The sequence below is a fragment of the Microbacterium sp. 22195 genome (assembly GCF_052056515.1).
In the GTDB taxonomy this organism is placed as follows: Bacteria; Actinomycetota; Actinomycetes; order Actinomycetales; family Microbacteriaceae; genus Microbacterium.
The window spans coordinates 444,705-501,055 of the sequence record NZ_JBQEPE010000002.1 but is presented as its reverse complement, the minus strand read 5'-3'; the positions used below and the strand labels follow the sequence as shown (position 1 = coordinate 501,055).

Below are 56,351 nucleotides of genomic sequence, written 5' to 3'. Positions count from 1 at the left end.
TCCGGGATGACCACCGAGGTCGTCACCCGGCCGTTGTCGTCGACGATGCCGGGGAGCGAGACACCGATGGCGCGCACTCGCGAGCGCGGGATGCCTGCCTCGTGCAGGGTGGTGCGGATGTCGTCGATCACGGTGGCGAGCTTGTCGACGGCGTCGCGCGAGCGGGTGACGCCGTCGAAGCCGCGGTGCAGCACGACCTGGCCGCTGAGGTCGGCGATGACGACTCGCACCGAGGCGATGCCGATGTCGACGCCGACCACGTGACCGGTGCGGTTCTGGAAGGCGAAGCGGCGGGCCGGGCGGCCCGCACCACGGCCCGTCGCGACGGGTGCGTCGGCGATCAGGTCGATATCGGCGAGAACGCCCATCGCGTTCTCCACCGAGGTGCGGGAGAGCTCGAGGGTCTGTGCGATCTCGGTGACGGTGGCGGTGCCCCGGTCACGGATGTGGAGGGCGGCCCGCACGGCGATGGGCAGGCTGCTGTGTCGGGACACGGGCTGCTCCTCTCGTCATCGATGGCGTGCGACTCAAATTAGCACACTGCATTCTCGGAATAACAGGGGGATCTTCTTCGGGATCGGCCGCCAGAAAATCAGCATCTGGCGAGAACTTGAAGATCGTGCTTGACTAATTATCCCACTTGACTGTCATAATGACATCACCCGCACGGTTCAGCAAAGGAGCATCATGCGCGCAAAGAGATTCGCCGGCGTCATCGCCGGGCTTGCCACCGCCGGCCTCATCGCCGGCTGCGCGGCGGGAGGGGGCGACGCCGCGAGCGGTGACGAGACCGTCACGCTCTGGGTCTACCCCGTCATCGCCGACGAGGCCAAGCACAAGGCCTTCTGGGACGAGACCGTCGCGGCGTTCGAGAAGGAGAACACCGACATCAAGGTCAAGTACGAGATCTTCCCCTGGGCGAACCGCGACGAGAGCCTGCAGACCGCGATCGCCGCCAACAAGGGTCCTGACCTCGTCTACCTGATCCCCGACCAGCTGATGGCCTACCAGAAGTCGATCGAACCGATGGACAAGTACCTCAGCAAGGACCGCAAGTCCGAGATCCTCCCGAACGTGACGAAGTCGGTCACGATCGACGGCCACATGATGGGCGCCCCGCTGCTGACCAGCGCGACCCCCCTCCTCTGCAACGCGGCGGTCTTCAAGGAGGCCGGCGTCACGGAGTACCCCGAGACGTGGGAGGACGCGCTCCGCATCGCGCCGAAGTTCACCGAGAAGGGGCTGCACCTCTTCAACTACACGGCATCCGCCGAGGCCACCCTCAACATGACCTTCTACCCGCTGCTCTGGCAGGCGGGCGGCGCCGTGTACGGCAAGGACGGATCCGTCGCGTTCGACGGCAAGGCCGGCACCGAGGCGCTCACGTTCCTCTCCGACCTCGCCAAGATGGGCGCGCTCGACCCGGATGCGCTGACCTCGCTCCCCGCCACCGAGCAGAGCGGCATCGCGACCGGGAAGACCGCGTGCTCGTGGGTCAACAGCGTCACCGAGCTCGCCCCGTTCTGGGGTGAGGAGAACGTCAAGGTGCTCGCTCCGCTGAAGGACAAGAAGAGCATCACGTACGGCACGGTCGGATCGCTGTCGATGCTCAAGGGATCGAAGGTCAAGGATGCCGCGGGCAAGTTCGCGGACTTCGCCACCAGCGCCGAGGTGCTCAAGCCCTACCTGACCGAGGCGGGATTCTTCTCCGCGCTCGACACCGCACCGCTCTACTCCGCCGACTCCCTGCAGGGACAGGTCGAGAAGTACGTGTCCACGACCACGGTCGGCGAGCTCGCGCCGAGCTCGCGCGCCCTGATGGGCGTGGTGTCGCCCGAGATCCAGGCGGCCCTGCTGGGGCAGAAGTCGCCGAAGCAGGCGCTCAGTGACGCGGCCAAGGCCGCGGCCCCGCTCCTGAAGTGACGATCCGGAGGGGCGGCGGGCACTCCGCCGCCCCTCCCCACGACGTGAGGTCAAGGCAATGACTACAGCCCCACCTGCGACAGCGTCTCCCACGCAGTCAGCGCCCGCGAAGCGGCGTCGCACCACGACGCGCCTGCTCGCGCGACGCGAAGCACGCATCGCGTTCCTCTTCGTGCTGCCGGCGTTCCTGCTCTTCATCGCCTTCCGCTTCGGCCCGGCCATCGCCGGCGTCGCGCTGAGCTTCTTCGACTACGACATCTCCGGCGAGATCGACTGGCGGGGGCTCGACAACTTCGTGCGCCTCTTCGAGGACGCGCTGTTCTGGCGGGCCCTGGGCACCACGCTGCTCTACACGGTGTTCGCGGTGCCGATCTCGCTCGCGCTCTCCACCGTGATGGCGCTGGGGGTGCGGCGCTCGTTCCGCGGCTCGCGGTTCTTCCGCTCGATCTTCTTCCTGCCGGTCATCACCTCGCTGGTGCTCGCCGGTGCGATCTTCATCTGGATCTTCTCCCGCAACGGACCGTGGTCGACGCTCATGTCGCCGCTGGGTCTCGGCGGCTCCTGGCTGGCGAGCACCGTACTGGTGGTCCCCGCGATCATCATCGTCGGCGTCTGGTCGCGTTTCGGCTACGGGATGATGATCATGATCGCCGCCATGCAGGACATCCCCCGCGAGCTCGAGGAGGCGGCGCTGATGGACGGCGCCAACGCCTGGCAGCGGTTCCGCTGGGTCATCCTGCCGTTCCTGCGCCCCACCGTGTTCTTCCTCGCGGTCATCGAGACGACCGCCGCGTTCCAGGTGTTCGACGTGATCTACGTCATGACCCAGGGCGGACCCGCCAATGCCAGCTACTCGCTCGTCTACCTGATCTACGACCAGGGCTTCAAGTACTTCGAGTACGGATACGCGGCGGCGGCCGGTGTCGCCCTGTTCATCATGACCCTCGCGGTCGCCCTCATCCAGCGCCTCGTGATCGGAAAGCAGAAATGACCGCGGTGACGTCGAACGCGCAGCTCAGGCAGCGCTCCTACAAGGCGCTCGAGCCGACGCGCGGCGGCCTGGTGCTGCGGTGGGTCTGGCTCAGCATCGCGGCCGTGTTCAGCTTCTTCCCCTTCTACGCGATGGTGGTGCTGAGCCTCAAGCCCGGCGCGGTCGTGAACTTCCCGCAGTCGCTGCTGCCGTGGGGCGACCTGTCCCTCTCCGCGTACGAGCAGGTGCTCAGCGGCCAGAACATCCTGCTCTGGCTGTTCAACACCCTGGTCTACGCCCTCGTCTCGGTCGTCGCGGTGCTGTTCCTCTCGGCGCTGGCAGGCTACGCCTTCGCCAAGAAGCGCTTCGCCGGGAAGGAGGTCATGTTCTGGTCATTCCTCTCGATGGTCATGGTCCCGTTCCACGTGACCCTGATCCCCACGTTCCTGCTGATCGCCAACCTGGGCGGCGTGAACGAGTACTGGGGCCTGATCCTGCCGACCCTGGCGAACGCGCAGGCGGTGTTCCTCATGCGCCAGTTCATCGAGGGTCTGCCCGATGAGCTGTTCGAGGCCGCGCGCATCGACGGCGCCAGCGAGCTGCGCATCTTCCTCCGGATCGTGCTGCCGCTGTGCAAGCCGGTGCTGGCGACCCTCGGGATCTTCGTCTTCCTGTGGCACTGGAACGACTTCCTGTGGCCGCTGATCATCGCGAAGTCCAACGAGATGTTCACGCTGACCGTGGGCATCTCCTCACTGCAGCAGCAGAACGTCCCGCTGAGCGTGATGCTCGCCGGTTCGGTCGTCGCGCTGCTGCCGATCTTCATGGCGTACCTCATCGCGCAGCGATACGTGCAAGAAGGCGTGACCGGCTCGGGAATCAAGGGCTGAAAGGAATGAGTGACGTGACAACGAAGAGCTTCACCTCGGAGGCTGAGCTGGAGCAGGCGCTGACGGCGCCCAGCGACGCGCTGATCGAGGACTTCTCGAGGACCTCAGGGGATCTGGTCATCCTCGGTGCGGGCGGCAAGATGGGCCCGACCCTCGCGGTGCTCGCCCGGCGGGCGATGGATGCCGCGGGCCGGAGTGCCGACACCGTGTACGCCGTGTCGAGGTTCGGCGACCCGGTGGTCACCGAGCGGCTGCGGAGTGCGAACGTGGAGGTCGTCCCGTTCGACCTGATCGAGAACGACGACTTCTCGGCGCTCCCCGACGCCCCGAACGTCGTGTTCATGGTCGGCGCGAAGTTCGGTGCGGCCACCAGCCCGTCGTGGGCCTGGGAGGTCAACGCGGCGCTGCCGGACCGCGTCGCGCGACGCTACCGCGACAGCGCGATCTCCGTGCTGTCCACGGGCAACGTCTACCCCTTCCTCCCGGCCTCCTCGGGCGGTGCGTCCGAAGAGGTGACGCCCGCGCCGATCGGCGAGTACGCGCAGTCCTGCCTCGGCCGCGAGCGGGTGTTCGAGTTCGGCGCGCAGCAGCGCGGCACGAAGGTCGCGCTTATCCGGCTGAACTACGCGGTGGACCTCAGGTACGGGGTGCTCGCCGACATCGGCAGCGCCGTGCACGCCGGAGAGCCGGTCTCGCTGGCCACTGCGAACGTCAACGTGATCTGGCAGGGCTACGCGAACGAGGTCGTGCTGCGCAGCCTGCTGCATGCGACATCCGACGTGTTCACCATCAATCTGACCGGACCGGAGCTGCTGAGCGTCGAGTCGATCGCCCGCCGGTTCGGCGCCCTGTTCGAGACCGAGGTGCGTCTCGTCGACGAGCCGCAGCCGACCGCCCTGCTCAGCGATGCGCGGCGCTGCATGGGGCTGTTCGGATATCCGGCGGTGCCCGCGGAGACGCTGATCGAACTGCAGGCCGCCTGGATCAGGGACGAGCTGCCGATGACGGCCAAGCCGACCAAGTGGGCCGTGCGAGACGGGAAGTTCTGATGACCGCCGTTCCCGTCCTGCGCGCCGAGGCTGCGCAGACCCTCGCCCGCGGAGCGGTCATCCCCGCGCATCCGCTCGCCCTGACCGCCGACCGCCGGCTCGATGAGCGCCGCCAGCGCGCGCTGAGCCGCTACTACCTCGCCGCCGGTGCCGGCGGACTGGCCGTCGGGGTGCACACGACCCAGTTCGAGATCCGCGATCCCGAGCACGGTCTGTACGAACCCGTGCTCGCGCTCGCCGCCGAGGAGCTGCAGGCCGCCGATGCCGGCATCGTGCGCATCGCCGGTGTCGCCGGCGACACGGCTCAGGCGGTCGCCGAGGCCGAGGTCGCGCGCGACCTGGGGTACGACGCGGTGCTGGTGAGCCCCCGCGTCGCCGGTGCCGACAATGCGGCGCTGCTCGACCGTGCCCGCGCGGTCGGCGAGGTGCTCCCGCTCGTGGGCTTCTATCTGCAGACGGCGATCGGCGGGCCGGTGCTCGACCGCGACTTCTGGTGCGAGTTCGCGTCCATCCCCTCGGTCGTCGCCGTCAAGGCTGCGCCCTTCGACCGCTACCGGACTCTCGAGCTGGTGCGCGGCGTCGCCGCATCCGGTCGCGCAGACGAGATCGCCCTGTACACGGGCAACGACGACTCGATCGCCACCGACCTGCTCTCGGAGTTCCACGTGGAGTTGCCGGACGGGCCGCGCACGCTGCGGTTCGTCGGAGGGCTGCTCGGCCAGTGGGCGGTCGGAACGCGGGCCGCGGTCGAGGTCCTCGACACCGCGCACCGCGCTGCGGCGGGCGATCTCGAGGCCTATCACCGGCTCGGGCGCATCGGATCCGATCTGGTCGACCTCAATCAGGCGGTGTTCGATCCCGGCAACGACTTCCACGGGGTCATCGCGGGCGTGCACGAGATGCTGCGCCAGCAGGGCCTGCTGGAGGGCATCTGGTGCCTCGACCCGAACGAGAGCCTCTCGCCCGGGCAGGCGGAGGAGATCGCCCGCGTGCGCGGCGCCTATCCCGAGCTCAACGACGACGCCTTCATCGCCGAGCACGTCGAGGAGTGGCTGAGATGACCGCCCCCGTCCTCGTCGCCGTGGTCAGCGCGGAGCTGATGGCGGAGTTCTTCGCGGATGCCGACGTCGAGCGCCTCCGTGCCGCGGCATCCGCTCTGGGCGGGGACTACGTACGGGTGGACCGCCTGGCGGACGTGCCCGATCCGGGCGCGGCGCGGGTCGTCGTCACCAGCTGGGGCGCCGTGCCCTTCGACGCCGGACTGCTGGCGCGGATGCCCCGGCTCGAACTCGTGGCGCACACCGGTGCGACCGTGAAGGCGTTCGTCACCGACGAGCTTTTCGATCGCGGCGTGCAGGTCACGCAGGCGGGAGCCGCGATGGCGCGCCCCGTGGCGGAGGTCTCGCTGGCGTTCACGCTCCTGCTGCTGCACCGGATCGGCGAGATGAGCGTCGCGCTGCGCACTCCCGGCGGCTGGTACGACCCGGCCGTCGGCGTGCAGCATCAGATCCTGGGCGCGCCGATCGCCGTGATCGGGGCATCGCGCACCGGACGGTCGTACCTGGAGCTGATCCGTGCCCTCGGCGCACGCCCGTTGCTCGTCGACCCCACGGTCGACGCGGCCGAGGCCGCGGCGCTCGGCGCCGAGAAGGTCGAGCTCGACGATGCACTGCGCCGCGCGCGGATCGTCGCACTGCACGCCCCGACCCTGCCGGTGACGCACCACATGATCGGCGCGCGCGAGCTGGCGCTGATGCCTGACGGGGCCGGGCTGGTGAACACCGCACGCTCATGGCTGGTCGACGGCGCCGCCCTCGAGGCGGAGCTGCTCACCGGTCGCATCTCGGCCGCGCTCGACGTGTTCGACGAGGAGCCGATGCCGCAGGACAGCCCGCTCCGGACGCTCGCCAACGTGCTGCTCACGCCGCACCGTGCCGCCGGAACAGTGGAGGGACGACGGGAACAGGGCCGCATCGTCGCCGACGAGGTGGAGGCCTTCGCCGCCGGCCGACCGCTGCGACAGGCCATCACGCGTGAACAGCTCGCGGTGATGGCCTGACCATGAGGGTCGCGTTCGCGGGGGTCGCGCACTCGCATCCCTTCGCCGATGCCGTGAACCTGGCTGCGCGCGGTGCGCACCCGGCGGGCGTCTGGGACGTCGACGACCCGGACCGACGCGAGGACTTCGCGGCGCGGTTCGGCGCCCCGGTCTTCGCCGAGCTGACCGAGCTGCTGGCCACCCGCCCTGACGTCGTGGTGGCCACACCTCGCACGCCGCGTGCCGTCGAGGTCGCCCTGGCGTGTGCGCGGGCGGGCATCCCGGTGTTCTTCAACAAGACGATCGCCGCGGATGCCACGGGACTGGCCCGCTGGGAGGCGCTGCCGGAGGCGCCGCGGTTCACCTCGTCCGTGCTGCGCTTCGCGCCCGAGCTCGTGGCGTTCGCAACCGTGCTGCCCTCCCGCCCGCGTGCGATCGAGGTGCACGCCCAGCACGACATCGCCGGCTTCCTCGACGACGCACGGCGCTGGCAGGACTCGCCCTCCGGCGCCGGCGGCACGATGCTCAACATCGGAGTGCACGCCTGGGAGATGCTCGACGTCGTCCTTCCCGGTGCGGCGGTGGAGGTCCTCTCCGCGGTGCGGACCGGCGGCGCGGGTCCGACCGCGTCGGAACTGCTCGCGACCGTGCACGCGCGTGCCGGCGAGACCTCGGTGACGGTGACCATCTCGGGGGTCGCCGGCGCCGACAGATACGCGGTGCGCACCTGGCACGACGAGGGGATGCGGGAGCTGGTGCTGCCCGAGGACCAGGACGGGCTGGGATACGCCGGCACGGCCGACGCAGTGCTGAGGCTGGCGGCCGGCGAGATCCCCGTGCCGGCCGCGCGGACGGCCGCGGTGTACCGCAACGCCGTCGTGGCGGCGGAGACGGCGAGGGGATGGGGATGACGGGGACCGGGACTGGGCGCGCCGATGCGCCCTGGAGTGCGGGCGTCCGCACGTGATGGCGATGATGCCGGAAACGAGGAGAAGATGATGGAGACGGTCCAGAAGGAGACGGCGCAGGCCGCCGAAGGGCGCTCGCGCCGGATGGTGCTCGCCGGATTCGGAGCGGCGGCAATCGGCGGTCTGGCCGCGGTCGGCGCGGCCGCACCCGCGAACGCCGCGACTCCGCTGCCGATGGCGAGGGACGCCGTGTCGGCGTCGACGGTCGCGTCGCTGCAGAAGGTCGAGGCCAAGGCCGACGACATCGTCGCGGTCGCGGGCTACGCCGAGCCCGGTGACGGCGGTGGCGGCCTGTTCCGCTGCGTGACCGCCGATCAGCCGAAGGTCGACGGCGGAACGGTCGTCGCGGGCAAGGGCGGCGCCGTCTGGGTGCGCGTGCACTCCGGGACGATGGACTTCCGCGCGTTCGGCATCTTCGGGCCGGATGCGCCCGCGGACGACGCCCTGGACGCGATGGTGGCGGATGCGGGCATCCATCGCATCGAGGCCCACACGGACCTGAACTTCGTGAAGCGGCACAGGTTCTCGCGGTCGAACATCGTGTTCGACTTCGGCAATCACCTGATGACGACCGAGGGGATCGAGAACGCGGGCAAGGACGACCCGTTCGCCGCCGTGATGTTCTTCCAGGGCGAGCTGACCGGCGAGGAGCGCACGGCTGTGCTCGGCGCACCGGTCGCGGATCTGGCCGACGTCTACCCCGTGGGCGACTCGTCGTTCTTCCAGGTCGGCGAGTGGTACGCCGCGGAGGTGAACGCCCTCGCCGGCCGCTGGGAGCGCGAGCTGCAGCGGCTCGTGCAGGTGACGCAGATCGTCGACGGCTCCCGCATCCGCGTGAACTATCAGAACGGCTGGCCCCTCGGCAAGGATCGTTCGATCACGTGGCGGCACGTGAAGCCCGTGCAGAACGTGGTGGTGTCCAACCTGCGCTTCCGCGGCAAGGGCACCGACGAGTACACCGGTTCGCACCCCCTGGCCTTCGAGTACGCGGTGCGCTGCGACGTGGATCACATCGACGGCACGGCCACGTTCTGGCCCCTGATCATGCGCCGGTGGAACACCTACTTCACCACCGAGAGCTGCACGCTGAAGAACCCGACCTCGGTCACCTGGGGCGGGGCGGGGTACATGACGCAGCAGATCTACTGCCTGTACGGCTACGTGGCGAACTGCCACACCTCGAACGCCAGGCACCTGAATGACTGGACCGCCAGTGCCTACGGCCTGGTCGAGAACTGCCACGGCGACGGCGACGACCAGGGTCCGTTCGTGACGCACGGGCAGTACGAGCACGACCTGACCTACGTGGGGAACTCCGGCCTGATGACGTTCGCCAACTCCGGGGCGGCATGGGGCGGCGCGGCGAAGCGCATCACGGTGCGCAAGCACGTCTGCTCCTGGTTCGTCGCGAGGGTGAAGGTCACCGACCTGACCCTCGAGGACATGCGGGTGATCGGCAAGCCCGACCTCGCCGGCTCCGGCATGCTCTGGATCAACGCCGACGGCGCCCAGCTGCGCGGCTGCTCCGCCACCGACACGCTGATCATCACGCAGGCATCGGATGCGTCGAAGCGGCCGACCGTGATCGAGGCGTCCGAGTTCACGTTCGTGGCGGCGGGCGATCTCACCAACGCCACCGTGACGAAGCCGGTGACGTTCGTCGACACCCGGCTGAACGGCGTGAACGGGCTGAAGCTCGCCGGCGCCGCCGCCGTGGAGTTCCGCGGTGGGCAACTGATCGGCGGCGACCGCGATGCGGCCTTCAGCACGTCGTCGTCACGGCTTCGGCTCACCGGCGTCGAGGCGGAAGGCATCCGCATCGACGCGGCGAGCGGAAAGGCGCAGGCGGTCGAGATCCTCGGCGGTTCCGCGGTTCGCACGGCGGCGGGCGCGGCGGTGTCGCACAGCGGCGGCGGGGAGCTGACCGTCGTGCTCGGCGACAGCACGTTCTCGGGCAGGGGCACGCATGTCTCGCTCACCTCGGGCGCGAATCACTACCGGGCCACCGGATGCCGATTCGACGGCGGCACCCTGGAGCTCGCCGCAGCGGCGTTCGGCGCGGGCAGCACGCTGCTGCACTCCGCGAACGTCGAGACGGCGGTGAAGCGCGTCGTCCCCGACGCGGCGGACAACGTCCTGACCACCGGGAACGTGATCGTGTGAGCGGACGGATCGTGAAGGGCGCGCCACCGGATGGCCGCTGACCCGATCCTGCGGCCGGCGGTCGCGGCGGATGCCGCGCCGCTGGCCGCGCTGTGGGCGATCGCCTTCTCTCCGCCGCTGCTGCCGGATCAGTGGCTCGTCGATGCCGACCGGCTCGCGCACACGATCGTCGCCGCCGACGAGGAGGGCGTGGTCGGGTCGATCTACGGGCTGCCGAAGCGCCTGCGCGAGGACGACGGCGCGGTGGCGTCGGTGCACTGCATCGGCAGCGTCGCGGTCGCCGACCGGGCACGAGGGCGCGGCATCGCCCGGCGGCTGGTGGCGGCCACGCTCGAGTCGGCCGGGCGCGCGGGCGCCGACTGGGCGCTGCTCTTCACCGGCACGCCCGAGGTGTACGGCTCGAGCGGCTTCGAGACCTTCACCATGCGTCGGTCGCTCACCGGACCGTGGGGTGCCGCGCTCGGCGCCCCGGGCGCCGGGGCTTCGGAGGCCGGTTCGCCGGATGCGGCCGTGCGGCGCGACCCGGTGAGCCTCGACGCGCTGCTGACGGGTGCCGAGGCCTATGAGGCCTCACGAGCGGACGTCGTGCTCGCTCCCGTGCGCTCGGTGCAGGACTGGGCGATGGCCGCAGTGCGGCTGGACGGCATGACGCTGTATCGCACAGATGGCGGTTACGCCGTGGCGGAGGTGCGGGACGGGCTCGGCGTGCTGGCCGAGCTCGCGGTCGTCGATCCTCGGGCACGCGCCGTGCTGCTCGAGGCGGTCGCCGCGGACTGGCGGGCGGGCGGTGCCGTGCGCGTCGACATCGCCGTGCCCGATCGCGCCGAGGACGTCGTCGCCGTGCGGGGGTTCGCGCCGTCGGCGCAGCCGGTGCAGGACGGCACGGGGATGACGCGCCCGGGGCGCAGGTCGCCCCGGATCACCGGCATCCGGCACTTCGGCGCAGCGGACTACTTCTGAGGGACGACGGAGACGGACATGACGACGCACTGGCTCGGCGCGGCTCGCCGCACGCGGAGTTCACTCCGCGGCTGCCGCCGTCCCCGCCAGGGGTGCGATGCGCTCCACGGCACGGGTGACGTGCGCGGCGATCACCGCGCGCACAGCCTCGGGGTCCCCGCCCGCGATGGCCTCGTAGATGAGGCGGTGGCTGCGCACATGCTCGGCCTGCTCGGCCGGGGGCAGGGCGGCGTTGGCGGCCTGGATGAACCCGGCGATGCGGCCGCGCAGCTGGGAGTTCAGCTCCGTGACGAAGCGGTGCTCGGAGAGGTCGGCGAGCGCCTCGTGGAACGCGCGATCCTGCCGCAGGACCTCGTCCATGTCCCCGATCGGCGCCGCCTCCATGGCATCCAGGATGTCCTGCAGGCGCTTCGCGGAGTCGTCGCTCCAGCGCTCCTGCACCCGGATCGCCATGAACTGCTCCAGCACGATCCGCAGGCTGGAGATCTCCTCGAGGTCCTGCGCGGTGAGCTCGGCGACGCGAGCGCCGCGTCGTGGTTCGCGCACGATGAGGCGCTCCTCGGCGAGACGTGTGAGGGCTTCGCGCACGGGGATGTGGCTCACTCCGAGTCGCTCGGCGAGCCTGCGCTCGACCAGGCGCTCGCCCGGGAGCAGCTCTCCGGACTGGATCGCCGCGCGCAGCTGATCGGCGACCTGCTCCGCGATGTTCTGGTCGGACACCGTGCGCATGGCTCCCCCTCCCGTGGTCTCGGCGTGCTGACCCCACGATGCTATGGCATCCGCTCGGGAAGGCTGTTGATCTCGTCTCGACAGCTGGATACTATTTACTATAGCAAACCTACGTGGACGGGAAGAGACTCATGACGACGACGTCAGCGGGAGAAGTCCGGTCCGGCGGTCGCCGGGCACTCATCACCGGCCTCGGGGCCGCCGCACTCGGCGGCGCGGCCGTCGTCGTCGGCACGGCCCCGGCTCAGGCCGCCGAAGGTCCGCAGAACGTGCGGCGCGTGCAGAACGTCGCCGAGCTGGCGGGCATCCGCGCACGTGACGGGGATGTCGCGATCGCCGCCGGCTACCGCACCGCGGGCGACGCCGGTGCGCTCGTCTACACGGGTGCCGATGCCGACGGCGTCACGGCGAACGGCGGAACGGTGATCGCCGCGCAGAAGGGCACCGTGTGGCTGCTGCAGCACGACGGCACCGTCGACTTCCGCGCCTTCGGCATCCTCGACGGGAAGACGGCGGCCGACGACGCCCTCGACGCGATGGTCGTCGACGAGAGCATCCGCCGGATCGAGGCGCACACCGACCTGCTCTTCCAGCGACGGCACCGCTTCACCCGCTCCCTTCTCGAGATCGACTTCGGCGGGCACACGATCACCACCGAGGGCATCGAGAAGAACACCCACGACAACCCGTTCGGCGCCGTGATGTTCTTCACCGGCGTGGCGAAGGACGACACGGTCGAGCACGCGCTCGCCGAGGCCTGGCCCGAGCTGACCGACGCCGTCGCGGTGCCCGACGCCGGCCGGTTCCCGCTCGGCTCCTGGTGGGCGGTGCAGTGCGCCCCCGTCGCCGGCGGAGGAGGAGACGAGCGCGAACTGCAGCGGTTCGTCGAGGTCACCCAGCGCATCGACGACACCCACATCCGGATCGACTACCTCAACGGCTGGCCGCTCGAGAAGGGGCGCCGCCTGACCTGGCGCCGATTCGACCCGGTCGCCGGCGTGCGCATCTCGAACATGCGCTTCCTCGGCGCCGGGCCTTTCGATGGCCCCACCGACGGCGGCCTTCCCGACCCGCGCGAGATGACTGGATCGCATCCGGTCGCCTTCGAGTACGCCATCCGCTGCGACGTCGCCGACGTGCACGCCTCGCAGACGTGGTGGCCGGTCGTGATGCGGCGCTGGAACACGCACTTCGTCACGGAGCGCTGCTCGATCGAGAACCCGCCCACGGTGTTCTACGGCGGCGCGGGCTACCTCACCCAGCAGATCTACTGCCTGTACGGCCGGGTCAGCGACTGCACCTCCTCGAACGCGCGGCACCTGAACGACCTCACCGCCAGCGCGTACTGCCTGGTCGAGAACTGCCACGGCGACGGCGACGACCAGGGCGGCAACCCGTTCACCACGCACGGGCAGTACGAGCACGACCTCACCTTCCTGGGATGCTCCGGACTGATGGACATCGCGAACTCGGGCGCCCAGTGGGGCACCTCCGCGAAGCGCATCACGGTCCGCGACCACGTCTGCTCGTGGTTCGTCGCGGGCACGAAGATCACCGACCTCACCCTGGAGAACGTCCGCGTGATCCCGCGGTCGACGTTCGATCCGCAGGCGACCATGACGATCAACGCCGACGGCGCGCAGCTGCGCGGATGCACGGCAGGGCTGCTCGCCATCGGGCAGCGCAGCTCGCGATCCACGCGTCCCACGACGATCGAGGACTGCACGTTCACCCTGCCCAAGGAGCAGGTGCTCGTGCAGACCCCGGTGGCGAACACCGTCACGTTCTCGCGCTGCACGATCGGCGGGCTCGACACTGCCAAGGTGCGCGGCTCCGGGGCAGTGAGGTTCCTCGACTGCGACCTCAGCGGTCCCGCCTCGGGCGGGCCGGTCGAGTTCGGCTCCTCGCGGGTCACGATCCGCGGCGGCACCGTCCGCGATGCCGCCCTGGTGATGACAGCGACGCGCGACCAGCTCGTCGTGCTCGACGGCGTCGAGCTGAGCACCACCCGCACCCAGGGCGCGATGGTCGGCAGGGGCGCAGGCGGCGGCACCGTCTCCTGGCGCCTGAGCGGGGTCGACTCCACGGCATCCGGCGACGCAGCACATCTCGCCATCGGCTCCGGCGTGAACCACGTGCGCATCCAGGACGCACGATTCAGCGGCGGACGACTCGACCTGGCCGAGGGCTTCGCGGGCGACTCGACGCTGCTGTACAGCGCATCCGTCGAGAGCGGCGTGAAGCGCAGCCTGCCCGCGGCAGGCGACCGCATCCTCATCGACGACTCGATCCTCACCGTCTGACCCACCACCGGAACGGCACTCATGCAGAGCACGCAGCAATCGCCCAGGTCGGCGGCACGTCAGGGCACCGCCCTCGGCGACCGCATCCGCGTGCCGCGCAGCGCCGTGCGGGCGGGCGTCGCCCGACGGGACATCACCCCGCCCGTCGGCATCCGCGCCAAGAACTGGGGGCCGGCCGACTGGGAGCGCTCCGAGGGCGCGCATCGGCCGTTCACCCTCACCGCGCTCGCGCTGACCGGGGCCGACGAGCGACCGCGGGTGCTGCTCGCGGTCGACGGCACGTGGTGGCGCCGCGTCGCCGACGAGCGCGGCGTGCGCGAGGCGATCCTCGGCGGGCTGGGGCTCGCGCCGGACCAGCTGATGCTCTCGCTCTCGCACACCCATGCCGGGGCCGTGCTCTGCGCCGCTGACGCGCATCTGCCCGGCGGCGAGCTGATCCCCGGTTACCTCGAGGCGATCGCGGCCGCGGGCGTCGCCGCCGGACGCGAGGCGCTGGACGCCGCGGGCGAGGGGCTCATCGAATGGACGCACGGGCGCTGCACGCTCGCCGCCGATCGTGAGCTCGACCTCGACGGCAGGGCCCTGGTCGGCTGCAACCCGGAGGGCGAGTCCGACGACACCGTCGTGGTCGGGCGGGTCAGCGTCGACGGCGCCGTGCGCGCCGTCCTGGTGAACTACGCCTGCCACCCGACCACGCTCGCCTGGCAGAACCGCGAGGTCTCACCCGACTACGTCGGTGCGATGCGCGAGACCGTCGAGGCCGCGACCGGTGCCGCCTGCCTGTTCGTGCAGGGGGCCTCCGGCGAGCTCGCCCCTCGTGAGCAGTACACCGGTGATGTCGGCGTGGCCGACCGGCACGGCCGCTCCCTCGGGCACGCCGTCCTCGCAGCCCTGGACGCGCTGCCCGTGCCGGGTCAGGAGCTCACGCTCGACCACGTGGTGGAGTCCGGCGCCCCGCTCGCGATCTGGACCGGCCGCCCCGTCACCGCCGACCACTCCGCCGCAGGCGTCTTCGGTGCGGTGGATCTGCCGCTGCGTGATCTGCCCACGCTGGACGAGCTCGCCGAGGAGTGGAAGGACATCGATCCGCGCTCGCGTGAGGAGCGCCTCGGCCGGGCACGCAACCTGCGCGAGGGGTACATCGACGGAGCCACCGTCCCGCATCCGGTGTGGGCCTGGAGAGTCGGCGATGCCGTGCTGCTGGGGCATCCGGGCGAGGCCTACTCGCGCCTGCAGCGCACCCTGCGCGCACGCTTCCCCGGCACCCCGATCGTGGTGATGAACCTCACCAACGGACCGGGCTTCGTCTACCTCCCCACCCGCGAGGCCTACGAACGCGGCGCCTACCAGTCCTGGCAGACGCCGCTCGCCGCGGGGGCCCTCGAACTGCTCGAGCAGCACGCCTGCCGCCTCGTCGCCGGTCTGCTCGACGCTCCGGCATCCTGACACCCACCCGAAGGAGAACCATGTCCCCTCAGTCGCCCGTCGCCGTCGTCACCGGAGGAGCAGCCGGCATCGGCTGGGAGATCGGCCGGCGCCTCGCCGCGGACGGCTTCACCGTCGTCGCCGCCGACCGGGTGCCCGCTCTGACCGCGGGCGAGAACCCCGCGGGCATCCTGTGGCGCGAGCTCGACGTCACCGACCCGGTGGCCGTCGACCGAGTCTTCGCCGAGATCGAGGACGAGCTCGGCCCGATCGCGGTGCTGGTCAACAACGCAGGCATCCAGCGCCACCGCGCCATCGAGGACCTGTCCTGGGACGAATGGACGGCCGTCGTCGACGTGAACCTGCACGGCGTCTTCGCCTGCCTGCAGGCGGCGGGAAGGCGGATGCTGGCGCGGGGCGAGGGTCGCATCGTGAACATCTCGTCGATCTCCTCGCGCGGCTCGGCAGGCCGTGCGCCGTACGCCACCACCAAGGCGGCCGTGATCGGCCTGACCGCGACGGCGGGCGCCGAGTGGGCCGCCCGGGGCGTGCGGGTGAACGCCGTCGCACCCGGCTACGTCGACACCGGGGTGTTCCGCCAGGGCGTGGAGGCGGGCACGCTCAGCCTCGACACGATCCTGTCGCGCATCCCCGCCGGGCGCCTCGCCGACGCCAGCGAGATCGGCGACGCGGTGAGCTTCCTGGTCTCCGACCAGGCGCGCTACATGAACGGCCAGACGCTGTACGTGGACGGCGGCTTCATGGTGGACTACGGCGTGCCCCTCGCGAAGAAGCCCGAATGACCCTCATCTCACGCATCGACACGGCGACCGCCGTGCTGCCGCTGCCCGCACCGCTGCAGCTGGGCGCGATGACGGTGACGCGCCGCGAGTACAGCGCCGTGCGCGCGACGGACGCCGACGGCACCACCGGCGTGGCCTATTGCCTGTCCCGGGAGGCGCCCATGGCGGAGCTCGTCGAGCGACTGGTCGCCGGGCACGCCGTCGGGGCCGACGCCGACGATCCCCCCGCGACCTGGGAGCGGATGCTGCGCGGCAGCGCCATCGTGGGCCGCGTCGGCCTGGTCCGCCGGGCGATCGGCCTGGTGGACATCGCGCTCTGGGACATCGCCGCGCGGCGCGCGGATCAGCCGCTGTGGCGGATGCTGTGCGCAGGCGACGAGTCCCGCCCCTCGATGCTCGTGGCCGCGTACCCGACTCCCGACCGCACGCCCCGCGCGGTCGCCGACGAGGTGCTCGCGCAGGCCGACGGCTGGACGAACGTGAAGGTCTCGCGCCTGCCCGATCCGGCGTACATGCGCGAGCTGATCGGCATCCTGAACCGGGAGCTGCCCCGCGACACCGGTCTGGTCGTCGACGTGGGCTTCGGCTGGCGCGACGCCGACGAGGCGCTCGCCGAGATCGGCCAGTGGGGCGATCCCAGGCTCGCCTGGCTGGAGGACCCGCTGCTGCCGGAGGATGCCGCCGGCTGCGCCCGCATCCGTCGCGAGAGCGGCCTGCCGCTGTCGGTCGGCGATGAGGTCACCGACCCCGCCGTGCTGCGCGCGCTGGTCGAGGCGGAGGCGGTCGACGTGCTGCGTCTCGACGTCGTCGCGATCGGCGGCGTCACCCCCGCGCGGGAGATGATCGCCTGGGCGGCGGAGCGCGGGGTGCCGGTCTCGGGTCACGTGTACTCCGAGGTCACCGCGCATCTCGGCATCGGGGTGGAGACGTTCGCGCGCGGCGGGAACCCGTACGATCCGGCGCCGTCGTTCATCGTCGGCGGCCCTCGGTTCGAGGGCGGGGTGCGGCCGGCGGATGCCGTGGGGCTCGGATTCGGGCTCGATCCGTCGGTGTTCGATTTCGAGGGGAGACCGGCGTGAGCGGATCTGCGAGCTCGACGCCGCGGAGCGTCGTCGTGACGGGAAGCGGCAAGGGCATCGGGCGGGCGATCGCGGAGCGGCTGACCGCCGACGGCTGGATCGTCGTCGGGCTGGAGCGGTCGCCGGGATCGGGGACAGTCGAGGAGCGCATCTGCGCGGAGGTGGTGCACGGCGACGCCTCGGCGCGCGAGACGCACCGGCGCGCGGCCGAGGCGGCGATGGCCAGGGCGCCGCTGACCGGATGGGTGAACAACGCGGGCATCACCAAGCGCACGCCGCTCCACGAGCTCGACGAGGACGTGGTCCGCGAGATCGTCGGCATCAACGGCTTCGGCTACGTCTGGGGATGCTCGGTCGCCGTCACGGCCTTCATCGATCAGGGCGCACCCGGCGCGATCGTCAACATCGGCTCGATCCACGGCCGCGCCAGCCACCCGGACCATGCGGCCTACGAGTTCACGAAGGGCGGCATCGACGCGCTCACGCGCAGCGTCGCCGTGAGCTACGGCGGACTCGGCATCCGGGCGAACACGGTGGCGCCCGGCGGGGTGCGGACTCCGCATCTGGAGGCGCAGATCGCCGCGGCGGCCGACCCCGCGGCGGAGGAGCGCGCACTCGCGGAGGGACCGCCGATGGGCCGCATCGCCCGGTCCGAGGAGGTCGCCGCGGTGGCGGCGTTTCTGCTCTCCGACGAGGCGCCGTACCTCACCGGGCAGTCGATCGCGGTCGACGGCGGATGGACCGCGTCGTTCGGAGACGTGTCGGTGCCCGCCGCTTTGAGGAAGCGCTTCGCCCGCTGACCGGCTCACCCGGGGTGGCGACACCGTCGGCTCAGGCCACCGGGCGCCGCGGGCGCGTCAGGCCTTCAGCATCGAGGCGCGGGCGATGCGTCCGTCGACCACGTCGAAGGTCGCGATCGTCTCCGTGGCGATGCCGGCGTTGATCACCTGCTCCTGCGCGACGACCCATCGGGTTCCGAAGAGCACGCTGGTGTCGATCACGCAGGAGAGCTCGGGGTTCTGCAGCCGGGGTTCGTAGAACGCGCGGATCGCTGCGGCTCCGACGATCGGCTCGGTCGCGACGCCGGTGATCACCGCGTCCTCCGCGTAGGTCGCGACGAACGCGTCGAGGTCGTGGGCGTTGAAGGCGTCGAGCTGCGCCTGGACGGTGTCCTGCGCGCTGCGGGTCTGGTCAGTCAATTCGTACTCCTCCGTTGACGTCATAGGTGGCGCCCGTGATGAACCCGGCGCGCTCGGATGCCAGTGAGGCGATGATCCACGCGACGTCGGCGGGGCGGCCGAAGGCGCCGAGCGGGATGCCCGACTCCAGCTTCTCCCGCCCCTCGGCGGACAGTTCGTCGGTGATGGCGCTCGCGACCGGTCCCGGCGTCACGGCGTTGACGCGGATCCCCTCCGCCGCGAGATGGCGGGCGAAGCTGCGGGTGATGGCCAGCAGCGCTCCCTTGCTCGCGGCGTAGTGGATGCCGGTCTGCAGGGCGCCGACCTGGCCGGCGATCGACGACAGGTTGATCACCGACCTGTCGCCCTCGGCGGCGCGCAGCAGCGGCAGCGCGGCCCGGGTGAGCAGGAAGGTGCCGCGGGCGTTGGTCTCGAGCACCAGGTCCCACTCGTCGATGTCGATCTCGTCGTAGGGCGTGTAGGGGCAGACCCCGCCGTTGTTGACGAGCACGTGCAGGGAGCCCCAGGCCGCCGTGATCTCCGCGATCAGGGCGTCGACGGACTCGCGGTCGCGCAGGTCGAGCCGGGACACGCGCGCCTCGGGGGCGCCGGCGGCACGGCACTCCTCCGCCACCCGGGCGGCCTCCGTCTCGCGCCCGGTGTACGTGATCCACACGGCGGCGCCGGTGCGGGCGAGTTCCAGGGCGGTGGCCGTTCCGATGCCGGAACTGGCCCCGGTGATGAGAGCGCGGCGAACAGTCATGTCAAAACGCTATAGCAGATTCGAGCAAAGAGGAACCTCTCGACAGGTAGTTGCTAGATGCTATAGCATTCATGACCATGGCTGACTCCCACGTCCTCATCACCGACTGCGACCTGCCCGGCGAGGCCGCCGAGCAGACGCTTCGAGCTGCGGGCCTGCGCGCCGATCGGGCACCGGACACCGATGCCGACACCCTCGCCGCCCTGGGCGCCGAGGCCGAAGCCCTCATCGTGCAGTGGCGTCGCATCGACGGACCCCTCATGGATCGCATGCCCCGCCTCAGGATGATCAGCCGGCTGGGAATCGGGTACGACATGATCGATGTCGCCGCGGCGACCGAGCGGGGGATCGCCGTCGCGAACACCCCGAGCTACTGCATCGAGGAGGTCGCCTCGCACACGATCGCCATGATCATGACCCAGGCACGTGGACTCCCCGCCTACGACGCCGCGCTGCGCGCGGGCGAGTGGAAGCCGGTGGCGGCCCGGCCGATGGCGGTGCGTCCCTCCCGCACCACGGTGTCGGTGCTCGGGTTCGGACGCATCGGCTCGTTCGTCGCCCGCGGATGCCGTGCCCTCGGCTTCCGCGTGCTGGTGGCGGACCCCTACGCGCCGTCGGAGGCGGTCGTCGCTGCCGGCTGCGAGCCGGTCTCGATCGAGCAGGCCATCGCCGCGGCCGACCTGCTCACCCTGCACGTGCCGCTCACGGACGCCACGCGTCATCTCATCGACGCCGACTCGATCGCCACGATGAAGCCGGGCGCCGTGATCGTCAACACCTGCCGCGGTCCGCTCATCGACGAGGCGGCCCTCGTCGCCGCGCTGCACGACGGACGCGTCGGAGCGGCCGCGCTGGACGTCTACGAGGTGGAACCGCTGGCGCCCGGCGCGGCCCTGCGGGAGGCGCCGAACGTGCTGCTGACCCCGCACGCCGCCTGGTACTCGCCGCAGGCGCTCGAGGACCTTCCCGTGCACGCGGCCGAGAACATCGTCCGGTTCCTGGCCGGCGAACCGGTCGGCGCGATCGTCAACCCGGACCACGCGACGGCGCGAGCCTGAGGGCCGAGGAGGAGCACCCGTGGAACTTCTGCGTCTCGGAGCCGCTGGCCACGAGCATCCGTTCGTCCGCGACGACGAGGGAGTGCTGCGCGACCTGGGCCCTCTCACCGCCGACATCGACGGCGCGTTCCTCGCTGCGGACGGCATCGCCCGCGTGCGCGAGGCGCTCGCGAGAGGAACGCTGCGCAGCGCCGACGGCGAGGGTCTGCGGGTCGGCCCGCCGGTCGCCCGCCCTGCCGCGGTGATCTGCATCGGGCAGAACTATGCGGCGCATGCCGCCGAGTCCGGCGCCGAGCCGCCTGCGCATCCGGTCGTGTTCTTCAAGCATCCGAACACCGTCGTCGGACCCGACGACGTCGTGCTGCTCCCGCCCGGAGCGCGGAAGGTCGACTGGGAGGTCGAGCTGGCCGTCGTGATCGGCAGGACCGCGCGGTACCTGGCGTCACCGGAGGCGGCGCGCGACGTGATCGCGGGGTACACGATCTCGAACGACGTCTCCGAGCGGGCGTATCAGCTCGACGTCTCGGGCGGGCAGTGGTCGAAGGGCAAGTGCTCCGAGACGTTCAATCCGCTCGGCCCCGCGCTCGTGCCCGCCGATGAGGTCGACCCGCAGGCCCTGCGGCTCCGCTCGTTCGTGAACGACGAGCCGCGGCAGGACTCCTCGACCGCCGACATGATCTTCTCCGTGCTCGAGATCGTCCACGAGCTGAGCCAGTACATGGTGCTCGAGCCCGGGGACATCATCAACACCGGCACGCCGCAGGGCGTCGCCCTGTCGGGGCGGTTCCCGTATCTCGACGACGGCGACGAGATGCGCATCGAGATCGAGGGCCTGGGCGTGCAGCGGCAGCGCGCCGAACGGGTCGTCCCGGCCTGAGACGCACCCGCCCGCCTGTCGGGCGCAGGCCGCTCGCATCCCGGCTGAGTGAGAGCGGCCTGCGCCTCACAGGCGGTCGGGCGACGCCGTCAGCCGGCGAAGGCGCGTGCAGGCAGACCCTTCACGCCCGGCGACACGGCGAACAGCGACCCGGCCGCCGTGCCGTGGTCGGGGCCGAGCCCCTGCGCCGAGGTCGTGATGTAGAGCACGTCCATCTCGTCCCCGCCGAAGGTGCACGCGCTGACCTGCGGCACCGGGAGTTCGATCCGGGCGATCAGGCTGCCGTCAGGAGCGTAGCCGTGCACGGCTCCGCCGCCCCACAGCGCGACCCAGACGCTCCCGTCGGCGGCGACGCACAGGCCGTCGGGGAGCCCCTGGTCCTCGGCGAGCGTCGCGAACGGGCGAGGCTCGACGACCTCCCCGTCCACGACGTCATAGACGTCGATGCGCCGGGTCGGGGTGTCGACGTGGAACATGAGGTCGCCGGCCGGCGAGAAGTCGACGCCGTTCGACACCGTCAGCCCACGGCGCACCGGACGCACCGAGAGGTCGGTGTCCACGCGCCGCAGATCCGCCGCGCCCGGTGCGGAGGCGTAGGCCATCGAGCCCGTCAGCAGCCGGCCCCGAGGGTCGGCGCAGCCGTCGTTCATGCGGATCACCGGGTCGTCGAGGAGCGTCCTCACGGGGATCGCGGTCCCATCGGGCGAGTCCGCGAGGTACAGCGTGCGGGCGCCGACAGCGACGAAGCCGCCGTTCTCACGCGGCCGAACGAAGGCGAGGTACTCGTCGTCGATGTGCGTGCGGAGGACCTCGCCGTCGCGCAGGGTCAGCATGTCGCCGGCGTCGCCGTCGACCCAGCGCAGACCGCCCCAGGCGTCCGCCCAGACCGGTCCCTCGGCGTGGTGGGCGATCGGGCCCGTGACGTTCCGGGCTCTCATCCCAGGGGGTCGTCCCGCTTCAACGGCATCCGCTCGGGCTCCGGGGCGGCGGGCGGCGCTGCGGCGCTTCCGGGGGTCAGCTCGCCGGCGACCTTGGTCTCCAGCACCTGAACGGCCTCGTCGGACAGCAGGATGAGGCCCTCGAGCTCATCGCGCACGCGCTTGTAGGCGACCTGGCGCTCGGCCTGCGTCGCCGACTCGTCGAGGGCGACCTTCAGCATGTGCTGCGCGCGATCCAGGCGCTTGCGCTCGTCCTCGGTGAAGGTCGAGTCGCGCAGGCGGCGGGCGTCGCGCTCGGCGACCTCGAAGGCCACGGCGTAGTTGCCGACGGCGTCGAGGTACTCGGTGACGCGCTGCTCGCTCACCTTCGCATCGGCGGATGCCGGACGCAGGGCGTCGGCGGTCTTCTTGGCGCGCAGGAACGCGGCGGTCAGGGGCTGGCGGCCGTCGCTCATGGCGGGGAAGGCGATGAGCTTGGCGACGTCGAGCTCGTAGTCGAGCCAGCGCGCCGTGATCTCGTCGTGCTCCTTGAACAGGCGCTCCAGGAGCTCGTTCGGAGGAACGGATGCCGCCTCAGGCGCCGGCTGCGCGCCGCGCTTCGTGCGCACAGGACCGGTGAGCGCGCGGGCCTGCAGCTCCGCCGTCTTGAGCTCGCTCTTCAGGCGCAGGGTCTCCAGGCGGCGCTCGTGCCGCTCGCGGGACGCGACCTGCCAACGGCGGGCGAACCCTCCGCCCACGGCCATGATCGGAAAGATCATCCACCAGAAGTCGCGGGCGAAGTCCAAGAGCGCTTGCATGATGACCTCAGCCTAATCAGCCAGTGTCGCCCTGACGCCGCGAGTTTGCCCGGCTTCTCATCCTTTTGATGGAGACCGGGTTCACTCCCGTTCGCGATGTGCGCGGACGGCGCCGCTGGTGGAGTGGATGTCATGGCAGAACTCCGCTCTCGGCATCCGCTCTCCGACCGACTCACCTCGCGCCGCGGCGCATGGGTGTCGCTGGGACTCGTCCTGCTGGTGATGGTCCTGCTGTTCGGGGCGTTCGGCTCCGCGAAGGCGCCCGCGGGCAACGCGCAGGCGCCGGCGGCATCCGAGTCCGCCCGCGTGAGCGAGCTGCTCGCGACCTTCCCCGACGCCCACCGGCAGTCGGTGCTCGTGGTCGCTTCCCGCGACGACGGGGCGAAGCTCACCGACGCGCAGGTCGGCGAGCTGAAGGACCTGCTGCCTGTGCTCGACGAGAGGGCGGACGCCGATTCCACCGGCCCTCTGATCAGCGAGGACGGCGAGGCCGCCGTGCTGATCACCCCGATCAGGGTCGGCGAGACCAATGCCGGCACCGCCGAGGTGATCACGGCGCTGCGCGCGGACATCGCGGGCCACGCGCCGGACGGCGTCACGCTGCAGGTGACCGGAGGCCCCGCGTTCGGCGCCGACGTCGCCTCGTCGTTCGAGGGCGCCGACTTCACGCTGCTGCTGGTGACGATCCTGATCGTCGCGCTGCTGCTGATCGTCACCTACCGCTCACCCGTGCTGTGGCTGATCCCGCTCGTGGTGGTCGCGCTCGCCGACGGTCTGGCCGGGCGTCTCACCGCCGCCGCCGGATCGCTGTGGAACCTGCAGTTCGACGCCGGGATCATCAGCGTGCTGGTCTTCGGCGCCGGCACGAACTACGCCCTGCTGCTGATCTCGCGCTACCGCGAGGAGCTGCAGCAGACGGAGGACCACCGTGCCGCGCTCAGCGCCGCCTGGCGCAGCACGGCGCCGGCGATCGTCGCCTCGAACGTCACCGTGGTGCTGGCGCTGCTCACCCTGGTGCTGGCCGTGATCCCCGGCACGCACGGCCTGGGCGTGTCGTCGGCGATCGGCCTGCTCATCGCCCTGTTCTCCGTGCTGTTCCTGCTGCCGCCGCTGCTGGCGGTGTGCGGCCGGAAGGTGTTCTGGCCGTTCGTTCCCCGTCCGGGCGAGGCGTCCCCGGGTGAGGCGCCGCGGCAGGGCCGTGCCTGGCGGCGGGTGGCCTCCGGCGTGGTGCGTCGTCCGCTCGCGAGCCTGCTGGCCGGAGCGGCACTGCTCGCGGTGATGGCGGCGGGGCTGCTCGGCACCTCGGTCGGGCTCGACCAGCTGGAGAAGTTCCGCGTGCAGTCCGAGTCGGCCGCAGGCCTCGAGGCGCTCTCCGCGCACTTCCCGCCCGGGGAGGCGCAGCCGATCCTCATCGTCGCCGACAGCGCGGCATCCGACGCCGTGGTCGCCGCGGCCGAAGGCGTCGAGGGCGTGGTCCGGGTGAGCCCGATCGGGCGGACCGACGACGGCGAGCTCACCCAGATCATGGTGACCAGCGAGTACGCGCCCAGCACGCCGCGGAGCCTGGATCAGATCACCGCGCTCCGGGACGCCGTGCACGCCGTCCCGGAGGCGGATGCCGTGGTCGGCGGCGCCGTCGCCACCGACCTGGACGCCAGAGCGGGGAACCAGCGCGACCTGCTGCTGGTCGCACCGCTCGTGATGGGCGTGAGCCTGCTGGTGCTGATCGTGCTGCTGCGCTCGCTCGTCGCGCCGGTGCTGCTGCTGATCGTGAACCTCGCCAGCGCGCTCGCCGCGATCGGCGCCGGGGCATGGCTGAGCCGGATGCTGTTCGGCCAGCACGCCCTCGACCTGCAGGTGCCGCTGCTGTCCTTCCTGTTCCTGGTGGCGCTCGGCATCGACTACACGATCTTCCTGGTGCATCGTGCCCGCAGCGAGGCGGCGGCCCGTGGCACGCGGGCGGGGATGGTCGAGGCGATCGCGCACACCGGCGGCGTGATCACCAGCGCGGGCATCGTGCTCGCGGCGGTGTTCGCGGCGCTCGGGGTGCTGCCCCTGGTCACGCTCGGGCAGCTGGGCCTGATCGTCGGGGTCGGCGTGATCGTCGACACCCTCGTGGTGCGCACCGTGATCGTGCCGGCGATCTTCGCGCTCGTGGGCGACCGGATCTGGTGGCCGGGACGGGCGCCGAAGGCTCCCGGCGGAGAGGGAGCGCCCGTGCATGCGGCATCCGCTGCGGGTGCACTCGCCACGCACGAACCCGGTGATCTGCTCGACCCGCAGGGAGAATCGACACATGAACGTCGTGAAAGCGCCGCTGGCGCGCGCTGAGCGTACGGGACGCGGTCAGGTCGAGCGTCCCGCGCACACGAGCCCGGTCGTGCGGGCGATGGAGATCGGCCAGCACGTCATGGCCGCGGTCCTGACCGTGATCGGCGTGATCCGCGCGATCGGCGACGGCACGCCCGTGCCCGCCGCGGTGGTCGCCGGGCTCGCGATCCTCGTCGCGCATGCCACGGGCAGCGTGCTGCCGTTGCGCTCCCGCCGTCTCGCGGTGGGGTGGCTGATCGGATTCGCCGTCATCTGGCTGGCGGCCGTGGCCGTCTCGCCGGAGTTCATCTGGGTGGCGTTCCTGCTCTGGCTGCTCGCCGGTCATCTGCTCCCGGTGCCGTGGGGGCTGCTGTTCTCGGCGCTGGTGCTCGCAGTGGTGATCGTCGCGCCGATCCTGCATCACGGCGTCACCAGCTACGCGAACGTGTTCGGGCCGCTGATCGGCGGCGTCTTCGCGTACGGCGTCTCGCGCGGGTATCTGCAGCTGCTGCGCGACGCGACGGAGCGCGAGCGGCTGGTCGATTCGCTCACCCGCGCGCAGCATGAGATGGCCGACCTGCAGGACGAGCTCGCGCTCGCGCAGCGGGAGTCCGGCGCGGTCGCCGAGCGCACCCGCATCTCCCGCGACATCCACGACACGGTCGCTCAAGCCCTCTCCTCGATCCGGCTGCTCGCGCACGCGGGTGCCGACAGGACGGCGGATGCCGATGCCGCGCGCGCCCTGTCGCAGGTCGAGGCGCTCGCGGGCGACAGCCTGGCCGACGTGCGCAGGATCGTCGCCGCGCTCGCTCCCGCCGAGCTGGAGGACGGCGTGCTGGCGGCGGCCCTGCGCCGCATGCTGGACCGCGCGCACGACGAGGCCGGCCTGCAGGCCGAGCTGCACGTCGACGAGTCGCTGCCCGTGCTGCCCACCGAGGTGGAGGTGGCGCTGCTGCGCACCGCGCAGTCGGCGCTGGCCAACGTGCGCCTGCACGCCGCCGCCAGTCGGGTGGTGATGAGCCTGATCGATGACGCGCGCTCCGTGCGGCTGGACATCATCGACGACGGTGCGGGTTTCGACCTGGCCGCGTGGGAGGCGGATGCCGGGAGCGGTTCGTCCAGCTACGGCCTGCGATTCATGCGGGCGCGGCTGCGCGAGCTCGGCGGCGGGCTCGACATCGAGAGCGCCCCGGGCGAGGGGACGGCGATCTCGGTGCAGCTGCCGATCCGCCCGGAGCCGGCACCGCCGGCATCCGATCCCGCATCCCCGACCACCGAGGAGGAGACGCGATGACCGTCACCGTGCTGCTCGTCGACGACCATCCGGTCGTCCGCAGCGGACTGCGCGCCGTGCTCGACACCGACGACGTGCAGGTGATCGGAGAGGCGGCGACCGGCGAGGAGGCGCTCGCACTGGCGGCCCACCTGCATCCGGACGTCGTGCTCTGCGACCTGCGACTGGGCGCCGGCATCGACGGAATCCGGACCACCGCCGCGCTGCGCGCGCTCGATCCCGCACCCGCCGTGCTGATCCTCACCACCTTCGACCGGGATGCCGAGATCCGCGGCGCCATCGAGGCGGGCGCCGCCGGCTACCTGCTGAAGGAGGTGGCGCCGGAACTGATCCTAGACGGCATCCGCCGGGCCGCCGCTGGCGGGATGGTGCTCGCGCCGGACCTGGCTGCGCGGCTGCTGGAGGGCCTGCGCAGCCCGCTGCCGCGGCTCACCGACCGCGAGACCGAGGTGCTGCGGCTGCTCGCCACGGGCGCCGCCAACCGCGAGATCGCCCGCACGCTGTTCGTCACCGAGGCGACCGTCAAGAGTCACCTCGCCCACATCTTCACCAAGCTCGACGTCGACAGCCGGTCGCGCGCGATCCACGTCGCCCGCGAAGCCGGGCTGATCTGACCCATCCTGGAGGACCCATCATGAAGAGACTCGTCAACGCCGCGTTCGCGTACATGCTCGCCGGGGTCGCATCCGGCCTGTTCTACCGCGAGTTCACCAAGGCCAACGACTTCACCGACGCGACGTTCACCCAGCTGTCGGTGGTGCACACGCACCTGCTGATCCTCGGCTTCGTGATGCTGCTGATCGTGCTGGTGCTCGAGAAGGTCTTCGCGATCTCGCGCAGCCCGCGCCTGTTCTCCTGGTTCCTCTGGCTGTACAACGCCGGAGTGATCCTGACCGCGGGCATGATGACCTGGCACGGCATCCTCACGGTGCTCGGTCAGGAGTCCAGCGCGATGATCGCCGGGATCGCGGGCCTCGGGCACATCCTGATCACCGCCGGCCTGATCGTGTTCTTCATCGCGCTGCGGCGCGCGGTGGCTGCCGACGCCGGCACCCACGGCCCGCCCCGCGGGCGCCGCGCTCGCCGAGTGACCATGAGTGCCGGCCGGCCGGGAGCCTGACCCGCGCCGGGCGCGCGGGGCGGGCGCGGACGGGGGCGATCGGCCGTGCTCAAGATACCCCCAGGGGTATCTGATACGGTGTCATCGACCGACCGAGAGGACCCGAAGCGATGTGTCGAGCCGTCACCTGCCGCACCTGCGGCAAGACCACCTGGGCCGGATGCGGCCAGCACGTGGACAGCGTCATGGCCGGAGTGCCGGCAGCGCAGCGCTGCCGCGGCCACGAGGACGAGCCGCGCACCGGCTTCCTGGCGAAGCTGTTCGGGAGGTCCTGAGCGCATGCGCGTGATCATCATCGGGGGCGTCGCCGGCGGCATGTCCGCCGCGACGCGCCTGCGCCGGCTGGACGAGACGGCCGAGATCATCGTGATCGAGCAGGGCGACCACGTCAGCTTCGCCAACTGCGGCCTGCCCTACTACGTGGGTGGTGTGATCGCCGACCGCGACGCCCTGCTCCTGCAGACGCCCGAGTCGCTGCGCTCGCGCTTCGCGCTCGATGTGCGCACCGGCCACCGCGCGGTCGCGATCGACCGGGATGCCAGGACCGTCAGCATCCGCGACCTGTCGACCGGAGACGTGACGGACGAGCACTACGACCACGTGGTGCTCGCCACCGGCGCCGTGCCGCGGGACGAACTCGCATCGGCGGAAGGCGGCCCGGTCGTGTCCACCCTGCGCACGATCGACGACGTCGACCGCATCACGCTGGCGCTGGCCGATCTGCCGGAAGCAGGCCGAGCCGTCGTCGCGGGCGGCGGGTTCATCGGGCTCGAAGCCGTCGAGAACCTCGTGCACCGCGGTCTCGCCGTCACGCTCGTGCAGCACGGCGGGCATCCGCTCAGTCCCCTCGACCCGGAGATGGCGTCGCTCGTCGTGGACGAGCTGACCGCCCACGGCGTGGATCTGCGCACGCACAGCTCCGTCGAGCTGCTGGACGCCGAGGGCGTGCACCTCGACGACGGCACGGTCGTCCCCGCCGACATCGTCATCGACGCCAGGGGCGTCCGTCCCGCGGCATCCCTCGCCGTCGACGCCGGTCTCGCCGTCGGGCCCACGGGCGGCATCGCCGTCGACGCGCTGCAGCGCACCGACGATCCGCGGATCCTCGCCGTCGGCGACGGCGTCGAGAAGGTCGACGCGCTCTCCGCCGAGCCGACCCTCGTCACCATGGCAGGACTCGCCAACCGGCACGGCCGCACCGCGGCCGACGCGATCGCCGCCGCCGAGGGACTGCTCGAGGCTGCTCCCGCGGACGCGGTGCCCGCCCTCGGCACGGCTGTCGTCGGCGTCTTCGGGCTGGCCGTCGCGATGACCGGCTGGAGCGAGAAGCGGCTGAAGGATGCCGGCCGCCCGCACCGCGTGATCCACGCGCATCCCTCGGACCACGCCGGCTACTACCCGGGCGCGGAGCGCCTGACCATGAAGCTGCTCGTCGACCCCGCGACCGATCTGATCCTCGGCGCCCAGGTGATCGGCCGGCGCGGGGCGGACAAGCGCATCGACGTGATCGCCACGGCCATGCACGCGGGGCTCACCGCCTCGCAGCTGAGCAGGCTCGAGCTCGCCTACGCGCCGCAGTTCGGCTCGGCCAAGGACCCGGTGAACATGCTCGGCTACATCGCCGACAACGCCGCGACCGGACTGACCGACAGCATCCAGTGGCACGAGGTCGACGACGCCGTCGCGGCCGGCGCCACCGTGATCGACGTGCGCACCGCCGCCGAGCACGCGGCGGGCGCCATCGACGGGGCGCTAAACATCCCGGTCGACGATCTGCGCGCGCACCTCGGCCACCTGCCCGCAGGCGAGCTGATCGTGCATTGCCAGGTCGGACAGCGCGGCCACATCGCCGTGCGCCTGCTGCGCCAGCACGGCCGGTCGGCGCGCAACCTCGACGGCGGGTATCTCACCTGGTCCGCCGGAACGCGGATGTCGGACGGCGCCCCTGTGCCCGTCGGCGCCCGCCTGAGCGTGAAGGAGTCCGCATGAGCACCGCGCCCGACGACGAGATCCGCAAGGTCGTGAACCGCCTCAAGCGGGCGCGCGGCCAGCTCACCGCCGTGATCGACGCGATGGAGACCGGCGCCGACTGCCGCGATGTGGTCATCCAGCTCGCGGCAGTCGGCAAGGCCATCGATCGCGCCGGCTTCGCGGTGATCGGCACCGCACTGCGCCACTGCGTGGCGGACGGCGAGGAGGCCCGGGAGGGCGCGCCGACGATGGAGGAGCTGCAGAAGCTGTTCCTCACCCTCGCCTGAGGGGGCCGGCGTGCGCGATCACTCGAGCAGGGTGAACCCCGACTCGTAGCGCGTGCGGCCGAGCGCCGCCATGATGATCTGGAGGAAGCCCATCGCCTCGAGCTCACGGGCCCGGGTCAGCGGGCCCACGTCGACGGCGCGCATCCCGGCGGCCTCGATCAGCGCGGCGACGCTCATCTTGGCATCCGCGTAGTCCCCGGCGTACAGCACCGTGGTGCGGGTCGTGCCGTTGGTGCCGCTGACCAGGGTGTCGCCGAGGTTGACGTTGAACGCCTTCACCACCGCCGATCCCTCGGGCAGCAGCTTCGCCAGCTCGGCCGCCGTGGACGAGTCGGCGGGGGAGCGCAGCCGGTCGTAGGTGGAGAAGTCGATCGGGTTGCTGATGTCGATCACGACCTTCTCGCTGAGCTGGTCGCGATAGTGCTCCAGGATGCCCTCGTACGCGCCGTACGGGACGGCGAGCACCACGAGGTCGCCGGTGAGCTCGTCGCCCATGACGCCATACTCCAGGCCGGGGCGCGCGGCCGTGGTGCTGGTGGGGCTGCGCTTGATGATCTGGATGCCGGCTCCGGCGCGGGAGGCGACCTCGGCGATCGCCCCGCTCATCTTGCCGCTGCCGATGATGCTGATCGAAGTCATGCGACCTGAACCCTCCTGAATCGAGCGAGTGCCTGTTCGGCGACCTTGTGCGCGTCGTAGTCGAACACCGCGCTGCGGCGGAAGTCGCGACCGACGCGGATGTCGGCGTCGCGCTTGCGCAGGTTCTGGAACTCGTACTGCGCGTCGAACATCGCGCCGGCACGGCGGGATCCGTTCTGCAGGATCGCCGTGCGCTGCATGCGAACCGCGGTGTAGCGCCGGAACGCCTCCGGGATGTCGGAGACCGTGTCGGCCGCGGCGAGGAAGGTGGCGAGCGCCATGCTGTCCTCGATCGCCTGGCTGACGCCCTGGCCCTGATGCGGCAGCATCGTGTGCGCCGCGTCGCCGAGCAGCGTGATGGCCCCGCGCGACCAGTCGGTGAGCGGATCGTGATCGAACAGGCCCCACCAGAAGGTCTTGTCGATCAGGCTGATGAAATGCTGCAGCCGCGGGTCCCAGCCGTCGCCCGAGAACTCGGCGGCGAGCTCGCTCACCTCGGCCGGTCCCGACCAGGCGCCCTGGAGCGGACGGTCGCTCGGGATGCCGGCGACGAAGTTGAACAGCCGGCGCTGCTGCAGCGGATAGGCCATGAAGTGACGGCTGTTCCCCATCCACACCTGGCTGATCATGGGCCAGTCGGCAGGCAGGCGCGAGGCGTCCATGACCCCGCGGTAGACGAGGTAGCCCGAGTAGACGGGTTCGGGATGCTGACCCACCGCGCCCCGGACGACGGAGTGGATGCCGTCGGCGCCGACGACCGCGTCGAAGACCTCCTCCGTCCCGTTCTCGAACTCGACCCGCACGCCCGACTCGACCGTCTCCACAGCCTTCAGCCGATGACCGAGCCGGATCGACTCGGGGTCCACATCGTGCGCGAGCGCGTCGATGAGGTCGGGCCGGTACATCCCGATGTTCCGGTACTGCCCGGCCGAGTCCTCCCAGGCGGCGTCGGTGACCATGCCACCCATGGCGTCCAGGTAGACGCCGTGCCCGTCGGGGACGGCACCCGCCTGGCGGACCCGCTCGAGCACGCCGAGCCTGTCGAGCACCCGCGCGGCGTTCGGGGCGACGGTGACCCCGGCGCCGACCTCGCCCAGGCGGCTCGCCTGCTCGAACACCGTCACGTGCACTCCCGCGATCCTGGTCAGGGCGATGGCGGCGGTGAGGCCGCCCATCCCCCCGCCGATGATCGCGATCCTGGTGCTGCTGTCTACCATTGCTTCTCCTTGACTGACATGCGTGCCGGGGCGGGCCTCATCGCGTCGCCGCGAGCCGAGCGGTGACCTCGCCCGTGCGGGCGGCGGGACCGAAGACCGTGGCTCCGACGGCCTGCTCGCCCTCGTCGTCCGGGCCGAGCGCGATACCGCGGCGGTCGCGCAGGCACAGCGTGGCTCCGGCTCCGAGCAGCGTGGCGAGCAGCAGATAGGCGGACACCGCGGCCGTGGTGCCGGTCGCGCCCAGCAGCATCTGCGCGATCATCGGCGCGAACGCCCCGCCCAGCACCGCGCCGATCGCGTAGGTGATCGAGACGCCCGAGAAGCGGATGGATGCCGGGAAGATCTCGGCGTACCAGGCGGCCAGCGGTCCGTAGGTGAGGCCGAGGCCCGTCGAGATCAGCAGCAGCGCCGCGTAGAGGCCGGGGAGTCCGCCGGCGTCGACGAGCCAGAAGACCGGGAAGACGATGACGGCCTGCAAGCCGAAGCCGATGAGGAAGGTGCTGCGCCGGCCGATGGCATCCGCGAGGTAGCCCGCCAGCAGCGTGGAGAAGAACCACACGACCGCGGCGAAGACCGCGGCGAGCAGCACCGAGGTGGTCTCGAGGTGGCCGACGCTGATCGCGTAGCTGTTCAGGAATCCGCCCGTGGTCATGTAGCCGAGGGTGCCGTTGCCGACGAAGACGAGGGCCGCGAGGAGCACGAGGTGCCAGTGGCGACGGAAGAGCGTGACGATCGGGAGGCCGGCCTGCTTGCCGCGCTCGGCGATCTCGGCGAACACCGGGCTCTCCTCCACCGAACGGCGGATCACGAAGCCCACGACGATCAGCACGATGCTGATCAGGAACGGCACGCGCCAGCCCCACTGCAGGTAGGCCTCGCCGGGGGAGATCACGCCCGTCATGAGCGCGGTCATGCCCGACGCCAGCAGGAAGCCGAGGGGCACCCCGAGCTGCGGCCAGGAGCCGGCGCGGCCGCGGCGGTCGGCGGGCGCGTGCTCCACGGCCATCAGCACCGCGCCGCCCCACTCGCCGCCGGCGGACAGGCCCTGCAGGATGCGGAGCAGGAGCAGCAGGATGGGTGCCGTGATGCCGATCTGCGAGTAGGTGGGGAGGGTGCCGATGAGGGTCGTCGCCGCGCCCATCAGGACGAGGGTGACGACCAGCATCGCCCGCCGTCCGATGACGTCGCCGAAGTGGCCGGCGAGGAAGGCGCCGAGCGGGCGGAAGAGGAACGAGATGCCGACCGTCGCGAACGACAGCAGCAGCGCGATCTCCTTGCCGGCGGGCTCGAAGAAGAGCTGGGCGAACACCAGGCCGGCGCTCGTGGCGTAGATGAAGAAGTCGTACCACTCGATGGTCGTGCCGATGATCGTCGCGAAGGCGATTCGGCGCTGCGAGGTGGGCTTTCCTGCGGAGGAGGAGGTGGTCATCGTGGTTCCTGACGTCATTGTCATCGCCCTCCGGGTGAGGGGCTGGGATGCGGGTTCTCCCATCGTGCGACGCACGTGACTGCGTGTAAATCACAGTTATTCGGGGATATAGTTCGGTTCAACTGAAGAATGGGCGAGGGAGTCGCTGTGGTCGATGTGAGTCTGAGGCAGCTCGAGCTGTTCGCGGCGCTGCCCCATTTCCCCACGCTCAGCGCGGCCGCCGCGCATCTGCACATCTCGGAGTCGGCGCTGTCACAGGCCATCACCAGCCTGGAGAGCGCGGTGGGCGAGCAGCTGTGCGTGCGGCGCAAGGCCAGGGGCCTCACGCTCACGCCGACCGGCCAGGACTTCGCTCGCCGGGCCAGGCAGATCGTCGCGGAGACGCATGAGCTCGTCCTCGGCGCGGGGCGGGAGCAGGAGCTGCAGGGGCCGGTGCGGCTCGGATGCTATTCGAGCTTCGCCACGAACGTCGTGCCCGAACTGCTCGAGGGGTTCCCGAAGCGGCATCCGGGGGTGACGATCGAGATCATGGTCGGCACCAACGAGGAGCTGCTCTCCGCACTCGAGGCCGGCCGGCTGGACGTGGCGCTGGTGTACGACGTGTCGCTCCCCGTGGGGTACCGGCGGCGCCGGATCTACGCGACCGAGCTCGAGGCGCACCTGCATCCCGAGCATCCGCTCGCGGCGCGCGACACGGTCGATCTCGCGGAGCTGGCCGACGAGCCCTACATCCTGTACGACGCGACGCCCGGCATCCGCAACGTGACCGACGCGTTCACCGCGCGCGGTCTGGAGCCGCGGATCGCGGCGAAGGTCACCCAGATCATCCTCGTCGAGGCCCTCGTGGGGCGCGGCCTCGGCTACGGGCTGCTCATGTCGCGGCCGAACGCGCTCCCGATGAGCTCGGAGGGGCGGCCCATCGTGATCCGCCCGTTCGACCCGCCGGTGACGGTGTCGCACGTGGTCGGGATCTGGCCGGCGGACATGAAGCTCACGCCGCGTGCGTCGGCGCTGCTCGACTTCGCGGTGGAGAAGCTCGGCGGCTACGGGCGTGCGGATGCCTCGGTGCTCCCGGGAGCCTCCGAGGAGGCGACGGGGTCCGCGCCCGGGTGAGGGCTGCGCGTCAGCGCGGTCCGATCTTCCACGGCTCCTTCACGGAGCGGATGAACGAGTAGGTGACCAGGTCGCGGTGATGCACCTCGCGCGAGTACGAGATGCGCTTGCCGCTGAGCGATGCGCCGACGATCGTCCACATCTTCGCGACCTCACCCTCGGGCTGCTCGAGGTGCTCGGCCTCCTCGGCCGTGAGGGCCGTGACGCCGGCGGAGACGACCTCCCACGCGATGGCCTCGGACCAGAGGTCCTGCGCGATGTCGAAGACGGGGCGGGTGGGGTCGATGAACGGACGCTCCATGCCGGCGGGGAGAGGCAGGATGTACTCGCCGACCATCGCGGGGATGTCGTCGGCGTACCAGCGCAGGCGGATGTGCGCTCCGACCGGCTCGATCTGCGGATGCAGCAGGGCGGCGATCTCATCAGGGATGGGCTCGAAGGATGCCGAGAGCACCTCGACCGAGGGGGTGTACCCCATCCGGGCCAGCACGTCGCCGTACTCCACGCGCGCCTCGAAGCGGGCGCTCAGTCGCAGGGTGAGCGGGTCGATGGTGGTCGCCGCCCCCTGGCGACGGACGACGATCCCCTGGTTCTCCAGATCGGCCAGCGCATGGCGGATCTGCTGCCGGGTGCATCCGAGCGCCTCGGCGAGCCGGTGCTCGCCGGGCAGGGTGCTGTCGGAGGCGACCGCCTCGCGGACGTGCCTCAGCACGCCGCTGAGGATGCGCTCGCTGTCGGTCAGCGGGGTGCGCGTCCTGCGCTCGCTCCACGCGCCCATCGTGCCGTCGGTCATCGCCGTCCCCCTGCTCCAGGCAAGCATATGCGGCCCGGGGCCGTCAGTCGTCATCATCGTCACAACTAGTCAACAAGTTGCGTAATGATCGACCAAACCTATCAACAAGTGGCCGGAGATCTGCTAGCGTCAGTCAACCCGCACACGGAGGAGTCAGCAGTGACCACGACGGACAGCATCCGAGGCATCCCTCTCTGGGACGGCCATGCCTACCGCGGGGCGAGCAGCCTCGAGTGGTCGGGCGATCGCATCGAGGCGGTCGAATCCCACGACGAACTGCTCGACGGATACAGCGTCATCCCCGGTCTGATCGACACGCACGTGCACCTGGGCGCCTACTCCGGCTCGGGCCGGGCCGACTGGTCGTCGTGGCCGCTCATCACCCCGTGGGAGGAGCAGGTCTTCCACATCGCCAACAACGCGCAGAAGGCCGCCCGCGCGGGCGTGACCACACTGCGCGACCTGTCCGGCGACGAGCGGCAGCTGGCCGTGAAGCGCGCCTTCGACGAGGGCATCCAGCAGGGCCCCCGCATCCTCGTGCACGGCGCCGTCGGCATGACCGCCGGGCACGGCGACCTGTTCATCCCGCCGCACTATCCCCACCGCGGCCGCACCGCCGACAGTCCCGACGAGTGCCGCAAGCTCGTGCGCGAGTACGCGCGCATGGGCGCCGACGGCATCAAGATCTTCACCACCGGCGGCGTGCTCTCGATGGGCGACAAGGTCGGCTGGCGCAACCAGACCCTGGACGAGATCCGCGCCACCATCGACGAGGCGCACGCGCTGAGCATGCCCGTCGCCGCGCACAGCCACTCCGCCGAGGGCAACGAGATCGCCCTGTCGGCGGGGGTCGACTCGATCGAGCACGGCACCGGGCTCGAGCCCGACCAGTGGGATCGCCTCATCGAGCGCAACATCTCGGTCGCGCCGACCCTGCTCATCAACGACGCCATCGCCGACGGCCGCGTCGCGGTCGGCGAAGAGGCCCAGGCGAAGGCGAAGGACGTCGTCGCCTACCGCGACTCCCTGTTCGGCGACGCCGGTCGCGCGGGCATCCGCTTCGTCCTCGGCACCGACGCGAACGGCGTCTTCGTGCAGTTCGGCGACCAGATGGAGGAGGTGCGCCTGATGGCGCGGATGTTCGGCTGGACCGCCGAGCGGGCGCTGCGCGCCGCCACCTCCGACGCCGCCGACGTGGTCCGCATGTCCGACCGCATCGGCTCGCTCTCCGCGGGACACGGAGCCGACTTCGTCGTGCTGCGCGGCCGCCCGTGGGAGGACATCGACGACCTCCGGGTCGAGAACATCGTCGCCGTCGTGTCACGAGGCCGCCTCGTGCACGGCGAGCTGCCCGGTGCGGCCTGACGGCCCGCACATCACCCGCTGGACCCGACCCGCACCACCCTGAGAGGACGATCGTGAACACCTCGACACGACATGCATCCGCACGATGGGCTGCGGCCCTCGGCGCCGCCGCACTCGGCGCCGGTCTCCTGGCCGGCTGCTCCGCCGGCGGCGGAGGAACCGGCGGCGGTGGCGGCACCACCAAGGACGAGCTGTACATCGCCGTGCAGGACGACCCGGTGTGCCTGGACCCGCAGCAGGTCACGCTGACCACCGCGCTGAACATCGGCCGGCAGCTGGTCGACTCGCTCGTCGACCAGAACCCCGACACCGGGGAGATCGTCCCCTGGCTCGCCAAGAGCTTCGAGGCGAACGACAACCTCACCGAGTTCACCTTCACGCTGCGCGACGACGTCACCTTCAGCGACGGCTCGAAGCTGACCCCCGAGACCGTGAAGGCGAACTTCGACGCCCTCGCGGCTCTCGGCAGCACCGCAGCCCTCGCCTCGCAGTACCTGGCCGGCTACCAGGGCACCACCGTCGTGGACGGCTCCACGGTCAAGGTGGCGTTCGCCGAGCCGAACGCGCAGTTCCTCCAGGGCGCCAGCACCATCACCCTCGGCCTGCTCTCCGACAAGTCCGCCGCGATGACCGCGGACGAGCGCTGCCAGCATCCGGTGGGATCCGGCGCGTTCGTCCTGGACAGCTACACCTCCAACGACTCGGTCGTCGTCACAGCCCGCAAGGGTTACGAGTGGGGCTCCCAGCTGCGCACCCGCAAGGGCGACGCCGCGGTCAAGAAGATCACCTTCGCCGTGACCCCCGAGCCCGGAGTCCGCACCGGTGGCCTGCAGACCGGCGAGTTCGACATGATCCTCGACCTGCCCGCGGCCGACGAGAAGCGCTTCGGCACCGACCAGTACGAGATCTACGCGCGCGCCAACCCGGGCGTCCCGCACTCCCTGGTCCCGAACACCGACCGCCCGATCGTCTCCGACCCGGCCGTGCGCGAGGCGATGATCCTCGCCACGGACCGTGCCGAGATCAAGGACCTCACCGGCTCGAGCAAGGTGCCGGCCGCGACCGGCGTGCTCAGCTCGGCCACCCCGTCCTTCCTCGCGCAGAAGGACGCGCTCGCCCACGACCTCAAGGGCGCGGAGAAGCTGCTCGACGACGCGGGCTGGAAGGCCGGCGCCGGCGGCATCCGCGAGAAGAACGGCACCAAGCTGTCCGTCTCGGTGACGGCGTTCTACGGTCAGGACGTGCTCGAGGCGACGCAGGCGCAGCTGGCGAAGGCCGGGATCGACCTGAAGATCAACATGGTCACCGCCGGTGACTTCTTCGGCGCCGTCGCCTCCAAGGACTTCGACTTCCTCGGCGCCGGCCTGACCCGCACCGACCCCGACGTGCTGCGGGTGATGTTCTCGTCGGCCTCCAAGGCGCGCTGGGCCGTGGTCGCCGACCCCGAGCTCGACGAGCAGCTGGCCGCGCAGGCCGAGACCGCCGACCCGAAGGCGCGCACCGCCATCCTGGAGGACGTGCAGAAGCGCATCGTCGAGAAGGCGTACCTCGTGCCCCTGCTCGAGGTGGCACAGGTGCACGCCTCGCAGAAGGGCGTCTCCGGCGTCGAGTTCGACTCCTCGTCGCGGATCATCCTGCACGACGTCACCGTCAAGGGCTGAGCCGGACACGGCGGGAAGGTGATCAGGATGACGGGAGCGGAACCGTGAACGCGACGCTGCGCGTGCTGCGCTACATCGCACCGAAGCTGGCGCAGTTCGTCTTCGTGGTGCTCGCGACGTACACCGTCGTGTTCCTCCTGATCACCTTCCTGCCCGGCGACCCCCTGCTCGCCGCGCTCGCCAGCAAGAGCGGCGGGGACACGATCGTCGACCCGGAGGCACTCGAGCGGCTCCGGCAGCAGTACGGTCTGGCCGGCACGCCCTGGGAGCAGTACTGGCATCGCCTCGGGATGCTGGTGCAGGGCGACCTGGGGATCTCGATCGCCACCGGCCAGCCGGTGGCGACGATGATCGCGCGGACGCTGCCGAACTCCGTGGAGATCGCCGTGATCGCCCTCGTGATCGCGATCGTGATCGCAGTGCTCTTCACCTTCCTCGCCTTCATCGCGCCGGTGCGCTGGCTGCGCAACCTGCTGCTGCAGATCCCGCCGTTCGGCGTCGCGATCCCGGCGTTCCTGACCGGTCTGCTGCTGATCAGCTTCTTCTCCTTCACTCTCGGCTGGCTGCCGTCCTCCGGCAGCCGCCAGCCGGGCAGCGCCATCCTCCCCGCGGTCACGCTGGCGCTGCCGGTCGGGGCCATCCTGTTCCAGGTGTTCTCGGCGGCCGTTCTCGAGGCGCAGGCGAGTCAGCACGTGTTCACGGCGGTGGCCAAGGGCGTGCCGCCGTGGCGGATCTTCACCGCGCACCTGCTGCGCAACGCGCTGCTGCCCACCATCACGGTGCTCGGCCTGACCATCGGATACCTCGCGGCGGGCACCGCCGTGGTCGAGACGGTCTTCTCGCGCGACGGCATCGGGCGGATGACGGTGAACGCCGTGCTCGCCCGTGACATCAACGTCATCCAGGGCATCGTGCTGATGATCGCCGCGGTCTATGCGACCGTGAACCTCGTGGTCGATCTGGCGTACGGCGTGATCGACCCCCGCACGCGGCGATCGGGAGGCCGGGCCGCGCGCGCGGCCCAGGCCGCGGAGACCCCGGAGGTGAACGCATGAGACTGCTCCGCCAGCCCGGATTCGTGATCAGCCTGCTCGTGCTGCTGCTGGTCGCCGTCGCGATCGTCGCGCCCTCGCTGCTGTCGACGCACGACCCGTACCTCTCGGTCCCCAAGGACCGGCTGCTGCCGCCCAGCGCCGAGTACCTCTTCGGCACCGACAACCTCGGCCGGGACCTGTACTCCCGTGTGGTGCACGGCACGGCGCTCTCCATCGTCTCGGCGGCGCTCGCGGTGGCGGTCGGTGTCGTCGTCGGCGGTCTGGTGGGGCTGGCGTCCGGATTCCTCGGCGGCCCCGTCGACTTCGCGATCATGCGGGTGGTCGACGTGCTCGTCGCGATCCCGGGCATCCTGCTCGCCCTCATCGTCGTCGCCACCCTCGGCTTCGGGCCGGTCTCGATCGGCCTCGGCGTCGGCCTGGGCGCAGCGGGCAGCTTCGCCCGCGTGATGCGCTCGCAGGTGCTGCGGGTGCGCAACGAGGAGTACGTCGAGGCGGCTCGCACCCTCGGCGCACGCGTGCCCGCCGTGGTGTTCCGGCACGTGCTGCCCAACGCGGCGCGCCCCGTCATCGCCGTCGCCGCGCTCGAGCTGGGCACGGCCATCCTGGGCGTCTCGGCGCTCACCTTCCTCGGCTTCGGCGCACCGCCGCCCGCACCCGAGTGGGGTGCGCTGTCGGCGGCCGGACGGGACTTCATCGCCGCGCAGCCGTGGCTCAGCATCATCCCGGGTCTCGTGATCCTGGCCGTGGTGCTGGCCGTGAACCGCGTGGCGCGAGCGATCGGAGGCGAGCGATGAGCGGGGCTCTGCTGCAGGTGGACGGCCTGCGCGTCGACTACAGCACGCGCGGACGCTGGAAGGAGGTCGTCCACGACATCTCCTTCGAGGTTCCCGCGGGCAAGGTGGTCGCACTCGTCGGCGAGTCCGGCTCGGGCAAGTCCACCGTGTCGCAGGCCCTGATCCGCCGCCTTCCCGAGAACGGCCGGATCACGGGCGGCTCCATCCGCTTCGCCGGCAACGACCTCGTGCGGCTGCCGGAGCGCGCGCTGCGGAAGATCCGCGGGGCGCAGATCGGCTTCGTGCCGCAGGACCCCGGATCGTCGCTGAACCCGCTCATGCGGGTGGGCGAGCAGATCGCGGAGACGCTGCGCATCCACCGGCGGATGCCGCGTGCCGCCGCGGCCGCGCGCGCCGTGGAGATCCTCGACGAGGTCGGCATCCCGGAACCGGCGCTGCGCGCTTCGCAGTACCCGCACGAGCTGTCCGGAGGCCTGCGCCAGCGCGCCCTGATCGGGATCGCGTGGGCGTGCGGACCGCAGTTCGTGATCGCGGACGAGCCGACCAGCGCCCTCGACGTGACGGTGCAGCGGCATGTGCTCGACCAGCTCGACGAGCTCGTGCAGCAGCACGGCACCGCCGTGCTGCTGATCACCCACGACCTGGCCGTGGCCGCCGATCGCGCCGACGAGATCATCGTGATGTACCAGGGCGAGATCGTGGAGCGCGGCGCGACCGCCGATGTGCTGAACGCGCCGACGCACGAGTACACCCGGCGCCTCGTCGCGGCGGCTCCCGGTCTGCGCGAGGGGCGGCTGGTCCCGCAGGTGCAGGCGAGCGAGGAGAGCGCGCTGTTCGCGACCTTCCGCGAGCGGGTGGCGGCGCAGGGCGTCGCGAACGGCGCCGGGGCGCGGCCCGACAGCATCCTCGAGGTGCGCGGCCTGGGCAAGTCCTACGGCGTCCGCGGCGGATCGTTCCTCGCCGCCGACGACGTCTCCTTCGCGGTCCCGCGGGGGAGGACGCTGTCGATCGTGGGCGAGTCGGGCTCGGGCAAGACCACGAGCGCGCGGATCGCGGCTCGGCTCGTGCAGCCGGATGCCGGCACCGTCCTTCTCGACGGCGAGGACATCACGCGTGCGACCGGCGAGCGTCTGCGTCAGCTGCGTCGGCGGATGCAGGTGGTCTACCAGAACCCGTTCGGGTCCCTCGATCCGCGGATGACGGTCGAGCGGATCGTCGCGGAGCCGCTGCGGTCGTTCCGCGTCGGCGACCGCGCCTCGCAGCGGGCGCTCGTCCGCGAGCTGCTCGAGCGGGTGCGCCTGTCGGCGGATCTGGCGGATCGGCGTCCCGGCGAGCTGTCCGGCGGTCAGCGGCAGCGCGTCGCCATCGCCAGGGCGCTCGCCATCGGCCCGGAGCTGATGATCCTCGACGAGCCCGTGTCGGCGCTGGACGTCTCCGTGCAGGAGCAGATCCTGCAGCTGCTCGTCGATCTGCAGGCCGAGTTCGGGCTGAGCTACCTGTTCATCTCGCACGACCTGGGCGTGGTGCGGCAGATCTCCGACCGCATCGTCGTGATGCAGAAGGGGCGGGTCGTCGAGAGCGGCGACGCCGCCGACGTGCTGGGCGTCCCGGCGCACGAGTACACCCGCGAGCTCATCGCGGCCATCCCCGGCAGCAGCGCCGTCTCCTAGCATCCCCGGCGCCCGAGCTGCTTGGCTCCCCCCCCGAACGTTTGAGCCCCCTGCCGATCGGCAGGGGGCTCATCCATGGGTGCGATCAGTACCGCAGCCCGTGGCCGAAGCGGAACGTGGGGTCCTCGGTGTCGAATGCGACATCCGAACGGCTCGCGACGACCGCGGCATCCGAGCGCGGCAGGTCGAAGGGCAGCGAGCCCTGCGGGCCCCGTTCTCCGAACAGCACCCGCAGCACGGCCTCGTCCGAGGCGCCGTAATCGGCGAGCACGGCGCGGGCCGACTCCTCCAGGCCGCCCAGCACGGCCGGGCGGTCGAGGTAGATGTCGATCACGGTCGGCACGGCCTCGGCGATCGCCGTCAGACGCGCATGCTCCTCAGCGGGGAACTCCAGCGACCCGGAGTGGAACATCGCCGAGAAGCCGCCGCGGTCCCTGTCCTCGAACGGCGCCTTGATGCGCAGGATCGCGACCTCGGCCTCCTCGGGTGTCTCGACGACGCTCGCGTACCCGGCGAGGGCTTCGGACGCCACGCCTTCTGCGTAGACCTTCGCGCCTCGGGTCAGCGGCAGGATACCGTCGGTGTTCGTGAGCAGCGTCAGCGAGTCGCTCTGCGCGTCCAGGCCCTCCTGCACGAAGTCCGCACGGCCGACGACGGCCTCGGCGTGCTCCTCGTCGACGAACGGATCGTCGAACAGTCCGAGGCGGAACTTCTCCCGCAGCAGGCGCCGCACCGAGACGTCGAGACGGTCCTCCGTCACCGCGCCCGAGGCGAGCAGCTCCAGCAGCACGTCGGTGCACAGCTCGCCGCCGAACTGGTCGATGCCGGCGTCCAGCGCCTTCACCATCCGCTCGGGTCGCGTGAAGTGCTCGACGCCCCAGGCCCGCGCCGGCATCGGCGTCCCCAGGATGTCGGCGTCGGTGAGCAGGCCCCAGTCGGTGCAGACGATGCCGTCGAAGCCGAGGCGGTCGCGCAGCAGCGTGGTCAGCACGTCCTTGTTGAAGCCGAAGCCGACCTCCTCCCAGTCGGTGCCGACCGGCTTGCCGTAGTACGGCATCATCTGGGTGGCGCCGGCCTCGATCGCCGCGATGAACGGACGCAGGTGGTACTCCTGCTCACCGCCGGGGTAGACCTGCTCCTTGCCCCACTCGAAGTGCGGGTCCTCGCCGTCGAGCTGCGGACCGCCGCCGGGGAAGTGCTTGACCATCGTCGAGACCGACTCCGCGCCCAGTTCGGCGCCCATGAACCCGCGGATGTAGCCGACCACGAGCTCGCTGGTCAGATCGGCGCTCTCGCCGAACGTGCCGTTGATCCGCGACCAGCGCGGCTCGGTGGCGAGGTCGATCTGCGGATGCAGTGCGACACGCAGCCCCACCGCGAGGTACTCCTGCCGGGCGATGTCGCCGAAGCGCTCGAGCCGCTCGGGCGAGGCGAGGGCGGCGAAGCCCAGCGTCTCGGGCCACTGCGAGAAGGGGCCGGCGAACATCGAGGTCAGGGGGTTGTCGCTGAACGCGTGCCGCGGGTCGGTGGAGAACGTGATCGGGATCCCGAGGCCGTCCTCGCGGGCGAAGCGCTGCAGCGCGTTGCTCCAGGCGGCGAACTCGCGGCCGCTGGGCGCCGAGCCGAGCAGGTTGAAGTGATTCATCCGGCGCTTGCGGATCATCGAGTGGGCCGAGGGCAGCCCGAACGTCGGGTTGCCCTCGGACGGGTCGCCGATGCCGACCATGGTGTGGAAGAGCATGCCGGCCTTGTCGGCGGCATCCATCCGGCTGAGCAGGTCCTCGACCCGCTGCTCGATGTCGAGCGCGGCGTCCTGGTACGGGAAGCGCACCTCGTTGATGGTCATCCGATCTCCTTACTTGGTGGCCTTGATGAACCAGACGCACACCGCGCCAGCGATGGACAGGACGATCCCGATGGGGAACAGGGCCGCATAGCCGAAGGCCAGCACGATCGCGCCGGCGATCCCCGGAGCGAATGTCTGGGGAAGGGTGGCGGCGATGTTCACGACGCCCAAGTCCTTGGCGAAGTTCTTCGCAGAGGGCAGCACCTGACTCATCAGGGCGGTGTCCACCGCCTGGAACATGCCGAATCCGAATCCGATGATCGCCGTCATGATGAGCCACGAGGTGAAGTTCGGCCACAGCCACGGAAGTGCGAGAGCGACGCCCATGACCACCGATGACCCGAAGACGAACGGCTTGCGGCGCCCCACCTTGTCGGAGATCGGACCCGAGATGATGGTCGCGACGATGGTGCCGACGAGTCCGATGATCCCGAGCAGCGGGATGACGGTCTCGGGCTTCGCGACACCGAGGTAGTCGCTGAGGATGTACAGCTGGTAGCCGGTGACGCCGAAGTAGCCCGTGTAGAGGAGCAGTCGTCCGGTGAAGGCCCAGAAGAAGTCGGGGTGCTTGATCGGGTTGACCCAGAAAGTGCTGAGGAAATCACCGAAACGGAACGGCTCCCGGGCGAAGTTCGTGCTCGGGTGGTCGGGGTTGAAGGCGACGAACAGCACGAGCACGATGAGGGCGAACCCGGCGAAGATGACGTACCCGGCGATCAGGCTGTTGAACAGCAGGGAGCCGATGACCTGGCCGCCCAGCGCACCCGCCATGAGGCCGATGCCGGAGAGGGCGGCGAACGTGCCTCGGCGGCCGACGGGAACCCGGTCCGGCAGCACCGCGCTCAGCGGGCCCTGGGCGATGTTGTAGCCGATCTGCACGAGGCACCAGGCGATCAGGATGCCGACGAAAGAGTTCGCGAACGCGAGTCCGCTGAGTGCGAGGCCACCGGCCACCGCGCCGATCAGGATCCACGGGGCGCGACGCCCGTACTTGGAGCGGGTGCGGTCGGAGATCTGTCCTGCGATGGGCTGCGCCAGGAGCGCGCACAGGGCGCCGATGGTCGCGATGATCGCGAAGGTCGCGACCTTCTGCTTCGGGTCGGGGTAGAGCAGCTCGATCTGGTGCGGCAGCAGGATGCCGGGCACCGCGCCCCAGATCACGAAGATCGCGAAGTTCGCCGGAATGATCCAGCCGAGCAGTCGTGGGAGACCCTTGATGGTCGCGGGCGGGTCGTCCTCGCCGGAGGCGGTGGCGACGAAGGTGGTCTCGGTGATCGGGGGACGCAGTTCGGGGGCGTCAGATGAAGTCGACGACATTGTCAGTCCTTGCGGGTATGGGCGGGTTCGGGTGGCCGGACGGGGTGCTCGGTTCCGATTGATGGCACGCTAGCATGAAAACCGGCACAAGTGTAGGTTTTCATTCGACGCCTACGATGGGACATCGATGACGACTGAACGCGGATACACCACCGGCCGGGCCCGGCGGGAGCAGATCATCGCGGCCGCGACCGCGCTCTTCGGCCGCGTCGGCTACAACAGTGCGACCATGCTCGAACTTTCCAAGATCTGCGACATCTCGCGGGCCGGTCTCGCGCACCACTTCCCCACCAAGGAATCGCTCATGGAGGCGGTGCTGGAGACGCGGGATCGCGAGGACCGCGAGCGGTTCCGCCGCAACGGGTCACAGGGGCAGGACGGCATCGGGATCCTGCGCGGCATGGTCGACCTCGCCCGGCACAACAGCGAGGTCGGCGGCATCATCGCGCTGTACGCCGTGCTGTCGGCGGAGTCGGCCGACCCGACTCACCCCGCGCACGACTACTTCGTCCAGCGCTATGCGCGGATCCGCTCCGGCACGGCGAAGGCCCTGCGGGATGCCAGGGCCGCGGGCTACCTCGCCGAGCACGTCGACGAGGAGCGCGCCGCCGCGGAGCTCACCGCCCTCATGGATGGCCTGCAGCTGCAGTGGCTGCTCGATCCGACGTCCGTCGACATGGCCGAGGCTGTGCGGCTCCGGATCGAGGAGCTGCTCGTGGTGCCCCTCGGCGGGGCCGACTAGCAGGAGCTCAGCGGGCGGCGTGCGCCAGGGCCCGCAGGGCCGGCAGCACGCGGTCGCGCTCCGGCAGCGGTGCGAGCTCGAGCGCCGACGCGACGCCGAGGGCGAGCACGGCGTGCCCGGCCGCGTTCGGGTGGAACGGGTCGCCCAGAAGTCCCCAGGCGATGTCGTTCACGTGGCCTCGGCCCATCTCGGCGAAGCGCGCGAACTGATCGATGAGGATCACGTCCTGCGCGGCCGCGACATCCCTGATGGCTTGGGCGAACTCGGCGATCCTGGCGCGCTCCGGGGCGTTGCGCACGTCGATCGCGGGCTGGGTCTGCAGCACGGGGATGGCGCCGAGGACGCGCACCCGTGCGACGAACTCGGTGACGGATGCTGCGAACTCGGCAGGCTCGATCACCGGGAAGACACCCGCGGTGGAGCAGTCGTTCGTGCCGATCATGAGCGTGACGACGTGCGGATGCCAGGCGGACACGCGCCGGTCGAAGTCCTCGAGCAGCTGCACGATGCGCCAGCCGCTGATGGCGGTGTCGATGATGACGTCCTGAACGCGGGACATGTCGCCGCGGATCAGCTCGTGCAGATGGTCGACGTAGTTGCGCGCGCCCTGGGTGTGGATGAGTCCGTGCGTGATGGAGTCGCCGGTGCACACCCAGTTCACGGGCGTGCCCTCGTCGAGCAGGGTGCGCAGGCGGGTCAGGTCAGTGGTCACGCGGATGCTCCTGTCGGGATGGTGCTTCCATCCTGGCGCATCCGGGCTGCGGGCCCCGCTGGGCACGCGACGTCACCAGTCGTGGACCGTGCCGTCGGCGAGGCGGTTGTAGGGCAGGTACGCCTGCTCGTACGGGTACTTCCCCGCCTCGTCCAGGTCGAGCTCCACGCCCAGACCGGGAGCGTCGCCGGGATGAAGCAGTCCGTCCTGCCAGGTGAACGACTGCTGGAACACCTGGTTCGTGCGCTCGCCGTGCTTCATGTACTCCTGGATGCCGAAGTTGTGGATCGACAGGCCCAGGTGCATCGCGGCGGCCATGCCGACCGGGGAGATGTCGGTCGGCCCGTGCATGCCCGACTTGATCTGGTACATCGCCGCATACTCGAGGGTCTTCTTCAGCGGGCTGATGCCGCCCATGTGGGTGACCGCGCCGCGCACGTAGTCGATCAGCTGCTCGCGGATGATGTCCTTGAAATCCCACACCGTGTTGAAGATCTCGCCGATCGCGAGCGGGGTGGTGGTGTGCCGGCGCACGAGGCGCAGCGCCTCCTGGTTCTCGGCGGGGGTGCAGTCCTCCAGCCAGAACAGGTCGTAGGGCTCGAGCTCCTTGCCGAGCTTGGCGGCCTGGATCGGCGTCATGCGGTGGTGGCCGTCATGCAGCAGCGGGAGCTCGGGGCCGAACTCGTTGCGCACCGCCTCGAAGACGCCGGGAAGATGACGCAGGTAGGCGCGGGTGTCCCAGTCCTCCTCCACCGGCTTCGCGCCGCGGCGTGCGGGCTCGTGGTCGTAGCGCTCGTCTCCGCCGCCGGTTGCGGCGGACTGCGACGCGATGCCGTAGATCGCGTTCAGTCCGGGGACTCCGGTCTGGATGCGGATGGCGCGATAGCCCTGCTCGAGGTGGTCGCGCACCGAGTCGAACAGCGAGGGCAGGTCGGTGCCGGACGCGTGGCCGTAGGCGAGCAGGCCCGTGCGGGACGCCCCGCCGAGCAGCTGGTACAGCGGCATCCCGGCCTGCTTGGCCTTGATGTCCCACAGCGCCATGTCGACGGAGGCGATCGCGGCCATCGTGACGGGTCCGCGGCGCCAGTACGCCGAGCGGTAGAGGAACTGCCAGGTGTCCTCGATCCGGTTCTCGTCGGAGCCGATCAGCAGCGGGACGACGTGGTCGCGCAGGTACGAGACCACGGCGAGCTCGCGGCCGTTGAGGGTCGCATCGCCCAGGCCGGTCACGCCGTCGGAGGTCGTGATCTTCAGCGTCACGAAGTTGCGGTTCGGGCTGGTGACGATCACCTCGGCCTTGTCGATGGTCATGGATTCTCCGGATGCTGAGGGCACGCTGCTGCGCGCGTCGGTGCTGGCATCGACATGAAACCATGGATCATCACAGTAAGGCAATCGGTTGCCAATACTACGCCATGCGAGCCAGCTGATCGCGCCCCACCCGGTGCTGCAGCGGCAGGCCCTGCGCGAGTCGTCCGAGCTCGTCCGCGACCAGCCTTCCCATCGCGCCGCGGTCGTCGCCCATCGAGCCCGCGACGTGCGGCGTGAGCTCGATGTTCGCCAGCTCCCAGAGCTCCGAATCGGCTGCCGGCGGCTCGGCCACGGTGACGTCCAGCTGCGCCGTCAGATCGGGGCGCCGGCGCAGCACGTCCACCAGGGCCTGCTCGTCGATCAGACCGCCGCGGGCGGTGTTGATGAGCACGGCGCCCTGCGGCATCCGCTCCAGCAGTTCGCGACCGATCATCCCGGTGGTCTCCGGCAGCAGCGGGGCGTGCAGGCTCACCACGTCCGACCGCTCGAACAGCTCCTCCAGGGTGACCAGGGTCGCACCGAGCGACGCCGCCAGGGCGGCATCCGCGAACGGGTCGTGCGCGAGAACGGTGAGTGCGCTCCCGCGCAGCCGCTCCGCCACCCGCCGACCGATCTCGCCCAGCGCCCACAGCCCGACGGTCCGGCCCGTCGTGCCGTGCGCGGCGTGCGCGGCCGAGAGGTTACGGCGCTCGCGGTACAGCCGCCGGGATGCCGCGACGCCGCGTGCGGCGAGCACGATCTGCGCGGCCGTGAGCTCGGCGACCGGCTCGGCGTTGGCCGCGGCGGCCGAGACGACCTCGATGCCGCGATCCCAGGACGCGTCGGTGACGATGTGCTTGACCGAACCGGCGGCGTGCAGCACGGCCTTCAGGCGCGGGGCGCGGGCGAGCAGCTCGGCGTCGATGACCGGCGCGCCCCACCCGGTCAGCAGCACGTCCACGTCCCTCAGAGCATCGGGGTCGCGCGAGAGCTGCTCGGCGGTGATCGGGGGCAGATCCACTCGTGCGGCGCGGGCGATCGCGGCCAGCGCATCGGCCGGATAGACGTCGTCGCGACGCCGTTCCTCCATGACGAGACGCGCACGGATGCGAGGATCTTCTTCGGCCACGATGCCTCCAGGAATCGAGTTGTGGGGAGCCAGACATCGGATCAATTGTTGACAGTGTCCGCGACCCTAGGTTAGATTCGCGAACAGCGTCTTGCAAAGTGGCAAGCGTTTGCCAACCCGGAGAGAGTCCCATGCACACAAGGATGAAAGCAGCCGCACTGATCGGCATCGCCACGCTGGCCCTCGCGGGCTGCTCCAGCGCCGCACCCGGCGGCACGGGAGGAACGAACGTCAAGCAGGACGAGAAGGCCACCCTCGAGATCTGGACCCGCACCACCCCCGGCAGCCCCAGCGAGGCCGCCACCAAGCGTCAGGTCGAGGCCTTCGAGAAGGCCACAGGCTACAAGGCCGAGGTCACCGCGATCTTCGACGACTTCGAGATCAAGCTCGCCCAGCGCGCCGGCCAGAAGGACCTGCCCGACATCGTGCTCAACGACGTCAGCCAGCTCGGCACGATGCAGTCGCAGGGCATCCTCCGCGAGATCGACCTCAAGGAGATCAAGAACTCCAAGGACCTGACCCCGCAGGCCCTCAAGGCCGGCAAGGCCGTGGACGGCAAGACCTACGGCATCCCCTACTCCGCCCAGGCCAACGCCCTCCTCATCCGCAGCGACTGGCTGCAGAAGCTGGGCCTGAAGGCGCCGACCACCTGGGACGAGATGGAGCAGGTCGCCAAGGCCTTCACCGAGAACGACCCCGACGGCAACGGCAAGAACGACACCTACGGTCTGGCGGTGCCCGGCTCGACCAAGCGCGGATACGCGTCGTGGTACTTCTCGAACTTCCTGTGGGCCGCGGGCGGCGACTTCATCACCGGCTCCGGCGACAAGTGGCTGCCGGCGATGACCTCGGATGCCGCGGTCGAGGCCACCACCTGGTTCCGCGACCTGCAGTGCAAGGCCGGCGTGGTGCAGCCCGGCGCGCCCAGCATGGACACCCCGCCGACCAATGAGGCGTTCGAGTCCGGCATCGCCGGCATGTACGTCACGGGGCCGTACATGATGCCGCGCTTCGACAAGGTGCTCGGCGCCGACAAGTACGAGGTCGTCCCCGCGCCCAAGGGTCCGAAGGACTCCGCGGTGCTCGCCGAGGGCGGCACGGTCTACCTGATGGCGGGATCCGAGAACGTGAAGGGCCAGACGGCCTTCGCCGACTGGTACGTGAGCCCCGAGTCGCAGAAGTTCGGCATGGAGGGCACGGATGCCTTCGCCATCCAGCTCCCGGTGAACGAGAAGGTGAAGGTCTCGGACGTCCGCGACGACGCACGCTGGACGGTCTTCCAGGACGCCTACCAGAAGAGCGGCCACTACGCCCCGACGATCCCGAGCTGGACCCCGGTGCGCCAGATGAGCGCCGACACCATCAACGCCCTTCTCGCCGACTGCTCGCTCGACGTGAAGGACGAGCTCACCAAGCTCGACGGCAAGCTGACCGCCGAGCTCCTGACGCAGGGGATCCTCAAGCAGTGACCATCGACACGGCCGACGCCGCCACCGCGGCCGACGCTTCCCGGCAGGCGGCGGGGGCCCTCGCGTCCCTGCCGCCCGCCCGGCGGCGCCGCCGCCATCGAGTCCAGGGCCAGTGGTGGGTGCCGTGGGCGTTCCTCGCCCCCGCGCTCCTGCTGTTCCTGATCTTCCGCTACATCCCCATGGGGCAGGCCATCGGGATGTCGGTGGAGAACGTGCGCCCCTACCTCGGCAACGAGTACGTAGGGATGCAGAACTACCAGACGATCCTCGCGTCGCCCGACTTCCGCGACGCGGCCGTCAACACGCTCATCCTCGCGGTCGGTCAGACCGCCGGATGCCTGCTGCTGGGCTTCCTGCTCGCGCTGCTGCTCGAGGGGCAGACCCGCAAGCTGTCGTTCATCCGCTCCGCGGCCTTCCTCCCCGTCGTCGTCCCGATGGCCGTGGTCGCCGAGCTGTGGCGGATCATGTACCACCCGTCGCCGAACGGGTTCCTGAACTCGATCATCGCGTTCATCGGCCTGGGCCCCAGCGACTACATCAACAGTCCCGACTCGGCCATGTGGTCGATCATCCTGATGGGCGTCTGGCGCGGCGGTCCCTACGACATGATGATCATCCTGGCGGGGCTCGCCGGCATCGACCGCGGTCTCTACGAGGCCGCCACCGTCGACGGCGCCAACCGCTGGCAGCGCATCGTGCACGTCACGCTGCCGGGGCTGCGCCCGGTGTTCACCATCCTGTTCATCCTGGCCGCCATCCGCGGCTTCCGGGTGTTCACCGAGGTGTACCTGATGACCAACGGCGGGCCGAACGGCGCCACCGAGGTCGTGATGACGCTGCTCTACAAGCTCGGTCTCGAGCAGCAGAAGCTCGGCGTCGGATCGGCGGGCGCGGTGCTCCTGTTCCTCGCCACCCTCGTGCTGACCCTCGCGGTGCAGCTCCTGATGCGGAAGAAGAAGGACGCATGAGCGCCGGAACCGATACCGCTCTCGGACTCACCGAGAGCCGCACCGTCGTCGGCATCGGCGTGAAGGTCGTGCTCTACGCCCTCGTCGTCGCGCTGTTCGCGGGTCCCCTGCTGGCCCTGCTCTCCGGTGCGTTCAGCGAGGTCTCCGACCCCACCGAGCTCAGCCTCGTGCCCACCCGGCCGACGCTGGAGAACTTCTCGGTCGCCTTCGACTTCGGCGTGCTCGGCTACCTGATGAACTCGTTCTTCGTGGTGGGCTTCGGCCTGCTCATGCAGGTGGTCGTCTCCGTGCTCGCCGGGTACGCCCTCGCCCGCAAGAGGTTCCGCTTCTCGGCTCTGGCCCTGGTCGCGATCCTCGCGACGATGATGCTCCCCGATGAGATCCTGGCCCTGCCGCTGTCGATCCTGCTGGCCGACCTGCCGCTGCTGCACATCAACCTGATGGGCACTCTCGCCGGCATGATCGTGCCGATCGGCGCCTGGGCGTTCTCGATCCTGGTGATGACCGAGTTCATGAAGGACGTCCCCCTCGAGCTCGAGGAGGCGGCGCGCATCGACGGCGCCAGCGAGCTGCGCGTGTTCGCGCAGATCATCGTGCCGCTCTGCAAGCCGGCGCTCGGCGTGATCGGCGTGTTCGGCTTCACCATGATCTGGGACCAGTACCTGCTGCCGCTGCTGGTGTCGACCTCCAGTGCCACGTACACGCTGCCCCTCGCGCTGCGCACGCTGCGCATCGAGCCCGAGGTCACCCCCGGCGTCGTGATGGCCGCGTCGCTGCTGGCGCTCGCGCCGTCGGTGATCGTGTTCCTGCTGTTCCAGCGCTCGTTCGCCCGCGGGCTCACCTCGGGCGCGCTGAAGGGCTGACGCGGTGGTCGAGCTGCAGGGTGTCGTCGGCTTCCGCGACGTGGGCGGGATCCCCGCCGAGCGCGGGATGATCCGCACCGGACGTCTGTTCCGGTCGGGTCATCTCGCGGCGACGGATGCCGACGGTGCGGCGCTCCTGCGCGACGCCGTCGCGCACATCGTCGACCTGCGGTCGGACGAGGAGGCGCAGGCGGATGCCACTGCCGTGGCCGGCATCCGGATCACCCGTCTCCCGCTGTACCTCGGCTCCACCCGGTCGTTCTTCGAGCAGGACTTCAGCCTGGGGGAGATCTACGCGCACCTGCTCGCCGAGTCGTCGGCGCAGCTGGTGGATGCCGTGCGCGTCATCGCGGCCGGCGAGCCGACGCTCGTGCACTGCACGGCGGGCAAGGACCGCACGGGCGTCGTGATCGCGCTGGCGCTCGCGGCCGTCGGCGCGGAGCGGGATGCCGTCGTCGCCGACTATGCGCGCACCGCCGACCTCATCCCCGAGGGCCACCGCCGCGCCACCTCCGAGCGCCTGGCGCGGACGTACCCGCAGTCGCGACACGCCTGGATGCTCGCCACCGAGTCCCCCGCCGAGGTCATGGCGCAGACACTGACCGAACTCGATGCGCGCTGGGGATCGGCATCCGCCTACCTGCGCGCGCACGGCCTGACCGACGACGAGCTGGCGGCGCTCGGCGCCGCGCTCGTCGAGCCCATCCCGGCATCCGACCCCGTCCCCACCCGAGGAGCTCACGCATGACGGCATCCGCCGCAGAGATGGCCTGGTTCACCGAGGCGCGCCTCGGCATGTTCGTGCACTGGGGGCTGTACTCGCTCGCCGCGCGGCACGAATGGGTGAAGAACCGGGAGCGGATGACGGATGCCGACTACGAGCGGTACCGCGAGCACTTCGATCCCGACCGCTACGACCCGCGTGCCTGGGCTCGCACCGCGAAGGCGGCCGGCGCCGGCTACGTCGTGCTCACCGCGAAGCACCACGACGGCTTCTGCCTGTGGGACTCGAAGCTCACCGACTACACCGTGATGAACACGCCCTACGGGCGCGATGCCGTGGCGGAGTTCGTCGTGGCGTGCCGCGCCGAAGGGCTGCGCGTGGGCATCTACTACTCGCTGATCGACTGGCACCACGAGGCCTTCCCGGTCGACGGCACGCACCCGCAGCGCGACGACGAGGAGTTCAAGGCGGCCACCGCCGATCGCGACGTGCGCGACTACCAGCCGTATCTGCACGGCCAGGTGCGCGAGCTGCTCACGGAGTACGGGCGCATCGACTACCTGTTCTTCGACTTCTCGTACACGCACCGCGCGGACTACTGGGGCGGCAAGGGCGCGGATGACTGGGATGCCGAGGGTCTGATGGCGCTGATCCGCGAGTTGCAGCCGCACGTGATCGTGAACGACCGGATGGGCATCCCGGGCGATATCGTCACACCCGAGCAGTACCAGCCGCTCGAGCCGATGCGCCGCGACGGCGTGGAGGTGCCGTGGGAGGCGTGCCAGACGCTCAACGGCAGCTGGGGTTACGACCGCGACAACCTCGACGTGAAGAGCCCGGAGTCGCTCATCCGCCTGCTGATCGACGGCGTCTCGAAGAACGGCAACCTGCTGCTGAACGTCGGGCCGGACGGGCGCGGGCGCATCGACCGCACCGCGCAGCGCACCTTCGACGAGATCGCCGCCTGGATGGACGACCACGCCCGGTCGATCCACGGCGCGGGGCCCGCCCCGTGGCAGGCGCCCACCGGTACGCGCTACACGCTGCGCGGCGACCGGCTGTACGTGCATCTGTTCGACTGGCCGTTCAAGCACCTGCACCTGCCGGGGCTCGCCGGGAAGGTCGGGTACGCGCAGCTGATGTCGGATGCCTCGGAGCTGGTGCCCGTGCACATCGACCCGAACCGTCCCGCCCAGAACACCCTGATGGGCGGCCTGCCCGAGGGCACGTACACGCTGCAGCTCCCCGTGCAGCGACCTGACACCCCCGTCCCCGTCGTGGAGCTGTTCCTGACCGAACCTGACTGACCCGTCGTCCGGGTGCCTGAGCCCGGGTGCTCGCCCGGCTCCTGAGCGAGCGGAGCGAGACGAAGGACCACCCCGGTCGCCTTGACCGAGACCGCCGCCGGCGGTCTCCTCGGCGACCCCTCGAAGAGGAGGAAACAATGAAGAGAAGGACGTTCATCCTGTCGGCCATGGCCGGTGCCGCGACTGCCGTGGTCGGTGCGCAGGCCGCCGGCGCCTCGGTGCTCGGCGTCGGCCCGGCCGCATCCGGGGTCGTGCCGATGCTCCCGGGCGTCGGACCGTACTCACGCGCGTCCTCGCTGGCCGAGCTGCGCGCGGCGATCGCCGCCGCTCCCGAGGGCGGGACGATCATCGTCGCGAACGGCACCTACGCCGTGCCGGACGGGGCGCCGATCGACCTGACCGGTGTCGGAGGACGGTGGAACAAGCCGCTGATGATCACCGCGGAGTCGATCGGCGGGGTCACGTTCACGGGGGCGGAGAGCTTCCGCTTCGGCGGCACGCACGACCTCGTGCTGCGCGGCTTCGTCTTCACCCAGTCGACCACGTTCGAGCTGCCGGCGGACTGCCAGTCGATCACCCTCAGCCGCAACGACTTCCGGCTGGCCGACATCGAGGGCCTGCTCTGCGTGATGGTGCGCGCGGACGACACGGTCGTCGAGTACAACCACTTCCACAGCAAGTCCACGCTCGGCGTCCTCCTCGGGGTGGAGGGCGCCGGCAGCACCGAGATGGCGCAGAACGTGCACATCCACCACAACTACTTCAGCGACCACACCTTCGCCGGGGACAACGGCGGCGAGCCGATCCGCCTGGGCGTGAGCCCGCGGGCGCTGAGCAGTGCGCACGCGATCGTCGAGCACAACCTGTTCGAGCGATGCAACGGCGACCCCGAGGCTATCTCGGTCAAGTCCAGCGACAACATCATCCGGTACAACACCATCCGCGACAGCGGCGGCGGCATCGTGCTGCGGCACGGCAACCGCAACCGCGTGGAGTCGAACCACATCATCCGCGGTCTGCGCGGCATCCGCATCTACGGCAACGACCACGTGATCGTGAACAACTACATCGGCGAGACCGCCGACACGGCGTTCGTGCTGGGCGCGGGCACCGAGCGGGACCACTACGAGGGCGAGCCCGCGGCCTCGCGCAAGAAGAACGACGCGGCCGATCGCGTGCACATCGCGCTGAACACGGTCTACGGCAACGCGGGCGGCATCTCCTGCGAGACGCACCGGCCCGTCACGCCGATGGACTGCGTGATCGTCGACAACATCTTCCAAGGCGACGCGGGCACGCTGAGCGAGGTCGCGAACTCGATCGGCTTCACCTGGGCGGGCAACCTGTTCTGGGGTGCTGCGCCGGACGGCGACATGCCGGCCTCCGGCTTCACCCGTGTGGACCCGAGGCTCGCGAAGGATGCCGACGACGTGTGGCGCATCGGCCCCGGGAGTGCGGCGGCGGATGCCGCGACGCGTGACCACCGGGCCGTGGTGCGCGACGACATCGACGGCCGTCAGCGCCTCGGGGCGGCAGATGTCGGAGCCCACGAGCTGAGCATGGCGGCACCGCGTCGCAGCCCGCTCGTGGCGGCCGAGGTCGGCCCCCTCGCGCGCTGAATTGGCAAGCGGTTGCCGCACGGGACGGGTCTCGCGCGGCAACCGCTCCGCGTGTCCCACAAGTGGCGGGTGTGCGGGCATCCGTCCCGCCGTTTGTGGGACGGGCCGCGGTGCGTGTCGCAGTAGTGGTGGGTGCGGCGTCCTGCGACCCGCCACTGCTGGGACATGCTGCGGCGCGGGTCGCCGCGGGGCGCGTCAGGCGGCGGGGCCGGTGGAGCCGCGCACGACCAGGGTGGTCTCGAGGTCGAAGCCCACGTACGGGGCTGCGTCGCCCGCCACTCGTGCCAGCAGGGCCGACAGGGCGTGGTCACCCGCCTCGCGCAGCGGCGACTTCACGGTCGTGAGCGAGGGCGAGGTGAAGTCCGCGCCGAAGATGTCGTCGAAGCCGATCACGCTGAGGTCGGCGGGAATGCGGATGCCGGTCTCGACCAGCTCCTGCATCAGGCCGATCGCGATCAGGTCGTTGTAGGCGACCACGGCCGTCGCACCGCTGTCGCGTGCGGCGCGTGCGGCGCTGCGGCCGCCGGCGACGGTGGGGGCCACGGGGTCGAGCGCGATGAGGTCGATGTGCGCCCACTCGCAGCGCTGGGCGAGCAGCTCCCCGCGTCGCCGCGCCATCCACGACAGGGCGGGTCCCGGCAGGTACGCGATCCGCGAGTGGCCCAGGCCGCGCAGGTGACGCACGGCCTCGGCGATGCCGTGCTGGGCGTCTGGGACGACCGAGAGCACGTCCTCC

The 56,351-nt window shown here is 70.7% G+C and carries 52 protein-coding genes (2 of these 52 cut by a window edge); 36 read left to right on the top strand and 16 right to left on the bottom strand.

From position 1 onward, the window contains the following. Positions 1-494: the 5' portion of an ROK family protein gene (locus ACTJJ4_RS10465; protein ID WP_440943249.1), read on the bottom strand. 679 nt of this gene lie to the left of the window's left edge; only the first 494 of its 1,173 coding nucleotides appear in the window; it begins with the start codon at positions 492-494; its stop codon lies beyond the left edge, outside the window. Between the two features lie 193 nt (positions 495-687). On the opposite strand from ACTJJ4_RS10465, the gene ACTJJ4_RS10460 reads away from it, so the two are divergent. The 9 genes from ACTJJ4_RS10460 to ACTJJ4_RS10420 all read left to right on the top strand — a co-directional run bounded on the left by ACTJJ4_RS10460 (position 688) and on the right by ACTJJ4_RS10420 (position 10,961). After that, positions 688-1,923 (top strand): ABC transporter substrate-binding protein, encoded by a 1,236-nt coding sequence (locus tag ACTJJ4_RS10460; protein ID WP_440943248.1) that lies wholly within the window; start codon positions 688-690, stop codon positions 1,921-1,923. A gap of 58 nt (positions 1,924-1,981) precedes the next feature. Beyond that, entirely contained in the window at positions 1,982-2,914 is a 933-nt protein-coding gene (locus ACTJJ4_RS10455) for a carbohydrate ABC transporter permease (protein WP_440943247.1), read from the top strand. Further along, positions 2,911-3,783 carry a carbohydrate ABC transporter permease gene (locus ACTJJ4_RS10450; protein ID WP_440943246.1) on the top strand — a complete coding sequence of 291 codons (873 nt, stop codon included), beginning with the start codon at positions 2,911-2,913 and terminating at the stop codon, positions 3,781-3,783. Before ACTJJ4_RS10455 ends, ACTJJ4_RS10450 begins: the two co-directional genes overlap by 4 nt. 14 nt (positions 3,784-3,797) lie before the next feature. Beyond that, complete coding sequence (locus tag ACTJJ4_RS10445) at positions 3,798-4,832, top strand: NAD-dependent epimerase/dehydratase family protein (RefSeq protein WP_440943245.1); 1,035 nt, start codon at positions 3,798-3,800, stop codon at positions 4,830-4,832. Further along, positions 4,832-5,893 (top strand): dihydrodipicolinate synthase family protein, encoded by a 1,062-nt coding sequence (locus ACTJJ4_RS10440; RefSeq protein ID WP_440943244.1) that lies wholly within the window; start codon positions 4,832-4,834, stop codon positions 5,891-5,893. The genes ACTJJ4_RS10445 and ACTJJ4_RS10440 overlap by 1 nt, the downstream gene beginning before the upstream one ends. After that, complete coding sequence (locus tag ACTJJ4_RS10435) at positions 5,890-6,891, top strand: hydroxyacid dehydrogenase (protein WP_440943243.1); 1,002 nt, start codon at positions 5,890-5,892, stop codon at positions 6,889-6,891. Before ACTJJ4_RS10440 ends, ACTJJ4_RS10435 begins: the two co-directional genes overlap by 4 nt. Positions 6,892-6,893: 2 nt before the next feature. Next, positions 6,894-7,781: a Gfo/Idh/MocA family oxidoreductase gene (locus ACTJJ4_RS10430; RefSeq protein ID WP_440943242.1), complete on the top strand. Its 888-nt coding sequence runs from the start codon at positions 6,894-6,896 to the stop codon at positions 7,779-7,781. Between the two features lie 84 nt (positions 7,782-7,865). Then, positions 7,866-10,001 (top strand): peptidase C14, encoded by a 2,136-nt coding sequence (locus tag ACTJJ4_RS10425; RefSeq protein ID WP_440943241.1) that lies wholly within the window; start codon positions 7,866-7,868, stop codon positions 9,999-10,001. A gap of 30 nt (positions 10,002-10,031) precedes the next feature. Beyond that, positions 10,032-10,961: a GNAT family N-acetyltransferase gene (locus tag ACTJJ4_RS10420; RefSeq protein WP_440943240.1), complete on the top strand. Its 930-nt coding sequence runs from the start codon at positions 10,032-10,034 to the stop codon at positions 10,959-10,961. 60 nt (positions 10,962-11,021) lie between these two features. Here ACTJJ4_RS10420 and ACTJJ4_RS10415 read toward each other — a convergent pair whose 3' ends face one another. Then, the gene (locus ACTJJ4_RS10415; RefSeq protein WP_440943239.1) at positions 11,022-11,690 is read right to left on the bottom strand and encodes a GntR family transcriptional regulator; all 669 of its coding nucleotides are present in this window, start codon (positions 11,688-11,690) and stop codon (positions 11,022-11,024) included. Positions 11,691-11,821: 131 nt separating this feature from the next. On the opposite strand from ACTJJ4_RS10415, the gene ACTJJ4_RS10410 reads away from it, so the two are divergent. Genes ACTJJ4_RS10410 through ACTJJ4_RS10390 form a run of 5 tightly spaced genes read left to right on the top strand, consistent with a single transcriptional unit; the run spans position 11,822 to position 18,100 of the window. Next, the gene (locus ACTJJ4_RS10410; RefSeq protein ID WP_440943238.1) at positions 11,822-13,993 is read left to right on the top strand and encodes a peptidase C14; all 2,172 of its coding nucleotides are present in this window, start codon (positions 11,822-11,824) and stop codon (positions 13,991-13,993) included. A 21-nt stretch (positions 13,994-14,014) separates the two neighbouring features. After that, positions 14,015-15,439: a hypothetical protein gene (locus tag ACTJJ4_RS10405; RefSeq protein ID WP_440943237.1), complete on the top strand. Its 1,425-nt coding sequence runs from the start codon at positions 14,015-14,017 to the stop codon at positions 15,437-15,439. A 20-nt stretch (positions 15,440-15,459) separates the two neighbouring features. Continuing rightward, entirely contained in the window at positions 15,460-16,221 is a 762-nt protein-coding gene (locus tag ACTJJ4_RS10400) for an SDR family NAD(P)-dependent oxidoreductase (RefSeq protein ID WP_440943236.1), read from the top strand. Beyond that, positions 16,218-17,300 (top strand): mandelate racemase/muconate lactonizing enzyme family protein, encoded by a 1,083-nt coding sequence (locus ACTJJ4_RS10395; protein ID WP_440943235.1) that lies wholly within the window; start codon positions 16,218-16,220, stop codon positions 17,298-17,300. The genes ACTJJ4_RS10400 and ACTJJ4_RS10395 overlap by 4 nt, the downstream gene beginning before the upstream one ends. After that, positions 17,297-18,100 (top strand): SDR family NAD(P)-dependent oxidoreductase, encoded by an 804-nt coding sequence (locus tag ACTJJ4_RS10390; RefSeq protein WP_440943234.1) that lies wholly within the window; start codon positions 17,297-17,299, stop codon positions 18,098-18,100. The genes ACTJJ4_RS10395 and ACTJJ4_RS10390 overlap by 4 nt, the downstream gene beginning before the upstream one ends. A gap of 57 nt (positions 18,101-18,157) precedes the next feature. Here the strand turns inward: ACTJJ4_RS10390 and ACTJJ4_RS10385 are convergent, their stop codons facing one another. Together ACTJJ4_RS10385 and ACTJJ4_RS10380 are read right to left on the bottom strand one after the other, a co-directional pair. Continuing rightward, positions 18,158-18,499 (bottom strand): nuclear transport factor 2 family protein, encoded by a 342-nt coding sequence (locus ACTJJ4_RS10385; protein ID WP_440943233.1) that lies wholly within the window; start codon positions 18,497-18,499, stop codon positions 18,158-18,160. After that, positions 18,492-19,241 (bottom strand): SDR family NAD(P)-dependent oxidoreductase, encoded by a 750-nt coding sequence (locus tag ACTJJ4_RS10380; RefSeq protein ID WP_440943232.1) that lies wholly within the window; start codon positions 19,239-19,241, stop codon positions 18,492-18,494. Before ACTJJ4_RS10380 ends, ACTJJ4_RS10385 begins: the two co-directional genes overlap by 8 nt. 77 nt (positions 19,242-19,318) lie before the next feature. On the opposite strand from ACTJJ4_RS10380, the gene ACTJJ4_RS10375 reads away from it, so the two are divergent. Together ACTJJ4_RS10375 and ACTJJ4_RS10370 are read left to right on the top strand one after the other, a co-directional pair. Further along, the gene (locus tag ACTJJ4_RS10375; protein WP_440943231.1) at positions 19,319-20,299 is read left to right on the top strand and encodes a C-terminal binding protein; all 981 of its coding nucleotides are present in this window, start codon (positions 19,319-19,321) and stop codon (positions 20,297-20,299) included. Between the two features lie 19 nt (positions 20,300-20,318). Continuing rightward, a complete protein-coding gene (locus ACTJJ4_RS10370; protein WP_440943230.1) occupies positions 20,319-21,176 on the top strand; it encodes a fumarylacetoacetate hydrolase family protein in 858 nt (285 codons plus the stop codon). An 89-nt stretch (positions 21,177-21,265) separates the two neighbouring features. Here ACTJJ4_RS10370 and ACTJJ4_RS10365 read toward each other — a convergent pair whose 3' ends face one another. Then, positions 21,266-22,114 (bottom strand): SMP-30/gluconolactonase/LRE family protein, encoded by an 849-nt coding sequence (locus ACTJJ4_RS10365; RefSeq protein ID WP_440943229.1) that lies wholly within the window; start codon positions 22,112-22,114, stop codon positions 21,266-21,268. Further along, positions 22,111-22,911 (bottom strand): hypothetical protein, encoded by an 801-nt coding sequence (locus ACTJJ4_RS10360; protein WP_440943228.1) that lies wholly within the window; start codon positions 22,909-22,911, stop codon positions 22,111-22,113. Before ACTJJ4_RS10360 ends, ACTJJ4_RS10365 begins: the two co-directional genes overlap by 4 nt. Positions 22,912-23,043: 132 nt before the next feature. Here ACTJJ4_RS10360 and ACTJJ4_RS10355 point away from each other — a divergent pair, with 132 nt between their 5' ends. The 7 genes from ACTJJ4_RS10355 (at position 23,044) to ACTJJ4_RS10325 (ending at position 29,893) form a co-directional block, all read left to right on the top strand. Then, positions 23,044-25,242, top strand: a complete 2,199-nt coding sequence (locus ACTJJ4_RS10355) for an MMPL family transporter (RefSeq protein ID WP_440943227.1) — start codon at positions 23,044-23,046, stop codon at positions 25,240-25,242. Next, positions 25,208-26,515, top strand: coding sequence for a sensor histidine kinase (locus ACTJJ4_RS10350; protein WP_440943226.1), 1,308 nt, complete (start codon positions 25,208-25,210; stop codon positions 26,513-26,515). The genes ACTJJ4_RS10355 and ACTJJ4_RS10350 overlap by 35 nt, the downstream gene beginning before the upstream one ends. Next, positions 26,512-27,129, top strand: a complete 618-nt coding sequence (locus ACTJJ4_RS10345; protein ID WP_440943225.1) for a response regulator — start codon at positions 26,512-26,514, stop codon at positions 27,127-27,129. Before ACTJJ4_RS10350 ends, ACTJJ4_RS10345 begins: the two co-directional genes overlap by 4 nt. A 20-nt stretch (positions 27,130-27,149) precedes the next feature. After that, complete coding sequence (locus ACTJJ4_RS10340; RefSeq protein WP_440943224.1) at positions 27,150-27,635, top strand: DUF2871 domain-containing protein; 486 nt, start codon at positions 27,150-27,152, stop codon at positions 27,633-27,635. Positions 27,636-27,745: 110 nt separating this feature from the next. Beyond that, the gene (locus ACTJJ4_RS10335) at positions 27,746-27,910 is read left to right on the top strand and encodes a hypothetical protein (RefSeq protein WP_292698957.1); all 165 of its coding nucleotides are present in this window, start codon (positions 27,746-27,748) and stop codon (positions 27,908-27,910) included. Between the two features lie 4 nt (positions 27,911-27,914). Beyond that, positions 27,915-29,624, top strand: a complete 1,710-nt coding sequence (locus ACTJJ4_RS10330) for an FAD-dependent oxidoreductase (protein ID WP_440943223.1) — start codon at positions 27,915-27,917, stop codon at positions 29,622-29,624. Then, the gene (locus ACTJJ4_RS10325; RefSeq protein ID WP_440943222.1) at positions 29,621-29,893 is read left to right on the top strand and encodes a metal-sensitive transcriptional regulator; all 273 of its coding nucleotides are present in this window, start codon (positions 29,621-29,623) and stop codon (positions 29,891-29,893) included. Before ACTJJ4_RS10330 ends, ACTJJ4_RS10325 begins: the two co-directional genes overlap by 4 nt. Before the next feature lie 18 nt (positions 29,894-29,911). Here the strand turns inward: ACTJJ4_RS10325 and ACTJJ4_RS10320 are convergent, their stop codons facing one another. The 3 genes from ACTJJ4_RS10320 to ACTJJ4_RS10310 are packed head-to-tail and all read right to left on the bottom strand — an operon-like array spanning position 29,912 to position 33,178. Continuing rightward, complete coding sequence (locus ACTJJ4_RS10320) at positions 29,912-30,532, bottom strand: NADPH-dependent F420 reductase (RefSeq protein WP_440943221.1); 621 nt, start codon at positions 30,530-30,532, stop codon at positions 29,912-29,914. Further along, the gene (locus ACTJJ4_RS10315; RefSeq protein ID WP_440943220.1) at positions 30,529-31,749 is read right to left on the bottom strand and encodes an FAD-dependent monooxygenase; all 1,221 of its coding nucleotides are present in this window, start codon (positions 31,747-31,749) and stop codon (positions 30,529-30,531) included. The genes ACTJJ4_RS10320 and ACTJJ4_RS10315 overlap by 4 nt, the downstream gene beginning before the upstream one ends. Before the next feature lie 37 nt (positions 31,750-31,786). Continuing rightward, positions 31,787-33,178 carry an MFS transporter gene (locus ACTJJ4_RS10310; protein ID WP_440943219.1) on the bottom strand — a complete coding sequence of 464 codons (1,392 nt, stop codon included), beginning with the start codon at positions 33,176-33,178 and terminating at the stop codon, positions 31,787-31,789. Between the two features lie 147 nt (positions 33,179-33,325). Between ACTJJ4_RS10310 and ACTJJ4_RS10305 the strand changes: the two genes are divergently transcribed. Continuing rightward, the gene (locus ACTJJ4_RS10305) at positions 33,326-34,291 is read left to right on the top strand and encodes a LysR family transcriptional regulator (RefSeq protein WP_440943218.1); all 966 of its coding nucleotides are present in this window, start codon (positions 33,326-33,328) and stop codon (positions 34,289-34,291) included. A 10-nt stretch (positions 34,292-34,301) separates the two neighbouring features. Here ACTJJ4_RS10305 and ACTJJ4_RS10300 read toward each other — a convergent pair whose 3' ends face one another. Beyond that, entirely contained in the window at positions 34,302-35,084 is a 783-nt protein-coding gene (locus ACTJJ4_RS10300) for a GntR family transcriptional regulator (RefSeq protein ID WP_440943217.1), read from the bottom strand. A 159-nt stretch (positions 35,085-35,243) separates the two neighbouring features. On the opposite strand from ACTJJ4_RS10300, the gene ACTJJ4_RS10295 reads away from it, so the two are divergent. Genes ACTJJ4_RS10295 through ACTJJ4_RS10275 form a run of 5 tightly spaced genes read left to right on the top strand, consistent with a single transcriptional unit; the run spans position 35,244 to position 41,629 of the window. After that, a complete protein-coding gene (locus ACTJJ4_RS10295; protein ID WP_440943216.1) occupies positions 35,244-36,449 on the top strand; it encodes a metal-dependent hydrolase family protein in 1,206 nt (401 codons plus the stop codon). Positions 36,450-36,502: 53 nt separating this feature from the next. Further along, a complete protein-coding gene (locus ACTJJ4_RS10290) occupies positions 36,503-38,110 on the top strand; it encodes an ABC transporter substrate-binding protein (RefSeq protein WP_440943215.1) in 1,608 nt (535 codons plus the stop codon). A gap of 44 nt (positions 38,111-38,154) precedes the next feature. Further along, positions 38,155-39,165, top strand: a complete 1,011-nt coding sequence (locus ACTJJ4_RS10285; RefSeq protein ID WP_440943214.1) for an ABC transporter permease — start codon at positions 38,155-38,157, stop codon at positions 39,163-39,165. Then, on the top strand, positions 39,162-39,959 hold the full coding sequence (locus tag ACTJJ4_RS10280; protein ID WP_285631310.1) for an ABC transporter permease: 798 nt from the start codon (positions 39,162-39,164) through the stop codon (positions 39,957-39,959). The genes ACTJJ4_RS10285 and ACTJJ4_RS10280 overlap by 4 nt, the downstream gene beginning before the upstream one ends. Beyond that, positions 39,956-41,629 (top strand): dipeptide ABC transporter ATP-binding protein, encoded by a 1,674-nt coding sequence (locus ACTJJ4_RS10275; protein ID WP_440943213.1) that lies wholly within the window; start codon positions 39,956-39,958, stop codon positions 41,627-41,629. The genes ACTJJ4_RS10280 and ACTJJ4_RS10275 overlap by 4 nt, the downstream gene beginning before the upstream one ends. Positions 41,630-41,714: 85 nt before the next feature. Here the strand turns inward: ACTJJ4_RS10275 and ACTJJ4_RS10270 are convergent, their stop codons facing one another. Next, positions 41,715-43,475: a glycoside hydrolase family 3 protein gene (locus ACTJJ4_RS10270; protein WP_440943212.1), complete on the bottom strand. Its 1,761-nt coding sequence runs from the start codon at positions 43,473-43,475 to the stop codon at positions 41,715-41,717. A 9-nt stretch (positions 43,476-43,484) separates the two neighbouring features. Continuing rightward, complete coding sequence (locus ACTJJ4_RS10265) at positions 43,485-44,792, bottom strand: MFS transporter (RefSeq protein WP_440943211.1); 1,308 nt, start codon at positions 44,790-44,792, stop codon at positions 43,485-43,487. Between the two features lie 127 nt (positions 44,793-44,919). Here ACTJJ4_RS10265 and ACTJJ4_RS10260 point away from each other — a divergent pair, with 127 nt between their 5' ends. Beyond that, a complete protein-coding gene (locus ACTJJ4_RS10260) occupies positions 44,920-45,534 on the top strand; it encodes a TetR/AcrR family transcriptional regulator (RefSeq protein ID WP_440943210.1) in 615 nt (204 codons plus the stop codon). A gap of 7 nt (positions 45,535-45,541) precedes the next feature. Here the strand turns inward: ACTJJ4_RS10260 and ACTJJ4_RS10255 are convergent, their stop codons facing one another. The 3 genes from ACTJJ4_RS10255 to ACTJJ4_RS10245 form a co-directional block, all read right to left on the bottom strand. Then, positions 45,542-46,246 carry an SGNH/GDSL hydrolase family protein gene (locus ACTJJ4_RS10255; protein WP_440943209.1) on the bottom strand — a complete coding sequence of 235 codons (705 nt, stop codon included), beginning with the start codon at positions 46,244-46,246 and terminating at the stop codon, positions 45,542-45,544. A 72-nt stretch (positions 46,247-46,318) separates the two neighbouring features. Further along, the gene (gene manD, locus ACTJJ4_RS10250) at positions 46,319-47,557 is read right to left on the bottom strand and encodes a D-mannonate dehydratase ManD (RefSeq protein ID WP_440943208.1); all 1,239 of its coding nucleotides are present in this window, start codon (positions 47,555-47,557) and stop codon (positions 46,319-46,321) included. Positions 47,558-47,654: 97 nt separating this feature from the next. Further along, positions 47,655-48,665 (bottom strand): hydroxyacid dehydrogenase, encoded by a 1,011-nt coding sequence (locus ACTJJ4_RS10245; protein ID WP_440943207.1) that lies wholly within the window; start codon positions 48,663-48,665, stop codon positions 47,655-47,657. 143 nt (positions 48,666-48,808) lie between these two features. Here ACTJJ4_RS10245 and ACTJJ4_RS10240 point away from each other — a divergent pair, with 143 nt between their 5' ends. The 6 genes from ACTJJ4_RS10240 to ACTJJ4_RS10215 all read left to right on the top strand — a co-directional run bounded on the left by ACTJJ4_RS10240 (position 48,809) and on the right by ACTJJ4_RS10215 (position 55,615). Continuing rightward, a complete protein-coding gene (locus ACTJJ4_RS10240) occupies positions 48,809-50,134 on the top strand; it encodes an ABC transporter substrate-binding protein (protein ID WP_440943206.1) in 1,326 nt (441 codons plus the stop codon). Then, complete coding sequence (locus ACTJJ4_RS10235; protein WP_440943205.1) at positions 50,131-51,102, top strand: carbohydrate ABC transporter permease; 972 nt, start codon at positions 50,131-50,133, stop codon at positions 51,100-51,102. The genes ACTJJ4_RS10240 and ACTJJ4_RS10235 overlap by 4 nt, the downstream gene beginning before the upstream one ends. Then, positions 51,099-51,965 (top strand): carbohydrate ABC transporter permease, encoded by an 867-nt coding sequence (locus tag ACTJJ4_RS10230; protein ID WP_440943204.1) that lies wholly within the window; start codon positions 51,099-51,101, stop codon positions 51,963-51,965. Before ACTJJ4_RS10235 ends, ACTJJ4_RS10230 begins: the two co-directional genes overlap by 4 nt. A gap of 4 nt (positions 51,966-51,969) precedes the next feature. Next, on the top strand, positions 51,970-52,713 hold the full coding sequence (locus ACTJJ4_RS10225) for a tyrosine-protein phosphatase (RefSeq protein WP_440943203.1): 744 nt from the start codon (positions 51,970-51,972) through the stop codon (positions 52,711-52,713). Next, entirely contained in the window at positions 52,710-53,996 is a 1,287-nt protein-coding gene (locus tag ACTJJ4_RS10220; RefSeq protein ID WP_440943202.1) for an alpha-L-fucosidase, read from the top strand. The genes ACTJJ4_RS10225 and ACTJJ4_RS10220 overlap by 4 nt, the downstream gene beginning before the upstream one ends. Before the next feature lie 137 nt (positions 53,997-54,133). Then, complete coding sequence (locus tag ACTJJ4_RS10215) at positions 54,134-55,615, top strand: polysaccharide lyase 6 family protein (protein ID WP_440943201.1); 1,482 nt, start codon at positions 54,134-54,136, stop codon at positions 55,613-55,615. A 195-nt stretch (positions 55,616-55,810) separates the two neighbouring features. On the opposite strand, the gene ACTJJ4_RS10210 is transcribed toward ACTJJ4_RS10215, so the two are convergent. After that, a protein-coding gene (locus ACTJJ4_RS10210; protein WP_292698965.1) for a LacI family DNA-binding transcriptional regulator crosses the window boundary here: on the bottom strand, positions 55,811-56,351 show its 3' portion. It continues 506 nt past the right edge of the window; the window shows 541 of its 1,047 coding nt (coding positions 507-1,047); its start codon lies beyond the right edge, outside the window; the stop codon is at positions 55,811-55,813.

Coding starts and splice junctions, on each gene's coding strand:
- ACTJJ4_RS10270 (WP_440943212.1), bottom strand. CDS start 43,475: ATGACCATCAACGAGGTGCGCTTCCCGTACCAGGACGCCGCGCTCGAC.
- ACTJJ4_RS10325 (WP_440943222.1), top strand. CDS start 29,621: ATGAGCACCGCGCCCGACGACGAGATCCGCAAGGTCGTGAACCGCCTC.
- ACTJJ4_RS10400 (WP_440943236.1), top strand. CDS start 15,460: ATGTCCCCTCAGTCGCCCGTCGCCGTCGTCACCGGAGGAGCAGCCGGC.
- ACTJJ4_RS10340 (WP_440943224.1), top strand. CDS start 27,150: ATGAAGAGACTCGTCAACGCCGCGTTCGCGTACATGCTCGCCGGGGTC.
- ACTJJ4_RS10260 (WP_440943210.1), top strand. CDS start 44,920: ATGACGACTGAACGCGGATACACCACCGGCCGGGCCCGGCGGGAGCAG.
- ACTJJ4_RS10275 (WP_440943213.1), top strand. CDS start 39,956: ATGAGCGGGGCTCTGCTGCAGGTGGACGGCCTGCGCGTCGACTACAGC.
- ACTJJ4_RS10395 (WP_440943235.1), top strand. CDS start 16,218: ATGACCCTCATCTCACGCATCGACACGGCGACCGCCGTGCTGCCGCTG.
- ACTJJ4_RS10460 (WP_440943248.1), top strand. CDS start 688: ATGCGCGCAAAGAGATTCGCCGGCGTCATCGCCGGGCTTGCCACCGCC.
- ACTJJ4_RS10440 (WP_440943244.1), top strand. CDS start 4,832: ATGACCGCCGTTCCCGTCCTGCGCGCCGAGGCTGCGCAGACCCTCGCC.
- ACTJJ4_RS10240 (WP_440943206.1), top strand. CDS start 48,809: ATGAAAGCAGCCGCACTGATCGGCATCGCCACGCTGGCCCTCGCGGGC.
- ACTJJ4_RS10350 (WP_440943226.1), top strand. CDS start 25,208: ATGAACGTCGTGAAAGCGCCGCTGGCGCGCGCTGAGCGTACGGGACGC.
- ACTJJ4_RS10310 (WP_440943219.1), bottom strand. CDS start 33,178: ATGACCACCTCCTCCTCCGCAGGAAAGCCCACCTCGCAGCGCCGAATC.
- ACTJJ4_RS10430 (WP_440943242.1), top strand. CDS start 6,894: ATGAGGGTCGCGTTCGCGGGGGTCGCGCACTCGCATCCCTTCGCCGAT.
- ACTJJ4_RS10230 (WP_440943204.1), top strand. CDS start 51,099: ATGAGCGCCGGAACCGATACCGCTCTCGGACTCACCGAGAGCCGCACC.
- ACTJJ4_RS10410 (WP_440943238.1), top strand. CDS start 11,822: ATGACGACGACGTCAGCGGGAGAAGTCCGGTCCGGCGGTCGCCGGGCA.
- ACTJJ4_RS10215 (WP_440943201.1), top strand. CDS start 54,134: ATGAAGAGAAGGACGTTCATCCTGTCGGCCATGGCCGGTGCCGCGACT.
- ACTJJ4_RS10405 (WP_440943237.1), top strand. CDS start 14,015: ATGCAGAGCACGCAGCAATCGCCCAGGTCGGCGGCACGTCAGGGCACC.
- ACTJJ4_RS10330 (WP_440943223.1), top strand. CDS start 27,915: ATGCGCGTGATCATCATCGGGGGCGTCGCCGGCGGCATGTCCGCCGCG.
- ACTJJ4_RS10455 (WP_440943247.1), top strand. CDS start 1,982: ATGACTACAGCCCCACCTGCGACAGCGTCTCCCACGCAGTCAGCGCCC.
- ACTJJ4_RS10280 (WP_285631310.1), top strand. CDS start 39,162: ATGAGACTGCTCCGCCAGCCCGGATTCGTGATCAGCCTGCTCGTGCTG.
- ACTJJ4_RS10425 (WP_440943241.1), top strand. CDS start 7,866: ATGATGGAGACGGTCCAGAAGGAGACGGCGCAGGCCGCCGAAGGGCGC.
- ACTJJ4_RS10220 (WP_440943202.1), top strand. CDS start 52,710: ATGACGGCATCCGCCGCAGAGATGGCCTGGTTCACCGAGGCGCGCCTC.
- ACTJJ4_RS10435 (WP_440943243.1), top strand. CDS start 5,890: ATGACCGCCCCCGTCCTCGTCGCCGTGGTCAGCGCGGAGCTGATGGCG.
- ACTJJ4_RS10335 (WP_292698957.1), top strand. CDS start 27,746: ATGTGTCGAGCCGTCACCTGCCGCACCTGCGGCAAGACCACCTGGGCC.
- ACTJJ4_RS10375 (WP_440943231.1), top strand. CDS start 19,319: ATGGCTGACTCCCACGTCCTCATCACCGACTGCGACCTGCCCGGCGAG.
- ACTJJ4_RS10355 (WP_440943227.1), top strand. CDS start 23,044: ATGGCAGAACTCCGCTCTCGGCATCCGCTCTCCGACCGACTCACCTCG.
- ACTJJ4_RS10300 (WP_440943217.1), bottom strand. CDS start 35,084: ATGACCGACGGCACGATGGGCGCGTGGAGCGAGCGCAGGACGCGCACC.
- ACTJJ4_RS10315 (WP_440943220.1), bottom strand. CDS start 31,749: ATGGTAGACAGCAGCACCAGGATCGCGATCATCGGCGGGGGGATGGGC.
- ACTJJ4_RS10420 (WP_440943240.1), top strand. CDS start 10,032: ATGGCCGCTGACCCGATCCTGCGGCCGGCGGTCGCGGCGGATGCCGCG.
- ACTJJ4_RS10320 (WP_440943221.1), bottom strand. CDS start 30,532: ATGACTTCGATCAGCATCATCGGCAGCGGCAAGATGAGCGGGGCGATC.
- ACTJJ4_RS10415 (WP_440943239.1), bottom strand. CDS start 11,690: ATGCGCACGGTGTCCGACCAGAACATCGCGGAGCAGGTCGCCGATCAG.
- ACTJJ4_RS10345 (WP_440943225.1), top strand. CDS start 26,512: ATGACCGTCACCGTGCTGCTCGTCGACGACCATCCGGTCGTCCGCAGC.
- ACTJJ4_RS10450 (WP_440943246.1), top strand. CDS start 2,911: ATGACCGCGGTGACGTCGAACGCGCAGCTCAGGCAGCGCTCCTACAAG.
- ACTJJ4_RS10365 (WP_440943229.1), bottom strand. CDS start 22,114: ATGAGAGCCCGGAACGTCACGGGCCCGATCGCCCACCACGCCGAGGGA.
- manD (WP_440943208.1), bottom strand. CDS start 47,557: ATGACCATCGACAAGGCCGAGGTGATCGTCACCAGCCCGAACCGCAAC.
- ACTJJ4_RS10265 (WP_440943211.1), bottom strand. CDS start 44,792: ATGTCGTCGACTTCATCTGACGCCCCCGAACTGCGTCCCCCGATCACC.
- ACTJJ4_RS10380 (WP_440943232.1), bottom strand. CDS start 19,241: ATGACTGTTCGCCGCGCTCTCATCACCGGGGCCAGTTCCGGCATCGGA.
- ACTJJ4_RS10360 (WP_440943228.1), bottom strand. CDS start 22,911: ATGCAAGCGCTCTTGGACTTCGCCCGCGACTTCTGGTGGATGATCTTT.